The 56,890-nt window shown below is 71.1% G+C and carries 46 protein-coding genes (1 of these 46 cut by a window edge); 24 read left to right on the plus strand and 22 right to left on the minus strand.

Going from position 1 to position 56,890, the window contains the following annotated elements; translation table 11 throughout:
- Positions 1 to 1,186: cytochrome b/b6 domain-containing protein (locus tag ACLBXX_RS16685; protein ID WP_447658961.1), on the plus strand; the 1,186-nt coding region annotated here is incomplete at its 5' end.
- Between the two features lie 10 nt (positions 1,187 to 1,196).
- Here the strand turns inward: ACLBXX_RS16685 and ACLBXX_RS16690 are convergent.
- The gene (locus ACLBXX_RS16690; RefSeq protein WP_447658962.1) at positions 1,197 to 1,877 is read right to left on the minus strand and encodes a pentapeptide repeat-containing protein; all 681 of its coding nucleotides are present in this window, start codon (positions 1,875 to 1,877) and stop codon (positions 1,197 to 1,199) included.
- Positions 1,878 to 2,005: 128 nt separating this feature from the next.
- Here ACLBXX_RS16690 and ACLBXX_RS16695 point away from each other — a divergent pair, with 128 nt between their 5' ends.
- The 3 genes from ACLBXX_RS16695 to ACLBXX_RS16705 are packed head-to-tail and all read left to right on the plus strand — an operon-like array spanning position 2,006 to position 4,820.
- A complete protein-coding gene (locus ACLBXX_RS16695; RefSeq protein WP_447658963.1) occupies positions 2,006 to 3,271 on the plus strand; it encodes a histidine kinase in 1,266 nt (421 codons plus the stop codon).
- Complete coding sequence (locus tag ACLBXX_RS16700) at positions 3,259 to 3,969, plus strand: response regulator transcription factor (RefSeq protein WP_310286093.1); 711 nt, start codon at positions 3,259 to 3,261, stop codon at positions 3,967 to 3,969. Before ACLBXX_RS16695 ends, ACLBXX_RS16700 begins: the two co-directional genes overlap by 13 nt.
- Complete coding sequence (locus ACLBXX_RS16705; RefSeq protein WP_447658964.1) at positions 3,966 to 4,820, plus strand: hypothetical protein; 855 nt, start codon at positions 3,966 to 3,968, stop codon at positions 4,818 to 4,820. The genes ACLBXX_RS16700 and ACLBXX_RS16705 overlap by 4 nt, the downstream gene beginning before the upstream one ends.
- Before the next feature lie 77 nt (positions 4,821 to 4,897).
- On the opposite strand, the gene cofE is transcribed toward ACLBXX_RS16705, so the two are convergent.
- A complete protein-coding gene (cofE, locus tag ACLBXX_RS16710) occupies positions 4,898 to 5,704 on the minus strand; it encodes a coenzyme F420-0:L-glutamate ligase (protein WP_447658965.1) in 807 nt (268 codons plus the stop codon).
- Between the two features lie 101 nt (positions 5,705 to 5,805).
- Positions 5,806 to 6,312 carry a GNAT family N-acetyltransferase gene (locus tag ACLBXX_RS16715; protein ID WP_056371891.1) on the minus strand — a complete coding sequence of 169 codons (507 nt, stop codon included), beginning with the start codon at positions 6,310 to 6,312 and terminating at the stop codon, positions 5,806 to 5,808.
- Between the two features lie 255 nt (positions 6,313 to 6,567).
- Here ACLBXX_RS16715 and ACLBXX_RS16720 point away from each other — a divergent pair, with 255 nt between their 5' ends.
- A complete protein-coding gene (locus ACLBXX_RS16720; RefSeq protein WP_447658966.1) occupies positions 6,568 to 7,128 on the plus strand; it encodes a thioesterase family protein in 561 nt (186 codons plus the stop codon).
- A gap of 4 nt (positions 7,129 to 7,132) precedes the next feature.
- Here ACLBXX_RS16720 and ACLBXX_RS16725 read toward each other — a convergent pair whose 3' ends face one another.
- The gene (locus ACLBXX_RS16725) at positions 7,133 to 7,438 is read right to left on the minus strand and encodes a hypothetical protein (RefSeq protein ID WP_387141049.1); all 306 of its coding nucleotides are present in this window, start codon (positions 7,436 to 7,438) and stop codon (positions 7,133 to 7,135) included.
- A 62-nt stretch (positions 7,439 to 7,500) separates the two neighbouring features.
- Positions 7,501 to 7,815: a DUF7882 family protein gene (locus ACLBXX_RS16730; RefSeq protein WP_387141046.1), complete on the minus strand. Its 315-nt coding sequence runs from the start codon at positions 7,813 to 7,815 to the stop codon at positions 7,501 to 7,503.
- A gap of 133 nt (positions 7,816 to 7,948) precedes the next feature.
- Between ACLBXX_RS16730 and ACLBXX_RS16735 the strand changes: the two genes are divergently transcribed.
- Positions 7,949 to 8,737, plus strand: coding sequence for an EAL domain-containing protein (locus ACLBXX_RS16735; protein ID WP_447658967.1), 789 nt, complete (start codon positions 7,949 to 7,951; stop codon positions 8,735 to 8,737).
- A 19-nt stretch (positions 8,738 to 8,756) separates the two neighbouring features.
- Here the strand turns inward: ACLBXX_RS16735 and ACLBXX_RS16740 are convergent, their stop codons facing one another.
- Entirely contained in the window at positions 8,757 to 9,017 is a 261-nt protein-coding gene (locus ACLBXX_RS16740; RefSeq protein ID WP_387141040.1) for a hypothetical protein, read from the minus strand.
- Between the two features lie 42 nt (positions 9,018 to 9,059).
- Here ACLBXX_RS16740 and ACLBXX_RS16745 point away from each other — a divergent pair, with 42 nt between their 5' ends.
- Entirely contained in the window at positions 9,060 to 9,362 is a 303-nt protein-coding gene (locus tag ACLBXX_RS16745) for a DUF7882 family protein (protein ID WP_387141037.1), read from the plus strand.
- Here ACLBXX_RS16745 and ACLBXX_RS16750 read toward each other — a convergent pair.
- Complete coding sequence (locus ACLBXX_RS16750) at positions 9,354 to 11,306, minus strand: diguanylate cyclase domain-containing protein (RefSeq protein WP_447658968.1); 1,953 nt, start codon at positions 11,304 to 11,306, stop codon at positions 9,354 to 9,356. The two genes, ACLBXX_RS16745 and ACLBXX_RS16750, sit on opposite strands and share 9 nt — an antisense overlap.
- A gap of 219 nt (positions 11,307 to 11,525) precedes the next feature.
- On the opposite strand from ACLBXX_RS16750, the gene ACLBXX_RS16755 reads away from it, so the two are divergent.
- Positions 11,526 to 12,077, plus strand: coding sequence for a hypothetical protein (locus ACLBXX_RS16755; protein WP_447658969.1), 552 nt, complete (start codon positions 11,526 to 11,528; stop codon positions 12,075 to 12,077).
- A 48-nt stretch (positions 12,078 to 12,125) separates the two neighbouring features.
- On the opposite strand, the gene ACLBXX_RS16760 is transcribed toward ACLBXX_RS16755, so the two are convergent.
- Positions 12,126 to 13,034, minus strand: a complete 909-nt coding sequence (locus tag ACLBXX_RS16760; protein ID WP_447658970.1) for a LysR family transcriptional regulator — start codon at positions 13,032 to 13,034, stop codon at positions 12,126 to 12,128.
- A 164-nt stretch (positions 13,035 to 13,198) separates the two neighbouring features.
- Between ACLBXX_RS16760 and ACLBXX_RS16765 the strand changes: the two genes are divergently transcribed.
- Entirely contained in the window at positions 13,199 to 16,954 is a 3,756-nt protein-coding gene (locus tag ACLBXX_RS16765) for a bifunctional proline dehydrogenase/L-glutamate gamma-semialdehyde dehydrogenase (protein ID WP_447658993.1), read from the plus strand.
- Positions 16,955 to 17,128: 174 nt separating this feature from the next.
- On the opposite strand, the gene ACLBXX_RS16770 is transcribed toward ACLBXX_RS16765, so the two are convergent.
- Positions 17,129 to 17,803, minus strand: a complete 675-nt coding sequence (locus ACLBXX_RS16770) for a DUF4386 domain-containing protein (protein ID WP_447658971.1) — start codon at positions 17,801 to 17,803, stop codon at positions 17,129 to 17,131.
- Between the two features lie 100 nt (positions 17,804 to 17,903).
- On the opposite strand from ACLBXX_RS16770, the gene ACLBXX_RS16775 reads away from it, so the two are divergent.
- From ACLBXX_RS16775 to rocD, 5 genes are all read left to right on the plus strand, one after another.
- Positions 17,904 to 18,338, plus strand: coding sequence for a hypothetical protein (locus ACLBXX_RS16775; RefSeq protein WP_447658972.1), 435 nt, complete (start codon positions 17,904 to 17,906; stop codon positions 18,336 to 18,338).
- Entirely contained in the window at positions 18,338 to 18,553 is a 216-nt protein-coding gene (locus ACLBXX_RS16780; protein WP_310286073.1) for a helix-turn-helix transcriptional regulator, read from the plus strand. Before ACLBXX_RS16775 ends, ACLBXX_RS16780 begins: the two co-directional genes overlap by 1 nt.
- Position 18,554: 1 nt before the next feature.
- On the plus strand, positions 18,555 to 19,598 hold the full coding sequence (locus ACLBXX_RS16785; protein WP_447658973.1) for an NAD(P)-dependent alcohol dehydrogenase: 1,044 nt from the start codon (positions 18,555 to 18,557) through the stop codon (positions 19,596 to 19,598).
- Positions 19,599 to 19,740: 142 nt separating this feature from the next.
- On the plus strand, positions 19,741 to 20,625 hold the full coding sequence (gene ddaH / locus ACLBXX_RS16790) for a dimethylargininase (protein ID WP_447658974.1): 885 nt from the start codon (positions 19,741 to 19,743) through the stop codon (positions 20,623 to 20,625).
- A gap of 23 nt (positions 20,626 to 20,648) precedes the next feature.
- Positions 20,649 to 21,875, plus strand: coding sequence for an ornithine--oxo-acid transaminase (gene rocD, locus ACLBXX_RS16795; protein ID WP_447658975.1), 1,227 nt, complete (start codon positions 20,649 to 20,651; stop codon positions 21,873 to 21,875).
- A gap of 29 nt (positions 21,876 to 21,904) precedes the next feature.
- Here rocD and ACLBXX_RS16800 read toward each other — a convergent pair whose 3' ends face one another.
- A complete protein-coding gene (locus tag ACLBXX_RS16800; RefSeq protein ID WP_447658976.1) occupies positions 21,905 to 23,524 on the minus strand; it encodes a molybdopterin-dependent oxidoreductase in 1,620 nt (539 codons plus the stop codon).
- Between the two features lie 89 nt (positions 23,525 to 23,613).
- Between ACLBXX_RS16800 and ACLBXX_RS16805 the strand changes: the two genes are divergently transcribed.
- Genes ACLBXX_RS16805 through ACLBXX_RS16815 form a run of 3 tightly spaced genes read left to right on the plus strand, consistent with a single transcriptional unit; the run spans position 23,614 to position 27,067 of the window.
- Positions 23,614 to 25,299, plus strand: a complete 1,686-nt coding sequence (locus ACLBXX_RS16805) for a circularly permuted type 2 ATP-grasp protein (RefSeq protein WP_447658977.1) — start codon at positions 23,614 to 23,616, stop codon at positions 25,297 to 25,299.
- Positions 25,293 to 26,225, plus strand: a complete 933-nt coding sequence (locus ACLBXX_RS16810; protein ID WP_310286061.1) for an alpha-E domain-containing protein — start codon at positions 25,293 to 25,295, stop codon at positions 26,223 to 26,225. The genes ACLBXX_RS16805 and ACLBXX_RS16810 overlap by 7 nt, the downstream gene beginning before the upstream one ends.
- Positions 26,222 to 27,067, plus strand: a complete 846-nt coding sequence (locus ACLBXX_RS16815) for a transglutaminase family protein (protein WP_375870654.1) — start codon at positions 26,222 to 26,224, stop codon at positions 27,065 to 27,067. Before ACLBXX_RS16810 ends, ACLBXX_RS16815 begins: the two co-directional genes overlap by 4 nt.
- A gap of 111 nt (positions 27,068 to 27,178) precedes the next feature.
- On the opposite strand, the gene ACLBXX_RS16820 is transcribed toward ACLBXX_RS16815, so the two are convergent.
- Both ACLBXX_RS16820 and ACLBXX_RS16825 read right to left on the minus strand, forming a co-directional pair.
- Positions 27,179 to 28,786 carry an MFS transporter gene (locus tag ACLBXX_RS16820; RefSeq protein WP_447658978.1) on the minus strand — a complete coding sequence of 536 codons (1,608 nt, stop codon included), beginning with the start codon at positions 28,784 to 28,786 and terminating at the stop codon, positions 27,179 to 27,181.
- A gap of 48 nt (positions 28,787 to 28,834) precedes the next feature.
- Entirely contained in the window at positions 28,835 to 28,981 is a 147-nt protein-coding gene (locus ACLBXX_RS16825) for a hypothetical protein (protein WP_387141000.1), read from the minus strand.
- Positions 28,982 to 29,158: 177 nt separating this feature from the next.
- Here ACLBXX_RS16825 and ACLBXX_RS16830 point away from each other — a divergent pair, with 177 nt between their 5' ends.
- Positions 29,159 to 31,678 carry a beta-glucosidase gene (locus ACLBXX_RS16830; RefSeq protein ID WP_447658979.1) on the plus strand — a complete coding sequence of 840 codons (2,520 nt, stop codon included), beginning with the start codon at positions 29,159 to 29,161 and terminating at the stop codon, positions 31,676 to 31,678.
- 135 nt (positions 31,679 to 31,813) lie between these two features.
- Positions 31,814 to 32,830 (plus strand): LacI family DNA-binding transcriptional regulator, encoded by a 1,017-nt coding sequence (locus ACLBXX_RS16835; RefSeq protein ID WP_387140994.1) that lies wholly within the window; start codon positions 31,814 to 31,816, stop codon positions 32,828 to 32,830.
- A gap of 6 nt (positions 32,831 to 32,836) precedes the next feature.
- Here the strand turns inward: ACLBXX_RS16835 and ACLBXX_RS16840 are convergent, their stop codons facing one another.
- Genes ACLBXX_RS16840 through ACLBXX_RS16865 form a run of 6 tightly spaced genes read right to left on the minus strand, consistent with a single transcriptional unit; the run spans position 32,837 to position 39,887 of the window.
- On the minus strand, positions 32,837 to 33,826 hold the full coding sequence (locus ACLBXX_RS16840) for a serine hydrolase domain-containing protein (protein ID WP_447658980.1): 990 nt from the start codon (positions 33,824 to 33,826) through the stop codon (positions 32,837 to 32,839).
- Positions 33,823 to 35,295 carry a rhamnulokinase gene (locus ACLBXX_RS16845; protein ID WP_447658981.1) on the minus strand — a complete coding sequence of 491 codons (1,473 nt, stop codon included), beginning with the start codon at positions 35,293 to 35,295 and terminating at the stop codon, positions 33,823 to 33,825. The genes ACLBXX_RS16840 and ACLBXX_RS16845 overlap by 4 nt, the downstream gene beginning before the upstream one ends.
- Positions 35,292 to 37,328 (minus strand): bifunctional aldolase/short-chain dehydrogenase, encoded by a 2,037-nt coding sequence (locus ACLBXX_RS16850; protein WP_447658982.1) that lies wholly within the window; start codon positions 37,326 to 37,328, stop codon positions 35,292 to 35,294. Before ACLBXX_RS16850 ends, ACLBXX_RS16845 begins: the two co-directional genes overlap by 4 nt.
- The gene (locus tag ACLBXX_RS16855; RefSeq protein WP_447658983.1) at positions 37,325 to 38,299 is read right to left on the minus strand and encodes an alpha/beta hydrolase fold domain-containing protein; all 975 of its coding nucleotides are present in this window, start codon (positions 38,297 to 38,299) and stop codon (positions 37,325 to 37,327) included. Before ACLBXX_RS16855 ends, ACLBXX_RS16850 begins: the two co-directional genes overlap by 4 nt.
- A 29-nt stretch (positions 38,300 to 38,328) precedes the next feature.
- The gene (gene rhaI / locus ACLBXX_RS16860) at positions 38,329 to 39,495 is read right to left on the minus strand and encodes an L-rhamnose isomerase (RefSeq protein WP_376013552.1); all 1,167 of its coding nucleotides are present in this window, start codon (positions 39,493 to 39,495) and stop codon (positions 38,329 to 38,331) included.
- The gene (locus ACLBXX_RS16865) at positions 39,492 to 39,887 is read right to left on the minus strand and encodes an L-rhamnose mutarotase (RefSeq protein ID WP_387140976.1); all 396 of its coding nucleotides are present in this window, start codon (positions 39,885 to 39,887) and stop codon (positions 39,492 to 39,494) included. The genes rhaI and ACLBXX_RS16865 overlap by 4 nt, the downstream gene beginning before the upstream one ends.
- A gap of 182 nt (positions 39,888 to 40,069) precedes the next feature.
- Between ACLBXX_RS16865 and ACLBXX_RS16870 the strand changes: the two genes are divergently transcribed.
- Positions 40,070 to 40,852 carry a nucleotidyltransferase domain-containing protein gene (locus ACLBXX_RS16870; protein ID WP_387140973.1) on the plus strand — a complete coding sequence of 261 codons (783 nt, stop codon included), beginning with the start codon at positions 40,070 to 40,072 and terminating at the stop codon, positions 40,850 to 40,852.
- 12 nt (positions 40,853 to 40,864) lie between these two features.
- Here the strand turns inward: ACLBXX_RS16870 and ACLBXX_RS16875 are convergent, their stop codons facing one another.
- The 3 genes from ACLBXX_RS16875 to ACLBXX_RS16885 form a co-directional block, all read right to left on the minus strand.
- Positions 40,865 to 41,782: a carbohydrate ABC transporter permease gene (locus tag ACLBXX_RS16875; RefSeq protein ID WP_387140970.1), complete on the minus strand. Its 918-nt coding sequence runs from the start codon at positions 41,780 to 41,782 to the stop codon at positions 40,865 to 40,867.
- Positions 41,779 to 42,711 carry a carbohydrate ABC transporter permease gene (locus tag ACLBXX_RS16880; protein ID WP_376013564.1) on the minus strand — a complete coding sequence of 311 codons (933 nt, stop codon included), beginning with the start codon at positions 42,709 to 42,711 and terminating at the stop codon, positions 41,779 to 41,781. Before ACLBXX_RS16880 ends, ACLBXX_RS16875 begins: the two co-directional genes overlap by 4 nt.
- Positions 42,712 to 42,791: 80 nt before the next feature.
- Entirely contained in the window at positions 42,792 to 44,114 is a 1,323-nt protein-coding gene (locus ACLBXX_RS16885) for an ABC transporter substrate-binding protein (RefSeq protein WP_387140965.1), read from the minus strand.
- Positions 44,115 to 44,379: 265 nt separating this feature from the next.
- Here ACLBXX_RS16885 and ACLBXX_RS16890 point away from each other — a divergent pair, with 265 nt between their 5' ends.
- The 3 genes from ACLBXX_RS16890 (at position 44,380) to ACLBXX_RS16900 (ending at position 51,036) form a co-directional block, all read left to right on the plus strand.
- A complete protein-coding gene (locus ACLBXX_RS16890; RefSeq protein WP_447658984.1) occupies positions 44,380 to 47,067 on the plus strand; it encodes a family 78 glycoside hydrolase catalytic domain in 2,688 nt (895 codons plus the stop codon).
- Between the two features lie 54 nt (positions 47,068 to 47,121).
- Entirely contained in the window at positions 47,122 to 49,947 is a 2,826-nt protein-coding gene (locus tag ACLBXX_RS16895) for a family 78 glycoside hydrolase catalytic domain (RefSeq protein WP_447658985.1), read from the plus strand.
- Positions 49,948 to 50,028: 81 nt separating this feature from the next.
- Positions 50,029 to 51,036 (plus strand): LacI family DNA-binding transcriptional regulator, encoded by a 1,008-nt coding sequence (locus ACLBXX_RS16900; protein WP_387140956.1) that lies wholly within the window; start codon positions 50,029 to 50,031, stop codon positions 51,034 to 51,036.
- Positions 51,037 to 51,038: 2 nt separating this feature from the next.
- Here the strand turns inward: ACLBXX_RS16900 and ACLBXX_RS16905 are convergent, their stop codons facing one another.
- The gene (locus ACLBXX_RS16905) at positions 51,039 to 53,897 is read right to left on the minus strand and encodes an FAD-binding and (Fe-S)-binding domain-containing protein (protein WP_447658986.1); all 2,859 of its coding nucleotides are present in this window, start codon (positions 53,895 to 53,897) and stop codon (positions 51,039 to 51,041) included.
- Between the two features lie 62 nt (positions 53,898 to 53,959).
- Between ACLBXX_RS16905 and ACLBXX_RS16910 the strand changes: the two genes are divergently transcribed.
- On the plus strand, positions 53,960 to 56,890 hold the 5' portion of the coding sequence (locus ACLBXX_RS16910) for a glycoside hydrolase family 2 TIM barrel-domain containing protein (RefSeq protein ID WP_447658987.1). The gene runs 171 nt beyond the window's last position; 2,931 of the gene's 3,102 nt are visible here — the first part of the coding sequence; its start codon is at positions 53,960 to 53,962; the stop codon falls past the right edge of the window.

Here is a 56,890-nt window from a genome sequence, read left to right on the forward strand (position 1 = left end):
GGATGCTGCAGCCCCGCAGGCTGCGGAGGCGCCGGCCGTTGCAGCTGCCGAGGTGGCAGCTGGGCCCACGCGCCCGGAGGCTCCGGGCGACGCGCCAGCGGCGTCCGGAGGGGGCGTGGGGACCGTTCCCGTCGAGACCGTCGCCCCCGCCGCGCCGAGCACCGCGACCGGCGTCCCGCTGACGCAGCCGCTGCCGTTCCGTCGCACGGTCTGGGCCGGGGCCACCGCCACGACCCACCCCGCGGCCAAGGCGGAGCCGAAGCGGATCGGACCGTTCACGCGAGGCCAGTGGGCCGGCGCGGTGATCGTCGGCGGCGCGGGACTCCTCTACGCCGCGGGCATGGCCGTGTTCGCGGTGCGCTGGCTGCTCTCGACGCAGTGGGGCGTGGACTTCCTCGCGGCCTACCCGGGCGAGTACCACCTGCCGGAGGGAGCGCCGGTGGGCGTCCCAGCCTGGCTCGGGTGGCAGCACTTCTTCAACGTGTTCCTGATGGTGCTGATCATCCGCACCGGTCTGCAGGTGCGCACCGAGAAGCGCCCGACGGTGTTCTGGTCGCCGCGCAGCAACGGCCGGCGCAAGATGAGCCTGAACCTGTGGTTCCACCAGTCGCTCGACATCCTGTGGATCGTCAACGGCGTGATCTTCGTGGTGCTGCTGTTCGTGACCGGCCAGTGGATGAAGATCGTGCCCACGTCGTGGGAGGTGTTCCCCAACGCGATCTCGGCGGGCCTGCAGTACGTGTCGCTGGACTGGCCGACCGAGAACGGCTGGGTGAACTACAACTCGCTGCAGCAGCTCGCGTACTTCGCGACGGTGTTCCTCGCCGCACCTCTGGCGATCGCGACCGGCGTGCGGATGAGCCATGTCTGGCCGAAGAACGCGGCCGGGCTGAACAAGGCGTACCCGGTGGAGTGGGCGCGCGCCGTGCACTTCCCGGTGATGCTCTACTTCGTCGTGTTCATCGCGGTGCACGTGTTCCTGGTGTTCGCGACCGGAGCGCTGCGCAACCTCAACCACATGTACGCGGCGAAGGGCTCGGTCGACCCGAACGCGTACGCCGACAACTGGACCGGGTTCTGGTTCTTCGCCCTGTCGCTCGCTGTGATCGCAATCGCGTGGGTGGCCGCGCGGCCGCTCGTGCTCGCGCCGATCGCCCGCCTGTTCGGCAAGGTCTCCGGCCGCTGACGCGACCGGACTACTCGACGACGATGCCGGCGAGGTCGGCGAGGGCCGACGCCATGAGCTGCAGCTGCTCGGGCGAGATGGTCGCGCCGCGGAGGCCCTCCATCCCGACGACCTGACCCACGTCGGCCCCGCGCAGGTCGACGTCTGTCAGTCGCGCCCCGCTGGCGTTCAGCGTGCCGATGCGGGCGCCGTCGAACGCGACGCGGCGGGCCGAGGCATCCAGCAGGTCCATCTCGTCGATGGTGCAGTCGACGAAGGCGACGTCGAGCAGCTCTGCCCCGCGGAGGTTCACGTAGCTGAGCTTGCAGCGAGTGAATCGGATGCCGCGCCAGGCCACGTCGTAGGCCTCGACGGAGCCGAACCGGCTGTCGCGGAGCTCGACATCGCGCCAGCCGCCGCGTGCGGCCGAGACCGCGGGCACGTTGGCGCCGGCGAAGACGGACTCGACGAGGTGGGCACCGCGGAGCGCCCACGTTCCGAGGTCGAGGCCGTCGAAGCGGCACGCCTCGACGGTGGCGCCGGACTCGAGCTGCCACGTGTCGCGGGCGATGCCCGCGTACGCGACGCCGTCGAGGCGCCCGGAGTCGAGCATCTCGTCGTCGCCGGGATCGAGTGCGCCCAGCGACGATTCGTCGAAGTCGAAGGTGGGCGGCTGGGTGCCCTGGGTCTTGCGGGATCTGGCAGCTGGCATCGCGGCAACCTTAGCCCGTCCCGCCGACGCCGCACCTCGCAGAGCATCCGGAGAGGGGGGATAACCCGAAGAGAAGTCTCCGGGTGCCTCGGGCGCGCGACGCGGCGTGCGCGCCTAACTTTGGTGACATGACCTCCTCGGACTCTCCTCCCGTCCGCCCGGTGACGCGGCCCGCCCAGGTGGCGGGCGCCATCGCGCAGCTCGCGGCCCTCGGCGTGATCGGCGCCGCGGCCTTCTCCCTCCTCTTCACACTGCTCGGCGTCGGCATCGGCCTGGTGTTCGTGATCGGCATCGGCCTCGTCCTCCTCGTCGGCCTCGTCTACGTGCTCTTCGCGCTCGGCTGGCTCGAGACCGAGCGCGTCGACGGTCTGTACCGGTTCGGGCTTCCGCGGCTGCGTCCGCGGACCAGCGGCCGGCCCGGCTTCGGCGGGCTCCTGCGCACGATCTGGATGCAGGCCATCGACCCCGGCACGTGGCGCGCGATCGCGAACCTCGCGATCGCGACGATCCTCGGTTGGGTCGTCGTGGCCCTCGCCGGACTCCTGGTCTCGGGCGTCGCCCTCGTGTTCGCGCCGCTGTTCGCCGACGCGAGCGCCGTGCGGCTCGCGCGTACCGGCATCGAGGTGCCGCTCGCCTGGGCGGTCCCCGTGGGCATCTTCGCGGCGCTCTTCTCGGCCGCCGCGCTCATCGGCCTCGGCGTGCTCCACGGCATCATCGCGCGGGCGATCATGGTCCCCTCGCGCGAGGCCCAGCTCGCCGCCGCGGCCCGCATGTCGAGCCAGCAGCACGCCGGCGCGGTGCGCGCCGCCGACGTCGAGCGCACGCGCATCGAGCGCGACCTCCACGACGGCGTCCAGCCGCGGCTCGTGTCCGTCGGTATGACGCTCGGGCTCGCGCAGCAGAAGATCGACGCCGACCCTGAGGCCGCCAAGGCCCTCATCACCGAGGCGCACACCTCGACGAAGGCGGCCATCACCGAACTGCGGCAGCTGGCCCGAGGCATCCACACCTCCGTCCTCGACGATCGCGGTCTCGACGCCGCCATCTCGGCGCTCATCGCCCGCTCGGTCGTGCCGGTGCACACCGACGTCCGCCTCGACGGCCGGTGCAGCCGTGACACCGAGGCCGCTGCGTACTTCGTGATCGCCGAGGCCCTCACCAACGCCGCCAAGCACTCGCGCGCGACCGAGGTGCGCGTGGTCGCGCGACTGCGCGAGCCCGGCACGCTGTGGGCCCGCGTCGAGGACAACGGCGTCGGCGGCGCGCGGGTCATCCCCGGCGGAGGCCTCGACGGCATCGTCAACCGCGTCCTCGCGGCCGGCGGCGAGGCGCGCATCGACAGCCCCGCCGGCGGGCCGACGAGCGTGGAGGTGAGCATCCCGTGCGCATCCTGATCTGCGAGGACTCGGCGCTGCTGCGCGCCGGCCTGGTGCGGGTGCTCGAAGACTCCGGCCACGAGGTGGTCGCCGCCCTCCCCGACGCGTCGCGGCTCGACGAGACCGTCGATGAGACGGCGCCCGACCTCTGCATCCTCGACGTGCGGCTGCCGCCGACGTGGGTGGACGAGGGCATCCGCGCGGCCCTGTCGCTGCGGGCGCGCCTGCCCCAGCTCGCGGTGCTCGTGCTCTCGCAGTACGTCGAGGAGCGCTACGCCGCCGACCTCATCTCGTCCAGCGGCGGAGCCCTCGGCTACCTCCTCAAGGATCGCGTGGCCGACGTCACCGACTTCCTCGAGGCGATCGAGCGCATCGCGGCCGGTGCCACGGTGCTCGACCCCGAAGTGGTGGCGCAGCTGCTCAGCCGCAGGACGAGGGACGAACGGATGCTGCGCCTCACCGAACGCGAGGCCTCCGTGCTCGCGCTCATCGCAGAGGGGCGCTCCAACCAGGCCATCGCCAAGACGCTGCACGTCACCGAGGGCAGCGTCGAGAAGCACATCACCGCGGTCTTCCAGAAGCTGGACCTCGAACCCGACGAATCGGGCAACCGGCGCGTGCTCGCCGCGATCGCCCACCTCGAGCACGGCGGCCCGACGCCGCCGGCTCCGACGACACCGAGCGGCCGCGGGCCGCAGACAGGAACGAACCGATGAGCACGACCCTGACCCCTCCTCCCGTGGTGCCCGACAGCCCCGTCGAACCGCCGCGCCCCTCCTCCGGTGGATCGCGCGCCGTCGCGATCGTCGTGATCGTGCTGGGCGGCATCGTGCTCCTCGGCGCGGGGATCTCGGCCGCTGTCGGGACCATCGCCTCGGCAGCGGTCCACACCTCGACCCGCACGGCCGACGCCGCCGGCGTCGAGGAGCTCGACGTCGACGCCGCCGCCGGAACGCTGCGCGTCGAGTTCTCCGATGTCCGGGAGGCCGAGCTCGAGGTGACGAGCTCGTGGGGCGCCGGCGACTGGCGCCTCGAGCGCGACGGTGACACGCTGCAGGTCTCGTCGCCCGACCGCGACTGGTTCGGCTGGCGCGGATGGTTCGGCGACGGGGGAGCGGATGCCGTGCTGCGGCTGCCTGCGTCGCTGGAAGGACTGGACGCCGACATCTCGCTCGCGGCCGGCGAGTTCGTGACGGACGGCGAGTTCGGCGAGCTGGACCTCTCGCTCGCGGCCGGCTCGTTCAACGTGACAGGCTCGGCGGACTCGCTCAGCGCGGACGTCAGCGCCGGGCGCGGCACCCTCGAGCTGGACGGGGTGCGCGAGGCGGACCTCACCGTGAGCGCGGGCTCGCTCGACGCGACCCTGACCGGCACCGCGCCGGACGCGATCGAGCTCGACGTGAGCGCCGGTTCGCTGCGGCTCACGGTGCCCGAGGGCGAGTACGACGTGCGCTCGGAGGTCTCGGCCGGCCAGTTCGACAACAACATCGGCTCCACGCCCGGCGCATCCCACACGATCGACGTGCAGGTCTCGGCGGGCCAGGCGGTGCTCAAGTCCGGGAGCTGACCACTCGGATCCCCCTTCCGGCCCGTCGTCGCGGCTCTGCGACGGCGGGTCGGTCTTGTGCGGCCGGGAACCGTGGGTCAGGGGCCGGAGCTGAACGCCTCCGCCTCGGCGTCGCGGCCACGGGCGAGGCCGGCGGTGAATCCCTCGGCGTAGGCCTCGTCGGCGCCGAGGCGGAACATGTCCTTCTCGAGCGGGCGCACGATCGAGCGGGCGCCGGGAAGATCCAGGGGGCCCACGAGGTCGGCGCGGCCGCGCACCACGGCGACGGGGCGCCGCGTCGCCTTGCCCTTGACGAGGTCCGCCGCCGCCGCGAGCTCGTCCCCGGCGCACGGCATCGTGACGACCAGCGGGCGGCCCTCGGCATCCGTGCCCCCGCGGAGGTCCTCGAAGACGTGCACGCCGCCCGCGCCGATCGCGTGGTCGGTCTGGCCCTCCCGCCAGGCGCGGCCGAGCGTATCGGAGACGATGACGCCGACCTGGGCGCCGAGGCGCTCCCGCAGGCCCGCGGCGATCGCCCGCGCGGACGCGTCGGGGTCGACGGGCAGCAGCAGCACCGTGCCCTCGGGGGTGTTGGACGCGTCGACGCCGGCCGCGGCCGAGACCATGCCGAGGCGGTTCTCGACGATGCGCGTCGTGGAGCCGTTGGGGGTGGTGCGGGATGCCACGACCCGCACGGTCTCGGACGTGATCGCGTCTTCGCGGTCGTCGGCGACGACGAAGCGCCCTTCGGCCTTCGACACGATCTTCGACGTCACCACGAGGATGTCGCCGTCCGCGAGCTCGTCGCCCGCCGCGCGGGCGATGACATCGACGAGGTCGGTGCCGGCCTCGATCTCGGGGATGCCCTCGAGGGGCCAGACGGTGAGCGCGGTGCGAGGCGGCATGGGTCCAGTCTTCCGGATGCGCGGGCGCTCCGGCTCCGACGCCGGAAACGCCGAGGGGGCGCGCCCGGCGAACCGGACACGCCCCCTCGGGACAGCGGGGATCAGCGCACGAAGCGCACCTCGGTGAGGGTCTCGCCGAGGAAGGGCTCGGTGTGCGTCGCGCCGTCGAGGGCGAAGCCGTTGCGCGTGTAGAAGCGGTGCGCGCGGGGGTTGTCGTCGGCGACCCACAGGTACAGGCCCTCGGCCGGCTCGACGACCGCGTCGAAGAGCTTCTGGCCGATGCCGGTGCCGTGGTGGGCGTCGAGCAGGTAGATGAAGTACAGCTCGCGGAAACGCGGGGCGTCCTTGTCGCGGGCGGGGCCGGAGCCGGCGAATCCGACGATGTCGCCGTTCACGAGGGCGGCGAACATCTTGAACTCGGGACCCTGGACGGCCCAGTGGGTCCAGAGCTCGGCGAGGCGCTTTGGCGAGACGGCCTCGAGGGCGGCCTTGCTGATGAGGTGGTCGTACGTCTCGTGCCAGGCGGTCGCGTGGACGCGCCCGAGGGCCTCCGCGTCGACGTCACGCACCGGACGGACGACGATGTCGGTCTGGGTTTCGGCTTCCATGGCCAGACTCTACGCGCGTCGGCGCGAGACCCGAAATCGGGGTAACGCCGGGTGAACGAGGGTTGACAAAAGGATGCAGCGGCCCGGCGATTGTCGGAGATCCCGCCGGAATCGGGCCGATTCATCCGCAGCATCCGAATTCGGCGGGATCTCCGAATCTCACGGCGCACCGATCAGTGCGGGCGCCGGGGTGAAGCTGTCGGGATTCGACAACCGAATCGGCGGAGTCGTCGAGGATCGCTACGATCGCACCTCGTGAACGTGATGTGGCGGACCCTGATCGTGATGGTGACCGCGCGGCGCAGGCTGCGGCGCGGCGGACGACTCGGTCCGAACGAGATCAGCCGGATCCGGCTCACGACGCTGCTCACCGACATCGACCTGCTGCGTCACATGAACAACGGCCGCTACCTCTCGCTGTTCGACCTCGGCCGGTGGGATCTGCTCGTGCGCACCGGCCTGTGGGACGTCATGAAGACCTACGGCTGGTACGCCGTCGTCTCGAGCGAGACGGTGACCTTCCGCAAGTCGCTCAATCTGTGGCAGAAGTTCGACGTCGAGTCGCGCATGATCGGGCACGACGACAAGGCCGTCTATCTCGAGCATCGCGCGGTGGTCGGCGGCGAGGTGTACGCCCGCGCGATCATTCGCGCCCGCATGATGAAGCGCTCCGGGGGAACGCTCTCGCACGAGGAGCTCTTCGCCGCGATCGGCCGCCCCGAGGGTGTTCCGGAAGTGGATGCGTGGGTGCACGAGTGGGCTGCAGCATCCGCCCTTCCTCCCACCCGTGCGGAGGCTCCCAGCGTCTGGAGCTGAAAGATCAGCGGAAGACGACGCTGGCGATCAGTGACACGGCAGCGAGGATGCCGACGTTGATGGTCGCGAGGAGCACCGTCCAGAAGCGGCCGGGCTCGAAGCGGGTCCACGTGCGGTGGTCGACGGCATCGAGCGCCGCGTCGAGGGAGTGGTACCGGCCGATCGTCCGGCGTCCGCGCGTCGCGACATAGCCCCGCTCGTCCCGCTTCACCTCACCGACCTGGCGTCCGGAGCGGTCGGCTGTCCACGCGCCGCGCTCGGGGGTCGTCCAATGGATCTCACCGGCCCAGACTTCGGAGTGCTGTGTCATGCCTCCACGCTAAGGACGCGTCATCCATCGCTGTGGGTCTTGACAGATGCGCTCGGCTGCGTCTATCGCGTCGGGGTGGGTTCGTCGGGCTCGGGCACGATCGTGAGGCCCGCGGGCGAGTTCGCCGCCTTGGTGAGAGCCTCCACCCACGCCGGGTTGAGGCGCGGCTGACGCCCGCCGAAGTACTCGAACGCCAGCGAGACGTTCGGGCTCAGCCACACCGACGTGCGTCCGAGGCCGGCGCGGGTGGGGTCGCTCCAGGTGAACGGGAACGACTCGCCGCGTCGCAGCTTGGCCCAGATGACCGCCTGCAGATGCGCGAGAATCCGATCGTCGATCGACGTCGTGACGCGGGTGTCGTAGGTGAGCGTGCCCATCGCCCCCACCTTAGCCCCCGCGACAGGGGACGGTACCCGATCCGGTCGCGCGGGCGATGCGGCGTAGTATACGCAGATTCCGCGCCCGTGTCCGGTGTTGCGCCTGGATGCGAACGTCCTCGACGCTGGTGGCATGGTTCGTCCTCCCCAGCTCACTCGTGACCTGCGTGCCGCGCTCTCCGGCGGCGAGCTGTGGATCGCGTTCCAGCCTCAGTACGACCTGGACCCGGCTGGTCCCGCCGATGCCACGGCACCCACGGATCCCGTCGCCGTCGAGGCGCTCTGCCGTTGGAACCATGCGCTTCTCGGCGCCGTACCCCCCGACACGTTCATTCCGCTGGCAGAGGAGGGGCGATTCCTCGATGAGGTCGATCTGCAGGTCTTCGAACGGGCGACGGAACAGGTGACGCGGTGGCGAGAGTCGGGTCATCCGCTCGGGCTCTCGGTGAACGCCTCTCCGGCGCATTTCTCGAGGCGGTATGCCGACACCATCGTCGCGCGGCTGGACCGGCTCGGCGTCGACCCGGCGGGGATGACGGTCGAGATCACGGAAGCGCCGACGCCTCAACTGCGCCCCGAGATGATCACCGCGATGCAGGCATTGCAGTCCGTGGGCATCGCGATCTCGGTGGACGACTACGCCGGCGGAAACACCACCGTGGGCATGCTGGAAGCGCTGCCGATCGACGAGGTCAAGATCGACCGATCACTCACGCAACGCACCGACGCCGAAGCCCATGACGCCGTCGCCGCCGTGGTCGCCAGCAGCGCCCAGCACGGCTGGCGGGTGGTCGCCGAGGGCATCGAGACCTTCGCGGACCTCCAGCGCTCCCGCGATCGCGGCTGCGACCTCGGGCAGGGCTACCTGTGGGGGCTTCCGATGCCGTCCGAGGAGATGGACGCGCTGCTCGCGGCGGTGTGACCGGCGCGAACGACTCGCGTCAGAGCTCGTATTCGGCGAGCTCGTCGTCGGGTTCGTCGACGGGAGCCGCAGGCGCCTCGCCGACCTCGAACTGCGACCACGTCACCGGCATGCCGGGGGAGAACAGGATGTCGACTCCCGGGCCTCCGCGCAGCGGCGGGATGTTCACGTAGCCGCCCCCCGCCTTGATCGCCTCGAGGATCTTGGTCTTCAGCTCCGACACGGGGTCGGGCAGGAAGTAGTCGCGTCCATCGACGGTGAGCCGGTTCACGATCGCCATCGCACCAGCGTACCTGCGCCCACCCGCCCGTAGGATCGACGCGTGGGCATACTTCACTACGGCGCACCCCCGGCGTCTTTCACGATCGACGATCGCACCCTCGCTCACCTCGAGCTGGTCATCATGGCGAAGCTGCGGCGTCGGGAGAACCTGTCGTTCGCCCACGTCGACGACAACACATCGCTGCGTCAGGCCGTCTGGATCTCGCCGGTGACGACGCTCCGGTTCGAGTACGAGGGCCCGATGCCCGAGATCAACCGGCTCTGGCTGCAGGATCTGATCGACGCGGCGAACTCGTCGTCCGGGCTCCGGGTCCTCCCCGAGCCCGACCTTCCGTCACGCTGAGACCCGACCGCCGCCGTCGCGCTTCGCGCGGTACATCGCCGCGTCCGCGGCGTCCAGCAGTCCTCCGGGAGAGATCCCGCGCTCGGCCGCCACGACGCCCGCGGAGGCGCCCACGGCGACCTCGACGCCCCGCACCGTGATCGGCTCGGTGATCGCCGCCAGCGCCCTCCCGGCGATCGCCGCGGCCTCCTCCGGGCCCGCGCTGACGCAGACGATCACGAACTCGTCGCCGCCCAGCCGCACGACGATGTCGGAACCGCGCGCCACGCCGCTCAGCCGGCGGCCGATCGCGGCCAGCACGGCGTCGCCCATCTCGTGACCGTACGTGTCGTTGATGAGCTTGAAGTCGTCGAGGTCGAGGAAGACCACGGCCACGGCGGCCTCCGAGCCGTGCAGCAGCTCGTCGAGCCGGTCGTCGAGGAAACGCCGGTTGTGGAGGCCCGTGAGAGCATCGCGCAGCGCGAGCTCCGCGAGCTCCGCCTGGGTTCGGGCGACCATCGCCGACCTGATCTCCTCGCCGAGGTCGAAGGCGTCCTGGGCGTGCTCACCCCACGGGAGGCTCCGGCCCGTGACGCTCTCGCGCCAGGCGGAGAACGACCGGCGAGGGGAGAGCGGCGTGTCGCGGTTCTCCGGTCGCTGATCGCCGAGCCAGTCGACGGTGCGCGAGACCTCGCTGCGCACGAACACGAGCGTGTCGCCGTCGCCGCCGAGCGGCACGATGAGCAGGCCGGTGACGCCCGGCACCTCGACCGCGAGCTCCGGCCGTTCGATCGGGAGCGCCTCCCACAGCAGCCGTCCTGGGCCGAGTTCGTCGATCACGGCGAACAGGCGAGCAGGGGACGGCACGACGCCCACGGTGTGGACCGTCTCGCCCATCCGCAGCAGAGCGCCGTCGGCGGGGACCACGTCGAGCACGGTCCGCTCGCCGCTCATCAGGACGGCGCCGACGTCGCCGCGCCCGTACAGCGGAGCGATGATGGCGATCCGCCGCTCGCGCGCCTCGAGCTGCCTGCGCAGGCGCCGGATCTGCTCAGCGGCGGCGAGCTGGGTGACGACCTGGGTCGCCATCACTTCCAGGGCGCGGCGCAGGAGCACCGGAATACGCCGTGGGGTGCGGTGCGCGCACGTGAACATCCCCACGAGGCGGTCCTCGATGACGAGGCCGAACGACACGGTCGCCGCCTGGCCCATGTTCCGCATGAACGCGAGGTGGTGCGGCGACACGGCGCGCAGCTCGGTGCCGCCGAGATCGATGGGAGCTTCTTCCGGCAGGAGCGTGTGGAGGGCGAGGCCAGGGTCCTCGGTGTCGGCGATCACCCGTGAGCGCTTCTCGATGTACAGCGCACGCGCCTGCGCCGGGATGTCGGAGGCGGGGAAATGGAGTCCGAAGTACGGCTCCATGTCGGGCTCGCGCTCGTCGGCCACGACCTGGCCGTGCCCGTCCTCGTGGAACTCGTAGCACATGACCCGGTCGAAGCCGGTGATGGCCTTGATCTCGCGGGCGGCCTGCTGCCGCAGTTCGTCGGGGTCGGTGACCCCCGCCAGCCGCTGTATCGCGCCGACGACTCCGGTGCGGACGTACTCGAGCTCCGGGACGACGGGCTCGAGCTCGACGATGAGCGGCGCGGTGCCGCGGTGCGCGATGACGTCGTAGAGCGAACCGTCGAACTCCGCTCGTACCGGATCGACGGCCAGTCCCTGGCCGATCGCCCAGGAGAGCGTCTCGCTGCCGGCCTCGCGGAGGTCGCGTCCGAGCCAGCGCTCGACGTTCTCGCTCGCCACGACCACGACTCCGGTCGCCTCGTCGATGCCGAAGAGGGCGCCGTGCGCCTGGATGCGTCCGATCGTGCGGATCTGCTCCTGCGAGCATTCCTGGAGGCGGAGCGTCTCGGCATCGTCGCGGGGACGATCTCCGTCGAAGACGAGGGCAGGCGTATCGGTCAACGCGGGTCCTTAGGAGCGTGGCGGGTGGGGGGAACTGCGTCGGCGAGAGCCTCATCCTATGCGTGAGGGGATCCGAAACCTAAGAATCCTCAGTCCAGCGGGGACGTAGCGCAACCAGCGCCCGCGCGCAACGGGTTTGCCGCTCGCCGCGTGCGGAGGTTGCCTGGCAGTGGTGGCGCCGGCCGACCCCCGCCGGCGTCGGAGGGAGAAGGAGGAGCCGTGGATACGACCACCCTGATCTGGATCATCGTCGGCGTCGTCATCGTGCTCGCGATCGTCGTCGTCGCCCTGCTGCTGACCGCGCGCGGGCGCCGCGAGCGTCGCCGGGAGCACCAGCACGATCGCGCCGAGAAGATGCGCGAAGACGCGCGCGAGACCGAGCTGCAGGCCCGGCAGCACGAGGCCGAGGCGGCACGTGCCCGCGCGGACGCCGCAGCCGCAGCCGCGGCCGCGGAAGACGCCAAGGCGCGGGCGGCCGAAGCGTCGATGGACGCCGAACGCCGGGCCGGACGCGTCGACGACCACCGCGCCGAAGCGGAGGACCTGCGTCAGCAGCACGCGGAGGCGATGCGCAAGGCCGACGACGTCGACCCCTACGTCGACGGCACCGGTGCCCGCAACGCTGCTGCCCCCTCAGTCGCTGCGTATACGGGCGACTCCGGCGACGACCGAGACACGGTGCTCGAGGGCACCGAGCGCGACCGCCGCGCGAACACGGACGAGCGGCCGCCGACTCCGCCCGAACGGCACGAGCACACCGAGCGCACCTGACCGGGAGACGGATGCTGCGACCCCGCCACGGCGCGGCCCTCGGGCCCGCTACGTGCGTGGGGGCGCAGCATCCGTCCGCCGAAGCGGAAACGCGTCGTGCAGGGCGCGCCGCACCTCCAGGATGCCCGCGCGCGCCCGCGACGCGGTGCGCTGCGCGGTGAAGATCTCGCGCGCGGGGCGACCGGGGAGATCGAGCAGCGACACCGGGACCGCCGACCCCTCCCACAGCAGGTCGGGCAGCACGGCGACGGCCTGCCCGGCCGCAACCAGGCGCGCGTGGGCCGACAGATCGGCCAGCTCGTACCGCACGTCGGGCTCGAACCCTGCGGCGCGGCACTGCTGCACCGCCCACAGGCGGGCGGCGGTGCCGGCGGGCTCCATCACCCACGGGCGATCGCGCAGGTCGTCGAGCGAGTGGGCGGGATCAGCGGATGACACGGCCAGATGGATCGGGTCGGTGCCGAGCGGGTCGCGCTCGAGACCCGGTGCATGGGCCCGCGTGTGCCCGGGGTACTGCTCGGCGATCACGAGGTCGACGCCGCGCGCCGTGAGCTCGAACAGCCCGAGCTCGGGGGGCATCTCGACGAGCTCGACGCGAAGATCGGGTGCGCGTTCCGACAGCAGTCCGAGCGCAGCGGGCACGATGGCGAGCGCGGCGGTCTGCATGACCGCGACCCTCACCGGCGCGAGCCCCGGGTGCAGCGATTCGAGCTCGCCGCGCGCCTGCTCGTCGAGATCGAGCGCGCGCGCGGCGTGTGCCGCCAGGACGCGACCGTGCTCGGTGAGCCGCACGCGCCGGCCTTCCGGCGCCAGCAGCGCGACACCGGCCTCCTTCTCGAGCTGCGCGAGCTGCTGCGAGATCGTGGACGGACTGTACGAGAGCGCGTCGGCGACGGCGGCGAGCGTGCCGCGCAGCGCGAGCTCGTGGAGCAGTCTGAGGCGACGCAGCTCGAACATCAGCATCCCATCGAGAAATCCGAACGATATAGATCGTAGATGATCGCTTTTCACGAATGAATGGATGCCTCACCCTTGACCTCATGCAGCAGGTGAACCCGATCGCGCACATTGAGGTGCAGGCTGGAAGCACGGAGTCCGACGACGTGACAGCTGGAGTGCGCATGCAAGTACGACCCGACGAGCACCTGGCCGGTGAGGCGATCGCCCTCGCCCAGCGATGGATCGCCGAAAGCGCAGAGGTCGAGGTCGACCCGGCGGCCGAGCGACTGGCCGGTGTGCTCAAGGACCCGAACGGCCTGCCGTTCACCATCGGGTTCGTCGACGGCGTGATGCGTCCCGAGAGCCTGTCGGCCGCCGCATCCCATCTGCATCGCGTCGCCCCCCTCGTTCCCGAGTTCCTGCCGTGGTACCTGCGCGGCGCCGTCCGTGTGGGCGGTGCGGTCGCCCCGGTGCTGCCGTCGCCGGTCGTGCCCATCGCGCGGCGCGTGCTGCGCGAGATGGTCGGGCACCTCGTCGTCGACGCCCGTCCCGACAAGCTCGGTCCCGCGATCGCCGCTCTTCGTGAGAGCGGCGCGCGGCTCAACCTCAACCTCCTGGGCGAGGCGGTGCTCGGCGAGCAGGAGGCGCTGCGCCGGCTCGAGGGCATCCACGAGCTCATCCGCCGGCCGGACGTCGACTACGTCTCGGTCAAGGTCTCGGCGATCGCCAGCCACATCTCGATGTGGGCGTTCGACGAGGTCGTCGAGAAGGTCGTCGCCCGGCTTCGCCCGCTGTACCTCACGGCGGCCTCACCCACGAGCTCGGTGAACGGTCCGACGTTCATCAACCTCGACATGGAGGAGTACCGCGACCTCGATCTCACGATCGCGGTGTTCACGCGCCTCCTCGCCGACCCGCGCCTTCGCCACCTCGAAGCCGGCATCGTGCTCCAGGCCTACCTGCCCGACGCGCTGCCCGCGCTCGAGCGGCTCACGGCGTGGGCGCAGGAGCGTGTCGCGAACGGCGGCGCGCGCATCAAGGTGCGCCTCGTGAAGGGCGCGAACCTCGCGATGGAGCGCGTCGACGCGGTCATGCACGACTGGAGCCTCGCCACGTACGGCGAGAAGGTCGACTCCGACGCGAACTACGTGCGGTGCCTCCGGTTCGCGCTCGAGAAGGAGCGCACCCGCGCGGTGCGGATCGGCGTCGCCGGTCACAACCTCTTCGACATCGCCTACGCCTGGCTGCTCGCAGGCAAGGCCGGTGTACGTGAGGATGTCGAGTTCGAGATGCTGCTCGGCATGGCGCAGGGCCAGGTCGAGGCGGTCACGCGCGAGGTCGGCCATGTGCTGCTGTACGTGCCGGTCGTACGTCCCGACGAGTTCGATGTGGCGATCAGCTACCTGGTGCGACGCCTCGAGGAGAACGCCTCGAGCGACAACTTCCTGTCGGCCGCCTTCGACCTCGCCGACGACCCGGCGATGTTCGACCGCGAGCGCGACCGGTTCCTCGCGTCCCTCGCCCGCGCCGACGATCCGGCGCTCGCGACCGGCGCGAACCGGTCACAGGACCGCGCCGCCGAGGCGATCGCGACCACCGACCCCGATGCGGCCCGAGCCGACTCCCCGCGCGCGCAGGCGCGGCTGCGCCGAGCCGCCGCGGCGTCCGACGAGGCCGGTCTGACGCAGGCCGTGATCGGCATAGCGCGCTCGGCTGTGCCGGGCGACACCGCCCCGGTCGAGCGGTCCGTCCCCGAGCAGGTGTTCGGCGCCGAGGCGTTCGTCGAGACCGCGGTGTTCGCGCCGCGCGAGTCCGCGGCCCGCGTCGCGGGCGCGCCGGGCTTCCGCAACACCGCCGACAGCGACCCGGCCCTGCCGGCGAACCGCGCCTGGGCGCGCAGCATCCTGTCCCGCATCGAGACCTCGCGCGCCGGCGACGCCACGGTCGAGGCGGCCCGTGTCACCGACGAGCCCGCGCTGCAGGGCATCGTCACGCGCGTGCGCGATGCCGCGCCGGCGTGGGGCGCTCTTCCTGCCGCCGAGCGCAGCCTGGTGCTGGCCGCCGCCGCGCGCGCACTCGAAGCCCGTCGCGGCGAGCTCATCGAGGTCGCCGCCTCCGAGACCGGCAAGGTCTTCGCCGAGGCCGATGTCGAGGTCAGCGAGGCCGTCGACTTCGCGAACTACTACGCCGCCACCGCGCGCGAACTCGACCGTGTGAGCGGCGCGGTGTTCGAGCCGGCTCGGCTCACCGTCGTGACGCCGCCGTGGAACTTCCCGATCGCGATCCCCGCCGGCGGAGTGCTGGCGGCGCTCGCCGCGGGATCGGGCGTCGTCTTCAAGCCCGCGCCGCAGGCACGGCGCTGCGCGGCGGTCGTCGCCGAGGCGCTGTGGGAGGCGGGCGTGCCGCGCGACGTGCTCGCGCTCGTCGACATCGACGAGGGCGGTCTCGGTCAGGCGCTGCTGTCACACCCGGACGTCGACCGGGTGATCCTCACCGGCGCGTGGGAGACCGCGGCCCTGTTCCGCTCGTGGCGACCCGACCTCCCGCTCCTCGCCGAGACGAGCGGCAAGAACGCGATGATCGTCATGCCGACGGCGGACCTCGATCTCGCGGCATCCGATCTCATCAAGAGCGCGTTCGGCCACGCCGGCCAGAAGTGCTCCGCCGCGTCGCTCGCGATCCTCGTGGGTCCGGTCGGCCACTCGCAGCGCTTCGCGCGTCAGCTGGTGGATGCTGCGACCTCCCTCCGGGTCGGACCGCCGTCCGACCCGCTCAGCGAGGTCGGCCCGGTCGTCGAGGCGCCGCGCGGCAAGCTGCAGTGGGCGCTCACCACCCTCGACGAGGGGGAGCAGTGGCTCGTCGAGCCGAAGCGCGTGGACGGGGCGCCCGAGTACGACGGGCGGCTCTGGAGCCCCGGCATCCGCACCGGCGTGCAGCCCGGCTCGCGCTTCCACCGCGAGGAGTTCTTCGGACCCGTGCTCGGCATCATGCACGCGTCGTCGCTCGCGCACGCGATCGAGCTGCAGAACGCCGTGGCCTACGGCCTCACCGCGGGGCTCTACACGCAGAATCCCGACGACCTCGCGCTGTGGCTCGACCGCGTCGAGGCGGGGAACCTCTACGTCAACCGCGGCATCACCGGTGCGATCGTGCAGCGCCAGCCGTTCGGCGGGTGGAAGCGCTCGTCGGTCGGCGCCGGCGCCAAGGCGGGCGGGCCCAACTACCTCGTCGGCCTCGGCCGGTGGCGCGCCACCTCGGGCGCCCCGACGTCGGCGACGCTGCACCTGCGTGGTCTCGACACCCGCATCGTCGCCCTCATCGAGGCGGCGCAGCCGTCGCTGGACTACGAGGCGTTCGAGTGGCTCCGTCGCGGTGCCCTGTCGGACGCCATCGCGTGGGACCGTGAGTACGGCCAGGTCAAGGACGTGTCGGGCCTCGGCGTCGAGCGCAACCTCTTCCGCTACCGCCCGATCCCGGCCGTCGCGCTGCGCGCCACGGCAGACGCCTCGTGGCAGGCCGTGCTGCGTGTCGTGATCGCGGGTCTGCGTGCCGGATCGCGACTGACGCTGAGCGCGCCCGTGGGCCTCCCCGCCGCCGTGCGCCGCGTGCTGGCGGAGGAGGATGTCGCCGTGTTCGTCGAGACCGACGAGCAGTGGCTCGAGCGCCTCACCGCCGTCGACATCGTCGCAGCGGCCGCCGACGCCGACCCCGAGCCGCGACCCGCGCGCGTGCGACTCATCGGCCAGCCCGACTCGGTCGCGGCGCTGCACACCGTCGTCGCGCAGGCCATGGGCGGTGACCCCGATCTCGCCGTCTACGACAACGAGGTCACCACCGCCGGCCGGCTCGAGCTGCTGCCGTTCCTCCACGAGCAGTCCGTGACGATCACCGCGCATCGCTTCGGCAACCCCGATCCCTGGAGCGAGTCCGTCATCTGACGCGGACGGATGCTGCGGCCCGCAGCATCCGTCGGCCCCGCCGTCTGCGTCTTTCGATATGGCTGCTCACGGGTTCGGGGCGCACGGCGATCGTTCGGGGCGCACCGGATGCGCCCCACCCGTGCGGCGCGCGCCCCGAACCCATGACGGCGGCACGACGAGCGCCGGCGCTGGTCAGGCGGCGGAGGCCGGCGCGGCCAGCGGCTCCGGCCGGGGAGCGCGCGCCGGACGGATGCCGATGATCAGCAGGTAGCCCACCATCCACAGCTCGCCGACGGTCGCCGGGATCACGAGCACGTCTGCGACGATGTCGGCGGCGCCGGGGAGCGCGGCCGACAGCACCGCGTTCACGACGTAGCCGACGCCGCCGGCGACCAGGATCCAGCCCAGGATGCGCGGCAGCCGCCCGGTCGTCAGGGCGAACCATCCCATGGGGACGAGCCACAGCCCGAAGAACACGGCGCCGACCGTCCAGAACGCATCCGCGACGACGCGCAGCAGGGGCGCGGCATCCGGCGTCGTCGCCGCCGCCGTCGCCGGATCGAGAGAGATCGCGAGAGCCGCCGTGAGCATCGCGGCGCTTCCCAGCACCGCGAGGGCGTTCCCCATGCCGAATGCGGCGACCGCGTAGGCCGCGACGGGGCGGTCTTCGCGGCACAGCGCGAAGAAGCCGACGGCCGCCAGCGACTGGGCGATCACCACGCCGAGTTCGAGGGCGATTCCGAGCTGCGCGTAGCCGAGCGCCTCGGCCGTGAGGGGGCGCACGAGCAGGAAGCCGAGGCCCCCGAGCACAGCGAGGGCGAGGTAGGCGCCGCCGGTCCAGCGGGCGGTGCGGATGAGCGAGGGCATGTCGATTCCTTCCGAGGTGGTGTGTAAAAGATTCTTGACACGCACGGTAGGCCCGCTTATCGTCGGTGTCAAGAATCTTTTACAACCCTCTGGGGGAGTCATGGTCTACGAAGAGCGCAACATCTGGTCGAGCCTCATCGTCAGCGTGATCGGCACGATCGTCTACGTCGTGATCGTGCTGCAGCAGGCCGACGGCGGTCCGCTCACCGACGTGGACTGGGTGCCGATCATGCTGTGGGTGATCGGTGCGAGCATCGTCGGTGCGATCGTGCTGAGCATCGCGTGGGGCATTCTCGCGGGCATGTTCGATCCCGACGGGGTGGGCAAGAGCGACCAGCGCGACCGCGACATCGCGCATATGTCGACGCGCGTCGGCCAGGCGTTCCTCATCATCGCGGGGCTCGGCGTCCTCGTCCTGTGCGCGTTCGAGGCGGACTGGTTCTGGATCGCCAACACCATGTACTTCGGCTTCGCGCTGTCGTCGATCGTCGGCGGCATCGCGAGCGTCATCGCGTACCGTCGGGGGCTCGTCTGATGGTGAAGCCCACGAAGGTCACCAACTCGATCCGCGCCGTCCGCGAAGCGGCCGGCATGACCCAAGCCGATCTCGCCCGTCGCGTGGGCGTCACGCGGCAGACCCTCATCGCCATCGAGCAGGGGCGGTACTCGCCGACGCTCGAGCTGGCCTTCCAGCTGTCCCGCGCCTTCGGCGTCGGGCTCGACGATCTCTTCGACTACCCGGAGGAATGACATGTCCGAGACAGGTCACGGATCCGCGTCCCTGCGCACGGACGCGATGCCCGCGTGGACGCAGCACCGATACGGCGAGGCCGACACTGTCGCACTCGAGAACATCGACGTGCCGGCGCCACGCCGCGGCGAGGTGCTCCTGCGCCTGCGCGCGACGGGCCTCAACAACGGCGACATCCGCGTCATGCGCGGCGAGCCTCTCGTCGTGCGCTTCGCGTTCGGCCTGCGCCGCCCGCGCCAGGCGGTGAGGGGGATGGATGCTGCCGCCACCGTCGTCGCGCGGGGCGACGGGGTGACGGAGCTCGCGGTCGGCGACGAGGTCGTCGGCGAGCTTCCCGGCGGCGGCGGGCTCGCGCGCTTTGCCGTCGCGCCGGTCGGTCGGCTGGTGCGTCGCCCCGCCGAGCTCGACCCCGCGGTCGCCGCCAGCCTGCCGGTCGCGGGCGGTACCGCCTGGCAGGCGCTGCGGCTCGGGGGAGTCACGGTGGATGCTGCGACCCCCTCCCCGCAGCGGGTGCTCGTGATCGGCGCCTCGGGTGGCGTCGGCACCTTCGCGGTGCAGCTCGCCGCCGGGCGGGGTGCCGAGGTGTGGGCGCTGTGCGGACAGCGCAACCGCACGCTCGTCGAGGGACTGGGCGCATCGCACACGTTCGACTACCGGCACGTGCAGCCGGGGTCGGCCGCGCTCGGTGAGGGGCGGTTCGACGCCGTCATCGACATCGCCGGCACCGCTTCACTGCGGGACCTGCAGCGGCTCGTGCACGACGGCGGACGGGTCGTGCTCGTCTCCGGCGAGGGCGGTCGCGTGCTCGGACCGATCGGCCGCATCGCCGGCGCCGCACTCCGCTCGATCGGATCGAAGCGCCCGCTGCGTCCGCTCGCCGCCGTCGCCAAGCCCGACGTGCTCGCCGAGCTGCTCGCGCTCGCCGCGGCCGGGAAGCTGAAGCCGGTCATCGAGGCACGCCTCCCCTTCGCCCAGGCGAGTGCCGGGCTGGCACGCGTGGCCGACGGCCACGTGGCTGGCAAGGTGGTGGTCCTCGCGGAGTGACCCGGGGCGCAGCATCCGGTGTCCGCATTTCCCAGGCCGTATGCGGCGTCCGTGAGACAATGGACGAGGCGTGCCCGGTTGACGGCTTCCTCAGCTCCGCCGGGCCTCTGGACAGCGTCCGCCGCGCCTCTACAGGAGCAAGATGTCCACGCAGAACACCGCGCCCGCCACCGCCCCGGTCACCGGGTCCGCCTCCGGCCGGATCCAGCAGATCCGCCGCTACCTGATGTGCCGCCCCGAGCACTTCACCGTCAGCTACACCATCAACCCGTGGATGGAGCCGGCCAACCCGACCGACACCGCCCTCGCGGTGCGCCAGTGGCAGGCCCTCTACGACACCTACCTCGCGCTCGGCCACGAGGTGCACCTCATCGACCCCATCGAGGGTCTGCCCGACATGGTCTACACGGCCAACGGCGGGTTCGTCATCGACAACGTCGCGTACGGCGCGAAGTTCCGCTTCCAGGAGCGCGTCCCCGAGGGTCCCGCGTTCATGGACTGGTTCCGTGACAACGGCTTCGAGGTCGCGGAGCCCGTCGAGGTCAACGAGGGCGAGGGTGACTTCCTGCTCGTCGGCGACACGATCCTCGCCGGCACCGGCTTCCGCTCGACCGGTGACAGCCACCGCGAGCTCGCCGACGTGTTCGGCAAGGAGGTCGTGAGCCTCAACCTCGTCGACCCGCGGTTCTACCACCTCGACACCGCGATCTCGGTGCTCGATCCCGTGGAGGGCCCCGGCGGCGTCGAGAAGGCCAACATCGCGTACCTCGAGCACGCCTTCGACGAGCGCAGCCAGGCGATCCTCGCCGAGCGGTACCCCGACGCGATCCGCGTCGCCGACGCCGACGGCGCCGTGTTCGGTCTCAACTCGGCCAGCGACGGCCTGAACGTGATCATCTCGCCGCGTGCGACGGGCTTCGAGGCTCAGCTGCGCGAGCGCGGCTACAACCCGGTGCTCGTCGACCTGTCCGAGCTGCTGCTCGGCGGCGGCGGCATCAAGTGCTGCACGCTCGAGCTGCGACGCTGACCCGCGCGAAAGAGGAGTCCCTGATGACCGCCGCCTCCACCTCACTCGATGCCGCGATGAGCCAGATCATCGCCGCCGAAGAAGAGCACGTCGCCCACAACTACCACCCGCTCCCGGTCGTGATCTCGCGCGGCGAGGGAGCATGGGTGACGGATGTCGAGGGCAAGCGCTACCTCGACCTGCTCTCGGCCTACTCGGCCCTCAACTTCGGGCACGGGCATCCTGCGATACTCGCCGCCGCGCAGGAGCAGCTGAACCGCCTGACGCTCACCAGCCGCGCGTACCACAACGACCGGCTCGGACCCTTCGCCGCCGCGCTCGCAGAGCTCTGCGGCAAGGACCTCGTGCTGCCGATGAACACCGGCGCCGAGGCCGTCGAGACCGGCATCAAGGTCGCCCGCGCGTGGGGCTACCGCGTGAAGGGCGTCGCTCCCGACGCCGCGAAGATCGTCGTCGCGCACGGCAACTTCCACGGGCGCACCACGACGATCGTCGGATTCAGCGACGACCCGCAGGCACGCGCCGACTTCGGGCCGTTCACGCCCGGCTTCATCGCGGTGCCGTTCGGCGATGCCGCGGTCATCGACGCCGCGATCACCGCCGACACCGTGGCCGTGCTCATCGAGCCGATCCAGGGCGAGGCGGGCGTCATCCTCCCGCCGGAGGGCTACCTCAAGAAGGTGCGCGAGATCTGCACCCGCCGCGGCGTGCTGTTCATCGCCGACGAGATCCAGTCGGGCCTCGGCCGGGTGGGCGAGACGTTCGCGTGCGACCGCGAGGGCGTCGTGCCCGACGTCTACCTCCTCGGTAAGGCGCTGGGCGGCGGCATCCTTCCGCTCTCGGCGGTCGTCGCCGACCGCGACGTGCTCGGGGTGATCCACCCGGGCGAGCACGGCTCGACGTTCGGCGGCAACCCGCTCGCCGCGGCGGTGGGCCTGCGCGTGGTCGAGATGCTGCAGACCGGCGAGTTCCAGGGCCGCGCGAAGCTCCTGGGCGAGCACCTCGAGGCGAAGCTCCAGGAGCTCGTGGGCCACGGCGTCACCGCGGTGCGCGTCGCGGGCCTCTGGGCCGGCGTCGACATCGACCCCGAGGTCGGCACCGGGCGCGAGATCGCCGAGCGCCTCATCGGACGCGGGGTGCTCGCGAAGGACACCCACGGCCAGACGATCCGCATCGCGCCGCCGCTCGTCGTGCGCGGGACGGAGCTGGACTGGGCGGTCGAGCAGCTGCGCTTCGTGCTCGCGGGCTGAGGCGTCGGAGGTCGTGGTTCTGCGGCGGCTCACGCCACGTCGACGTTGAGCTGCTGCCACCCGGTCGCGCCGTCGGGCGCGGGCCACGCGTCGGTTTCGGTCTGCAGCTCACCGGTCGCGCTCGTGGCGCGGCAGCGGATCGCGTGCGAGCCGCGTTCCGCGGTCCACGGGATCGACCACTGCACCCACGTGTCGCCCGAGATCGCCGACGCGAGCGCGGCCTCGCGCCACGGCCCATCGTCGACCTGCACCTCGACCTTCGCGATGCCGACGTGCTGCTGCCATGCGACCCCGGCGATCGTCGTGTCCCCTGGGCTCAGCCCCTGGGCCCTGCGGGGGAGGTCGATGCGCGACTGCAGCTTGATCGGCCCTTTCGCCGACCAGCCGCGCGTCGTCCAGTACGCGGTCGCCTTGTCGAACCGCGTCACCTCGAGGTCGGTGACCCATTTGGTCGCCGAGACGTAGCCGTAGAGCCCCGGCACGACCATGCGCACCGGGAATCCGTGCTCTGCGGGCAGCGGCTCGTCGTTCATGCCGACCGCGAGGATCGCATTGCGGGTCTGCTCCTGCAGCACCTCCAGCGGCGTGCTCGCGGTGAAGCCGTCGATCGACTTCGACAGCACCATGTCGGCGTCGGGTGTCGGCCGTGCGCGCTCGAGCAGCAGGCGGATCGGGTAGCCGAGCCACTTCGCGTTGCCGATGAGGTCGCCGCCGACGGGGTTGGAGACGCACGCGAGGGTGGTCCAGCTCTCCTCCAAGGGGAGCGCCAGCAGCTCGTCCCACCCGATCTCGACCTCCTGCTCGACGAGCCCGTGGATGCGCAGGCTCCACGTCGCAGGATCGACCTGCGGCACGACGAGCGCCGTGTCGATGCGGTAGAAGCTCGCGTTCGGCGTGACGACGGGAGTCATGCCGGTGAGGTCCAGCTGCGCGCCCGCGGGGACCGCGGGAGCCGCGACCGCCGGCGCGGGCAGCCGCAGCGCCTGGCGCACGGCGGTGACCGTGCGAGCGCCGGCCTGCAGCGCGGTGCCCGCGATCGCGGCGAGGACGCCGGCCGCCGTCGCGGCGCCCGCCCACGCCAGGAATCGGCGACGCGAGGTCGCGACCGGACGCGCTCTCTCGGCCTCGGCCTCGGCCCCGGGATCGGGGGGGTCCGCGCGGCGTCGGGGCGCGGCATCCGGTCCGCCCCGTGCCAGCGGCGCCAGCAGCGCGAGGACGGCAGCAGCGAGGAACCCGGCCAGGAGGGGCGACAGCCACGAGAGGCCCGTGGCGTCGGGGCGGAGCATCGCGAGCAGGGCCGCACCGGCACCGAGTGCCGCGAGCACCACGACGCCGTACCAGGGCCGCCGCAGCTCCAGGACGCCGACGATCGCCGCCAGGGCGAGCAGCACGACGGCGATCCCCACGAGGAGGGCGAGCTTGTCGGCTGTGCCGAACAGCGAGATCGCGGCATCCTTCGCCCACGGCGGGGCGAGGTCGATCAGCGTGCCGCCCACGACGGAGAACGGGCTCGACGAGGGAGCGATCAGCGCCGCGATCAGTTCGCCGGCACCTGCGCCGAGGACGACAGCCGCCACGCCCGCTGTCGCCCCCGCGAGCGCCGAGGGCCTCGCGGCGACGCGGGTCGCGGCACCCGCCTCACGAGTCATAGCGGGAGCATACGTCCGATCCGCCCTCTGCGGACCAGGAGAACGGCTTGGAAACACGAGCGCAACGAAGGCCGCATTAGGCTCTTCGCATGGGTGATCTGTTCGACGGCTACGGCTCCACGCTCGCGCCGCGCAAGACGCCCTCGGGGGTCCCCGCGTTCGACGAGATGTTCGGGAGTCCGGCCCACCCGGGTGCGCCGGCCGAGTCGCGCGAGGCCTATCGAGAGCTCTACCAGGCGCTCGCGCAGATGACCCAGGAGGAGCTGCGCGGCCGCACCGATTCCCTCGCGAGCTCGTACCTCGCGCAGGGCGTGACATTCGACTTCGCGGGCGAGGAACGGCCGTTCCCGCTCGACGCCGTACCGCGTGTGATCACGTACGACGAGTGGTCGCGCATCGAGGCCGGCGTCAAGCAGCGCGTGCGCGCGCTCGAGGCGTTCCTCGACGACGCCTACGGGCATCAGTTCTGTGTGCGCGACGAGGTGCTGCCCGCCGGACTCATCGCGAGCTCGCAGTACTTCTACCGTCAGGCCGCCGGCATCCACTCCGCCAACGGCGTGCGCATCCAGGTGTCGGGCATCGACCTGATCCGCGACGAGCACGGCGAGATGCGCGTGCTCGAAGACAACGTGCGCGTGCCCTCGGGCGTCAGCTATGTCATCTCGAACCGACGGGTGATGGCACAGACGCTGCCCGAGCTGTTCGTGTCGATGCGGGTGCGCCCCGTCGGCGACTACCCGAACAAACTGCTCGCGGCGCTGCGCGCCTCCGCCCCCGCGGGGATCGAGGACCCCAACGTCGTGGTGCTCACGCCCGGCGTCTACAACTCCGCCTACTTCGAGCACACGCTGCTGGCCCGCCTCATGGGCGTCGAGCTCGTCGAGGGCCGCGACCTGCTGTGCATCGGCGGCAAGGTCTTCATGCGCACGACCCGCGGACCCAAGCGCGTCGACGTCATCTACCGCCGGGTCGACGACGACTTCCTCGACCCGCTGCAGTTCCGCGCCGACTCCATGCTCGGGGCCCCAGGGCTCATGCTCGCGGCGCGTCTCGGCAACGTCACGATCGCGAACGCGGTGGGCAACGGCGTCGCCGACGACAAGCTGCTGTACACCTACGTGCCCGACCTCATCCGCTACTACCTGGCGGAGGAGCCCATCCTCAAGAACGTCGACACGTGGCGCCTCGAAGACCCGAACGCGCTCGAGGAGGTGCTCGACCGCCTCGACGAGCTCGTCGTGAAGCCGGTCGACGGCTCAGGCGGCAAGGGCCTCGTCGTCGGACCGGATGCTTCGCCCGCCGAGCTCGAGAAGCTCCGCAAGAACCTGCTCGCCGACCCGCGCGGATGGATCGCGCAGCCCGTGGTCATGCTGTCGACGATCCCCACACTCGTGGAAGACGGCATGCGTCCCCGTCACGCCGACCTCCGCCCCTTCGCGGTCAACGACGGCGAGGACGTCTGGGTGCTCCCCGGCGGCCTCACCCGCGTGGCGCTGCCCGAGGGACAGCTCGTCGTGAACTCGTCGCAGGGCGGCGGTTCCAAGGACACCTGGATCGTCGGCGGCGCCGCACCCGGCCACGTCGAGTACGGCCAGGGTCAGAGCGTCGCCGGCCTCGTCGCCGACCAGGCCGCCACGGTGACCGCGGCGATCCCGATCATCTACGACGCACAGACCGAGCCGACGCACTCGCCGCAGGACCGCCCGCGCACGCGCGTCGAGCAGCAGGAGCAGCAGCAGCAGGCTGCGGAGCAGGCCGGAGGCGCGTCATGCTGAGCCGCATCGCAGAGAGCCTCTTCTGGATCGGGCGCTACATCGAGCGCAGCGACGGCACCGCCCGCATCCTCGACGTGCACCTGCAGCTCCTCCTCGAGGACCCGTGGATCGACGAGGACACCGCGTGCCGGTCGCTCCTCAGCGTCATGGGGTCGCTGCCGCCCGAGGGCGTCGACCAGGTGCGCCGCGAGGACGTGCTCTCGCGCCTCGCCGTCGACCGCATGAACCCGTCGAGCATCGCGTACGCGCTCACCGCCGCGCGCGAGAACGCCCGCCGCGCCCGCGAGATCGTCTCGACGGAGCTGTGGGAGACCCTCAACACGACGAACGCCCGCATGCCCCGGCGCCTGCAGAACGACCGCGTGCACGAGTTCTTCCAGTGGGTGCGCGAGCGCGCGGCGCTCGCCGTCGGCATCGTGGACTCGTCGACGAGCCGTGACGAGGCCTGGCAGTTCTTCACGCTGGGGCGCAGCATCGAGCGCACCGACATGACTGCGCGCCTGCTCGCGACGAGGTCGCTGACCGAGGCATCCGGTCCGTCGTGGACGACCATCCTGCGCTCGTGCGGCGCGTACGAGGCGTACCTGCGCACGTACCGCGGCATGCCCAGCGCCCGCAACGCCGCCGAGTTCCTGCTGCTGGACCGCCTCTTCCCGCGCTCGATCATCTACTCGATCCAGCGCGCCGAGGAGTGCATGAGCGCCATCGATCCGCGCGCCGATCGCGTGGGCCACTCCAACACCGTGCTGCGGGCACTCGGCCAGATCCGCAACGACCTCGAGTACCGGCCGATCTCCGAGATCCTCGGCGAGCTGCCGACGCACATGGACCGCGTGCAGACCGTCACGCGCGAGGCATCCGAGGCCATCCGCGGCCGGTTCTTCCCGACGCAGGCCGAGCCCAGCTGGATCGGAGAGATCTCATGAAGCGCCTCCGGATCGAGCATCAGACGGGCTTCAGCTATCAGGGCGACGTGACCGCGTCGTACAACGAGGCGCGCATGCTGCCGGGTTCCACCGACAGCCAGTTCGTGCTCAACTCGTCGCTCGACATCGAGCCGTCGACCTCCGTCAACCAGTACGTCGACTACTTCGGCACACGGGTCGCGGCGTTCGACGTGCTGTCGCCCCACTCGTCGCTCACGATCACCGCGCGTTCGCTGGTCGAGGTGCGTCCGCGGCCACTCGAGCACATCGACGTGACGTGGGAGGGTCTCGCCCGCGAGGCGGCCCGCTCGCTCGAGACCGTCGAGCAGATGACGCAGACCCGGCGCACCCGCCCGCACGAGGAGGTCGCCGAGCTCGCACGGTCGATCGCCGCGCAGCACGACCACCCCGGCCGCGCCGCGCACGCGATCGCCGTCGCCATCGGCGACGCCGTCGAGTACATGCACGGCATCACCGGCGTCCACTCGACCGCCGCTGAGGCGTGGGAGGCGCGCAAGGGCGTCTGCCAGGACATGGCCCACATCGCCCTCGGCGCGCTGCGCGAGGTCGGCATCCCGGCGCGGTACGTGTCGGGCTACCTGCACCCGCGGCCCTCGGCCGAGGTCGGCGTCGCGGTGACGGGCGAGTCCCACGCGTGGATCGAGTGGTTCGCGGGGGAGTGGCAGGGCTTCGACCCCACGAACAACATCGAGATCGGCGACCGCCACGTGCTCGTCGGCCGCGGCCGCGACTACGGCGACGTGCCGCCGCTGCGCGGTGTGTACGCCGGCCCGTTCAAGAGCAACCTGCACGTCAAGGTCACGATCACGCGCGAAGCGTAGCCGACGGCGTCACCCCGCAAGGATCGGAGATCCGGCGGGAATCGGATGCCTCGGGCCGAGGCATCCGATCTCCGCTGGTTCTCCGAGTTTCGGGGCGACGGATGCTGCGGCTCAGGCCGGTTCGGCGGCTTCGACCTCGACGCGCTCCTCGTCGCGCGGCCTGCCGCCCCCGAGCGAGAGCGTGGCCAGCAGGCCGACCGTGAGGAAGCCCGCGGCGGCGAAGCTGGCGTACTTCGTGCCTTCCGAGAACGCCGCCTTCGCGTCGTCGGCGAGCTGCTCGGTCTGAGGCGATCCGGCGAGGCCTGCGATCGCGCCGCCGGCGCTGTCGACCACCGCCGAGACGACCTGGTCGCGCTGTTCGGCGGGGATCCCGCGGTCGTCGAGCTTCGCCGTGAGCACCGCGGAGGTCGTGGAGAAGAGGATCGTGCCGAGGATGGCGATGCCGAGCGCCGCCCCGAGCTGGCGCGCCGTCGACTGGGTTCCCGACGCCTGACCGCCCTCGGCGGTCGGCACGTCGGCGAGCACCACGCCGGTGAGCTGCGCAGTGGCGAGACCGACACCGAATCCGTACACGAACAGTGCGGGGATCAGCGGCACCCAGGAGGCGTCTGGCGCGATGACGAAGCCGACCGCCGCGATGCCGATGATCTCGGCCACGATGCCGACGCGCACGATCCACACCGGTGCCACGCGTCCGCTCAGGGCCCCCGCCAGTCCGCTCGCGGCGAAAGATCCGATCGCGAGGGCGAGGAGGATCAGGCCGGTCTGGACGGCCTCGAACCCGAGCACGAACTGGAGCCACAGCGGCAGCGCGAGGATCAGGCCGAACTCGCCGAGCGAGACCACCATCGCGGCCATGTTGCCGTTGCGGAAAGACGGGATGCGGAAGAGCCCGAACGCGATGACTGTCGGCTTGCCGGCCCGGCGGCGATGGAACCCCCACCAGATGAACGACACGATGCCCACGGCCGCGATCGCGAAGGCCACGGCGACGGGTGAGATGTCCCACGGCCAGGTCCATCCGCCGATCGTCACGTCCTTCTCGGCGGTGAGCCAGCCGTAGGTGCGTCCTTCGATCAGCCCGAAGACGAGGGCTCCGACGGTGATCACCGACAGCAGCGCGCCGAAGAGGTCGATCGACACGGCATCGCCGCGCGATTCGTCCACGGTCAGCAGCACCCCGACCACGATGGCGATCCCGAGCGGCACGTTGATGAGGAATGCCCAGTGCCAGGAGAACTCGGTCGTCAGCCAGCCTCCGAGCAGCGGGCCGACCGCGGCCATACCGCCGATCGTCGAGCCCCAGACCGCGAAGGCGACGGCCCGCTCGCGCCCCCGGAACGTCGCGTTGAGCAGCGACAGCGTCGTGGGGAGCATCATGGCGCCGCCGATGCCCTGAATGAAGCGCGCGCCGATGAGGAGTCCGCCCGTCGTCGCGAGCGCGGCCCCGACGGAGGCGAGGGTGAAGATGACCACGCCGATGAGCAGCATCCGTCGTCGTCCCCATCGGTCGGCGAGCGCGCCGAAGACGAGCAGCAGCGACGCGAAGACGAGGGTGTACGCCTCCTGCACCCACTGCACCTCGCTGGACGTGATGCCCAGGTCGTCGACGATCGCCGGGATCGCGACGTTGACGATGGTGGAGTCGACGATGATGAGCGCGACGGCGACGCTGATGAACACCAGCCCCGCCCATCGGCGGCGCGAACTCGAGGTCATATCGCTAGCTTATCTAGCGATATGACCTCGATCCAGATGATCTCGCCCTCAGGCGGGAGGGTTGTCGGGATCCAGCGTCTCGAGCGTCTCCTCCTCGACGGGATTGTCGGCCTCGAGCTGTTCCTCGGTGGTCTTGTCGCCGCCCAGCGGGCTGTCGCCTTCAGGGGCCTGGTCGTCGCTTCGCCGTTCGTCCATGGCGGTCACGCTAGCGCGGGACGGATGCTGCCGCCCGGGGCTTGACGGAGGTCACCAGGCAACTTCGGAATCTGCTGAAAGTTTCCTTGACGTTCGATGATGAAACGTGTCACCGTAGAGCGGTCTACAAAACGTAGAGCGATCTACGGATCGACCTCAAGGGAGAGGAAAAGCACGATGATGTCGCCTCAAACCACCAACCTCACGCGAAATCCGCGCGCGCGCCGACGTACGACGGCGCTCCTGCTGGGCGCCGCACTGATCGCCGCGGGCGGAACTGTCGCGTTCGCGGCACCCGCTGCGGCCGCCGACTGCGCCACCGTCCCCTGGATGGACACCTCGAAGTCGGCCGACCAGAGGGCTGAGGCGCTGCTGGCCGCCAGCACGCAGCACCAGAAGTACCGCTGGCTCGTGGAGCAGCCCGCGAACAGCCCGCAGCAGACGACCTGGTCGGGCGGCGTCGTCTACCCCGTGCAGGTGGACTGCACACCCACCGTCATCTACTCGAACGGCGCCGAGGGTGCGCACGGCAAGGCGGGCACCACCGCGTGGCCGGGCCCCATCGCCGTCGCGGCCTCATGGAACCTCGAGCTGGGAGAGCAGAAGGGCGCGATCCACGCGGACGAGGCGTTCGACAACCGCAGCAACGTCATCCTCGGCCCGGGCGTCGCCAGCGGCCGCACCCCGCTCTCGGGCCGCAATGCGGAGTACTTCGGAGAGGACGCGCTGCTCTCCGGCCTCATGGGCGCCGCGAACGTCCGCGGCATCGAGGACGGCAGCAGCCCCGATAAGCCGGTCATCGCCAACCTCAAGCACTACGTCGCGAACGAGCAGGAGCTCGACCGCAACAACAGCTCCTCGAACATCGACGAGCGCACGTTCCGGCAGGTGTACGACCTGCCGTACGAGATCGCGATCAAGGAGAGCGACCCCGACAGCCTGATGTGCTCGTACAACCAGATCAACGGCATCTGGTCGTGCGAGAACGACACCCTCACGACGAGCCTGCGCGACAAGATGGGCTTCGACGGCTACGTCATGAGCGACTTCGGCTCGGTCCACTCGACGGGTCCGTCGCTCATGGCCGGCCTCGACCAGGAGCTCAACCGGCCGATCTGGTTCACGCCGGTTCGGCTGGACGCTGCTCTGGCGGCGGGGGAGATCACCCAGCAGCGCATCGACGAGGCCGCGTTCCGGGTCGTGCGCACCTACATCAAGGAGGGGCTGTTCGACCACCCGCTCCCCGCGACCTCGACGCCCGTCACCGCGACGGACGAGTCCCGCGCCCTGGCGCGCGAGCTCGCCGAGGAGAGTGCCGTGCTGCTGAAGAACGACGACGGCATCCTGCCCCTCGACGACGGACCGCTCACGGTCGCGGTCGTCGGTCCGACGGCCTCGAAGACGCCGACGGGCGGCATCAGCTCCGCGCAGGCGTGCTCGGCCGGAGGCTTCGGCGCAGGTGGCGTGCTCAACTGCGCCAACGTCGTCGACCCGCTCACCGCGATCACCGAGCGGGTGCAGGCCTCGGGCGGAAGCGTCGTCTACAACAACGGCGCCGACCTCGCCTCGGTCGCCGCGACCGCTGCCCAAGCCGACGTCGCCATCGTGTTCGGCTACATCCGCACGGGTGAGTTCGCCGACACGGCAGACCTCCGCCTCGACTCGAACGGTGACGCGCTCGTGCAGGCCGTCGCTGCGGCGAACGACGACACCGTGGTGGTCCTCAACAGCGGAACCGCGGTCGAGATGCCATGGATCGACGACGTCGACGCGGTGTTCAGCAACTGGTTCGCCGGTGAGCAGATGGGCCCCGCTCTGGCCGCTCTTCTCTGGGGTGACGTCAACCCGTCGGGCAAGCTGCCGATGACCTTCCCGAAGTCGGTGGCCGACACACCGACCGGAAGCGACCCGGCACGCTACCCCGGCATCTTCTCCAACGGATCGACCACCCGGCCCGCCGGGTCGACGGAGGCACGCCAGGTGAACTACACCGAGGGTCTCCAGGTCGGCTACAAGTGGTACGACGCGCAGGGCATCGATCCGCTGTTCGAGTTCGGGCACGGCCTGTCGTACACGTCCTTCGCGTACAGCGACCTGGCGGTCGACCACGTGGACGATCCGGCGACCGGTGACGTGCTGTCGAAGGTGTCGTTCACGGTGACCAACACCGGCGCCCGCGCCGGCGCGGAGATCCCGCAGGTCTACCTGACGCTGCCCGACGCGGCTGAGGAGCCCGGCAAGCGACTCGTCGGCTTCGACCGCGTCGAGCTCGCGGCGGGTGCGAGCACCCGGGTCGAGGTCGTCGTCGACTCGACGGCGAGCAACCAGCCCTTCTCCATCTGGGATGTGGACGCCGACACCTGGACCGTGCTGGACGGCGAGTACACCTTCGCCGTCGGATCGTCGTCGCGCGACCTGCCGCTCACGCAGGACGTGTTCGTCGACCGCGTCGCGCCGAAGATCACCTCGATCACGGTCAACGGCAGCCAGAAGGTCGTGGTCGCCGCGGCCGACGAGCTGAGCGGCGTCGCGCTGATCGAGTACTCGACCCAGAAGAACAAGCAGGATGCCTCGGCATGGGCCCCGTACACGGGTCCGCTGCAGGTCGACGCGAAGAGCACCGTCTCGTTCCGCGTCACCGACCACAGCGGGAACGTCAGCGAGGTCGTCCAGGTGAACCGCAAGGACCTGCGCTGAGACCCCGGGGGCGGCACTCCCTGGGTCGCCCCCGGACCAACTGTCCGCCCCGTGGTGCCGCCACGGGGCGGACGACGCTTTCCCGGGCGCGCCGGGGTACGTTTGCCCTGCAGGTCTGCACCGACGAGGAGAAGAATGACGGATGCCCCCTCCCCGCGCCACGCGACGATCGAGGACGTCGCGCGGACGGCCGGCGTCTCTCGTGCCGCCGTGTCGAAGGTGCTGCGCAACGCCTACGGCGTGAGCGACGGGATGCGCGAGCGGGTGACGGCCGCGATGACCGAGCTGAACTACCGTCCGCGGATCGCGGCGCGGGCGATGCGCGGACGCACGTACACGCTCGGCATCGAGCTTCCGGATCTGGCCAACCACTTCTTCGCGCGGATCGCACGCGGTGCCACGAGCGCCCTCGAAGGAACGCCGTACCAGCTCATCATCGCCCCGGCCGAAGCCGGGTCGCGCGAGGGCCTGCGGGCGCTCGAGGCGCTGGTGGACCGTCAGGTGGACGGCGTCATCGCGGTGTCGCCGCGCGTCGACGAAGCGGGGCTGGAGCGGATCTCCGGTTCCGTACCCGTCGTCATGTTCGGGCGCCACGACACCTCCGACCGGTATGACGTGGTCGCGGGCGACGACGCCGCGGGGGCCCGTGCGGCGATGCAGCACCTGCTCGACCTCGGCCACCGCCGGATCGCGCATCTCACCCTGCACGAATCCGGCGCCTTCGAGCCGTTCCCGCACGGCGTGCGCCTGCGCGAGTACGAGGCGGCCATGGCGGACGCGGGGCTCGGCGCGCACGCCGCGGTCTGGCGCACCGACGAGGGCGAGGGTCCGTCCTCGGACGTCGTTCGCCGCATGCTCGCGGACGGGACGACGGCCACCGCCGTGTTCGCGGCCCACGACGAACTCGCCTTCGGTGCGATGCGCGCCGCGAAGGAGGCCGGGGTGCCGCTCGCCGTGGTCGGGTACGACGACGTTCCCATGGCCTCTCACCCCGCGCTCGGGCTCACGACCGTGCACCAACCTGGTGAAGCGATGGGCGCGCGTGCCGTCGAGATGCTGCTGGAGCGCATCGCCGGGCGCACCGAGGCGATGCACGAGATCTTCGAGATCGAGCTGAAGGTGCGCACCTCCACGCGCGCTCCTTCGAGCTGAGGGGGATCAGCGCGCCGCGACCACCGCGTTGTCGAGCTCGTCGAGATCGACGCCCGGCCGCTCGGCCTGGTTGGTGAGCAGCACGAAGGCGACGCCCGCGCTCGGGTGCACCCAGAACTCGGTGCCCGCCCATCCGCCGTGGCCGTACACGTCGCGGTCGATGAGGCCGGGGGCGCGCGTGCGCAGGTTCCAGGTGAAGCCCCAGTCCTGCCCGCGCTCGGCGGGGTACGGCTCGAGGCGCGGGATGTCTCCGGTGAGCGGGCGGAGCATCATCGCGAGGGTCGCCGGCTGCACGACGCCGCCGGCCTCGCCCTGCCCGATGCGCAGCAGCGCCGAGCCGAGCGCGAGGAGATCGCTCGCCGTGCCGATCATGCCCGCGCCGGGGTTGCGGTGGCTCGCGAATCCGCGCATGTCCAGGCCCAGACGCTCTGCGTCGACCACCGTGTGCGGCTCGACGGCCGGGTCCAGCGTGAAACCGCTCGCGCCGAGCGCGGCAGCCCACTCCGTGACGTCGGCATCCCATGTCCGTCCGGTGGTGTGGCGCACGAGTTCGGCGATGCCGTTGAACGCCACCGTCGAGTAGCGCGAGGCGATGCCGGCGGCGAAGTCGCGGCCCGGCGCGAGCAGTGCGGCGCGCAGCCCCTCGGCGGGGTCGAGCGTGGGTTCGCGGATGCCGGAGGTGTGGCTCGCGAGGTGGCGAAGGCGCACGACGTCGTCCCGGCCGGCTCCGAACGCGGGTAGCGCTGCGCTGAGCGGCGTCTCGGTGGTGAGCAGGCCGCGCTCGATCGCGCGTGCGGCGGTGAGGCCGGTGAGCACCTTGGTGATCGAGAACAGCCAGTACGGATCCTCGACCTGTGCCGTCCGCCCGTCGGTCGCGCCGAACGCGTCGAGCGCGACGACGCCGTCGGCGGTCGCGACACCCAGGACCGCGCTGGGCAGGCGTCCCGCCTCCACATGCCGTCGCGCCCAGTCGAATGCTGCCCCGTAGCCGGTCACGAGCGGGGCTCGTACCGCTCGGGAGACACGGATGCCGCCACCACGCGCCGCAGGTCCTCGAGAGACGCGTCGGGGCCGAACCACCCGTGGGCGCGCGCCTGCACGAGCACGTTGCCGAGCGCGGTCGCCTCGACCGGGCCGGCGAGTACGGGAAGGCCCGAGCGGTCGGCGGTCGCCTGGCACAGCAGCCGGTTGAGGGCGCCGCCGCCGACGATGTGGATCACGTCGATGTTCCTGCCCGAGAGCCGAGCGGCTGTCGCGAGCGCGTCCGCGAATGCCTGCGCGATGCTCTCGACGATCGTGCGAGCGAACGCCGCGCGGGTCGCCGGCACCGACGCACCGCTCTCGCCGAGCACCGCCGCGATGCGCGCGGGCATGTCGCCAGGGGCCGACAGTCGCGGGTCGTTGGCGTCGAACAGCGCGATGTCGCCGGACACGGATGCCGCGGCATCCAGCAATCCGGGAAGGTCGATCGCCGCGCCGTCCTCGGCCTCCCACGTGCGCACGGCCTCGCTCAGCAGCCAGAGGCCGGTGACGTTGTGGAGGAAGCGCACGCGTCCGTCCACGCCGCCCTCGTTCGTGAAGTTCGCCTCGCGGGCCGCGTCGCTGACGACGGGCTGGTCGAGCTCGACGCCGACCAGGCCCCACGTGCCGCACGAGATGTAGGCCGCATCGGGGGTGCTGAGCGGCACCGCGACGACGGCCGAGGCGGTGTCGTGCGAGCCGACCGCGATCACCTCGAGCGCCGCGCCCACGCGCTCGCGCGCTTCGCCGTGGAGGGTGCCGAGGGGGGCGCCGGGATCGACGAGCTCGGGAAGCACGGATGCCGGAACCCCCAGCTTCGCGGCGAGCTCGAGGTCCCAGGTGCCGGTGTTCACGTCGACCAGCCCGGTCGTCGACGCGTTGGTGCGCTCGGCGACGCGCGCGCCGGTCAGCAGGAACGCGACGAGATCGGGCACGAGCAGCGCGGAGCTCGCGTCCTGCAGCGCCGTCTCGACGACGTACTGGTAGAGCGTGTTGAACGGCAGGAACTGCAGCCCGTTGCGGCGGTAGAGCTCGTCGAACGGCACCCGTGCGTGCACCATCTCGACGCCGCGCGCGGTGCGCTCATCGCGATAGTGGAACGGCTCGCCGAGCAGCTCCTCGCCGTTGACCAGGCCGTAGTCGACGGCCCACGAGTCGATGCCGATGCTCGCGATGCCGGGCTCACGACGCAGCGCCTCGGCGAGGCCGTCGACGATGTGGCGGTACAGCGCCGAGAAGTCCCAGTGCAGGGAGTTGTCGGCCCCGGGCACGGGACCGTTCGGGAATCTCGACACCTGCTCGAGGCGCAGCATCCCGTCGTCGACGTAGCCGAGCATCACACGTCCGCTGGTCGCGCCGAGATCGACGGCGGCGACGACGCCGCCGCGGACGGGGGCGGCGTCTGCCGCAGCCCCGGTCGCTGAGCCTGTCGAAGCGTCCGTCATCGCAGGAACGCGGCGGCGACGCCGGAGTCGACGGGGATGTGGAGGCCCGTGGTGCGGCTGAGCTCGGGGCCGGTGAGGACGTACACCGCGTCGGCGACGTTCTCGGGCACGACCTCGCGCTTGAGGATGGTGCGGTTGGCGTAGAACTGGCCGAGGTCCTCTTCCTTGACCCCGTACGTCGCGGCGCGGTTGGCGCCCCAGCCGGCGGCGAAGATGCCCGAGCCGCGCACGACGCCGTCGGGGTTGATGCCGTTGACGCGCACGCCGTGCTCGCCGAGCTCGACCGCGAGCAGGCGCACCTGGTGGGCCTGGTCGGCCTTGGTGGCCGAGTACGCGATGTTGTTCGGTCCGGCGAAGACGGAGTTCTTCGACGAGATGTAGATGACGTCGCCGCCGAGCTTCTGGTCGATGAGGATCTTCGCGGCGGCCTTCGACACGAGGAAGGAGCCCTTGGCCATGACGTCGTGCTGCAGGTCCCAGTCCTTCTCGGTGGTCTCCAGCAGCGGCTTCGACAGCGACAGGCCGGCGTTGTTGACGACGAGGTCGACCCCGCCGAACGCGAGCACCGCGGCGTCGAACGCCGCCTGGATGGCGTCGGCGTCGGCGACGTTCGCGGCCACGCCGATGGCGACGTCCGTGTTGCCGAGCTCGGCCGCGGCGGCCTGCGCCTTCTCGAGGTCGAGGTCGGCGACGATCACGCACGCGCCCTCGGCGGCCAGGCGGACGGCGATGGCCTTGCCGATGCCGGATGCGGCGCCCGTGACGAGCGCGATGCGGCCCTGGTGGGTCTTGGGCTTGGGCATGCGCTGGAGCTTCGCCTCTTCGAGGGCCCAGTACTCGATGCGGAACTTCTCGGCGTCGGAGATCGGCGAGTAGGTCGACAGCGCCTCGGCGCCGCGCATCACGTTGATCGCGTTGACGTAGAACTCGCCGGCGACGCGGGCCGTCTGCTTGTTCGCGCCGTACGAGAACATGCCGACGCCGGGGATGAGGACGATGAGCGGGTCGGCGCCGCGGATCGCGGGCGACTCGGCGGTCGCGTGCGCGTCGTAGTAGGCCTGGTAGTCGGCGCGGTACTCCTCGTGCAGCTCGTGCAGGCGCGCGATGGAGTCCTCGACCGAGGCGTCGGCCGGCAGGTCGAGGATGAGCGGCTTGACCTTGGTGCGCAGGAAGTGGTCGGGGCAGCTGGTGCCGAGCGCGGCGAGCTCGGGCGCGCGCTCCGAGGCGAGGAAGTCGGTGACGACCTCGGCGTCGGTGAAGTGGCCGACCATCGGCTTGTCGGTCGACGCGATCCCGCGGATGGTCGCGGCGAGCGCGGCGGCCTTGGCGCGGCGCTCGGTCTCGGGAAGGGCCTCGAAGCCGGCACGCACGCCGCCGAAGGGCTCGGCCTTGCCGTTGGCGTCGATGTACGCCTGGGCGGTCTCGATGATCCAGAGCGAGTTCTGCTCGGCCTCCTCGGACGTGTCGCCCCACGCGGTGATGCCGTGTCCGCCGAGGATCGTGCCGATGGCTTGCGGGTTCGCCTTCTTGATCTCGGAGATGTCGAGACCGAGCTGGAAGCCGGGGCGGCGCCACGGCACCCACACGACCTTGTCGCCGAAGATCTTCGCGGTCAGCTCCTCGCCGTCGGCGGCGGTCGCGATCGCGATGCCCGAGTCGGGGTGCAGGTGGTCCACGTGGTTCGCGTCGACGAGCCCGTGCATGGCGGTGTCGATCGAGGGGGCGGCCCCGCCCTTGCCGTGCAGGCAGTAGTCGAACGCGGCGACCATCTCGTCCTCGCGGTCCACACCCGGGTAGACGTTCACGAGCGAGCGGAAGCGGTCCAGGCGCAGCACCGCGAGGCCGGACTCCTTGAGCGTGCCGAGGTCGCCGCCCGAGCCCTTGACCCACAGCAGCTCGACGGGCTCACCGGTGACCGGGTCGGTCTCGGTGCCCTTCGCCGACGTGTTGCCGCCGGCGTAGTTCGTGTTCTTCGGGTCGGCGCCGAGGCGGTTCGACCGGGAGATGAGGTCGGAGACGGCCGGGTTGGTCATGATGCGTTCCTTCTGATGTGGCTGGGGCGCTCAGGCGAGCGAAGCGGTGACGGGCTGGGGCGGCTGGCGGGGAGGGCGGTGAGACGGGTCGCGAAGCGCTCGATGGTGACGGATGCTGCGGCCTCGTGCGGACGGTTCAGATGGCCGTGCTCGGTGCCGGGCTCGGTCACGACCTCGATCGGACGGCCGGCGGCGCGCAGGGATGCGGCGAACGCCTCGCCCGAGACGCGGAGCTCGTCGACGTCGCCGTTGACGATGAGGGTCGGCGGGAACTGCACGAGGTCGACGGGGCGGGCGAGGCCCGGGATTGCGCCGAGCGGGGCACGCTCGACGGAGCCGCCGAGGTAGTTCTCGTACATGGCGCGCACCAGGTCGGCGCCGAAGCGGTCGGCCTCGGGCTGTGCGTCGAGCGCGGCGCGGAGCGCGGCATCGGGCGCCGGCTGCACGGCGAGCAGAGTCGGGTACGCGAGCAGCGCGAGCGCGGGGAGCGCCGCGCGCCGCTCGATGAGGCGCAGCGTCGCACCCGCGGCGAGGTTGCCGCCGGCGCTCGTGCCGCCGATGGCGATGCGGTCGCGATCGACGCGGAGGCGGCCGGCATTCTCGGCGAGCCACGACCAGGCCGTGAGGACGTCGTCGGATGCCGCGGGGTAGTGGTGTCCGCCGGGGGACCGGCCCGCAGCATCCGTCCATCCGGCCGGAACGGGGGCGAGGCGGTAGTCGACCGACACGACCGTCGTGCCCCGCGCGGCGAGCTGAGACGCCACCCAATCGGACTCGGGCATGTCGAGGTCGCCGAAGGCGAAGGCGCCGCCGTGCGCCCACACGAGTCCGGTGCCGTTCGGCTCCCGCGCGGGATAGACGCGCACGAGTCCGTCGGCGGCGGAGTAGGGCTCGCTCATGAGGTCCTTCGGGTTCGGGCCGGCAGCGGTGCCGGGATCGAAGTGGTGCACCGGGGGCGCGAGGATCGGCATCCCACGCCCCCGGTGGGCTTGTGCGGGGGCTACGCGCCCCAGCCGGCCTGCGTGCCGCCGACGCGGTCCGCGGCGATCTTCTGCTGGTAGCCGGATGCCGCGTATGCGGCCATCGGGTCGGCGGCGAGTCCGCGCGACTCGCGCCACTCGGCGAGCGCCGGACGCACGTCGGTGTAGAACGCGTCCATGAAGACGGCGTTCGCGGCGAGCACGTCGTTCGCCTGTTGCGCGGCGGCGAGCGCGTCGCGGTCGACGAGGAGCGCGCGGGCGGTCATCTCCTGGACGTTGAGCACCGAGCGGATCTGCCCGGGGATCTTGTCCTCCACGTTGTGGCACTGGTCGAGCATGAACGCCACGTCGGGGTTGTTCAGGCCGCCGCCGCGCACGACCTCGAAGATGATGCGGAACAGCTGGAACGGGTCGGCTGCGCCCACGATGAGGTCGTCGTCGGCGTAGAAGCGCGAATTGAAGTCGAACGAGCCGAGCTTCCCGAGGCGCAGCAGCTGCATGACGATGAACTCGATGTTGGTGCCCGGAGCGTGGTGGCCGGTGTCGAGGCAGACCATCGCCTTGTCGCCGAGCGAGGCGACCTGGGCGTAGGAGGTGCCCCAGTCCGGAACGTCGGTGTGGTAGAACGCCGGCTCGAAGAACTTGTACTCGAGCACGAGACGCTGCTCCTCGCCGAGCCGGTCGTAGATCTTCTGCAGCGAGTCCTGCAGGCGGTCCTGACGGGCGCGGATGTCGGCCTGCCCCGGGTAGTTCGAGCCCTCGGCGAGCCAGATCTTGAGGTCGCGCGAGCCGGTGGCATCCATGATGTCGATGCACTCGAGGTGGTGGTCGATCGCCTTGTTGCGGATGCGGTCGTCGTGGTGCGTGAGCGCCCCGAACTTGTAGTCCTCGTCCTGGAAGGTGTTCGAGTTGATGGTGCCGAGCTCGACGCCCAGGTCTTCCGCGTGGCGGCGCAGGTCGGAGTAGTCGTCGACCTTGTCCCACGGGATGTGCAGGGCCACGCTCGGCGCGAGCTTCGTGTAGGCGTTGACCTGCGCGGCATCCGCGATCTTCTCGTACGGGTCGCGCGGCGTGCCGGGCGTCGTGAACACGCGGAAGCGCGTGCCGGAGTTGCCGAACGCCCAGCTGGGCAGCTCGATGCCCTGGCCCTCGAGAGCGGACTGGATGTCGGGTGACAGCGTCGTCATGATGCGGTGCCTTCTTCGGTGGTGTCGGTCGCCGTGCCCCGGGCTGCGGCGAGTTGGTCGTGCAGATTGAAGATCTCGGTGAGCGGGGTGGCCGCCTGGTCGGGCCGGCCCTCGAGGCCGACGAAGAACCGGCCCATCTCGGCCTCCCAGCGCGCGGCGACCTCGGAACCGGCGAGGTAGGTCTGTGCGGCCTCGTCATCGTCGGTCTCGTAGTAGCCGATCAGGCGTCCGCCTTCGCCCAGGAAGAGCGAATAGTTGCGGCGACCCGAGGCGGCGATCTCGGCGAGCATCTCGGGCCACACCGGCGTGTGGCGGGCGACGTACTCGTCCAGCAGTTCGGGTCGCACCGTCAGCTGGAAGCAGACGCGCTTCGTCGCGGTCGCGCTGGTCATGGGTGGGACGCCTCTCGGGTGGGCGGCGATGTCGGCTGCGACACCCCCGGTGCGATGAATCGTTTCAACGATAAACGGCGAGTTCGCTTTCCGCAAGTGGGAGAGCGCTTTCCCTCGAATCGTACGCCGTGGGTGACGATGTGTCGATAGCGTGAGAGCCGATTCGACGCGAGGGAGCACGGATGGAGCATCAGGAGCGGGCGCTGGCCGCCTATGTCGAGTCCGTACGGGAGCAGCCCGGGGCTCTGGGAGTGGTGCTCGTGGGATCGGTCGCCCAGGGCAGGGAGCGCGAGGACTCCGACGTCGACGTGTATCTCGTCGTCGACGAGGAGCGCTTCGGGGCCGAGACCGCGCAGGGGCGCTTCGCCTGGGTCGAACGACGCGACCTGGACTACCCCGGCTCGTACATCGACATCAAGCTCGTGAGTCCGTCGTATCTCACCACGGCCGTCGAGAAGGCCGACGACCCGACGCGGGCGTCGTTCCTCGGCGCGCGGGTGGCCTGGAGCGTGGTCCCGGGACTCGACGAGACGATCGCCCGCATCGTCGAGCTTCCGGACGAGGTGTGGGACGACCGCGTGCGCTCGTTCGTCGCGCAGACCCACCTGTACGGCGGCTACTTCCTGCGTCAGGCGGTCGAGCGTGGCGACGGATTCCTCCGCCGCCACGCCGGACTCCACCTGGCGCTGGCCGCCGCGCGTGCGGCGCTCGCGGCGAACCGTGTCATGCTTCCCGGTCCCAAGTACGTCTCGAAGCTGGTCCACGCCGTTCCGACGCCCGCAGGCTTCGTCGAGGCCTGGAATCAGGTCGTCGACGAGCCCGGCATCGAGGTCGCGGACGAGCTGATGCGGATCCTCGACGAGTGGGTCGGGGACGGCCTCACCCCCGACGAGGCGCTGTCGACGTTCATCCGCGACAACGAACTCGCCTGGCTCCGGGGGAGTGTCCCCGCGGAGTTCTGGTGAAGCCACCGCCCATCACCCCTTGACCGCTCCGCTGGTCATGCCCGCGACGATCTGTCGGTTGAAGAAGATGTACATGATGAGCGGCGGGATGGTCGTCAGCAGGATGTACATGAACAGAAGGTTGAACTGGCTCACGGTCTGGCTCTGGAAGTTGTACAGGCCGAGCTGCACCGTGGGGTAGTCGTTGCCGGGCAGGAAGTACAGCGGGTTCTGGAAGTCGCTGAACACGAACACCGCCTGCACCACGATGACCGTGACGATCACGGGCTTGAGCAGCGGCAGCACGACCGTGAAGAACAGTCGCATCGGGCCCGCGCCGTCGATGATCGCGGCCTCGTCGAGTTCGCGGGGGATCGTGGCGACGAAGGCGCGGAACAGCAGCACGCAGAATGCGAGCCCGTACGTCGCCTCGATCAGGATCATGCCGGGGATCGTCTTGAACAGTCCGACGCCCTGCAGCACCCAGATCGTGGGAACGACCGCGGGGGGCACGATGAGCGCCGCGAGAACGGCGAAGTTGATGAACGGGTTGAGCTTCGTGCGCTTGCGCTGAAGGACGTATCCCACCATCGCGGCGAGGACGACCATGATGGCGCAGCTGAAGACGGTGATGACGGTCGACCAGAGGAAGGCCCACAGCACCTGGTAGTCGTTCTTCTCGATCACCTCGACGAGGTTCGGCCAGAACTGCCATTCGGTGGGGAGGCTGAACTGGACGAGGCCCGCTTCCTTCGAGTCCTTCGCGGACTGCAGGAACACGAACACGAAGGGTACGAGGAAGACCACGACGGAGACGATGATCGCGATGATGCCGACCAGGTACTTGCGCATCCATCGACGCGCCGTCATCGGGCGCCGGTCCTCCCGTGGGGCGCGGCCGCCGCGGAGCTTGCGGGCGTCGGCGGTGGTGAGGGTCTCGGTGACGGTCACAGCTCCGCCTCCCTTCTGTTGAGGAACCACGAGACCGGCACCATCACCGCCGTGACGACGATGAAGAGGATGACGTTGCCCGCGGTGGACAGGCCGAAGAAGCCCGCCTGGTACTGCTTGTAGATGACGGAGGCGATCACGTCGCTGGAGAAGCCGGGACCGCCCTTGGTCATCGCCCAGATCATCGCGAACTCCCGGAGGCCGCCGATGAGGGAGAGGATGATCACGGTCGCGGTCGCGGGGCGCACGAGCGGCAGCGTGATGTTCCGGAAGATCGACCACGCGCCCGCGCCGTCCATGCGCGCCGCCTCGAAGTACTCGTGGGGAATCGCGACGATGCCGGCCATGAAGATGAGGGTCGCGATCCCGACGCCCTTCCAGATGTCGACGCCCGCGACGGTCAGCAGGGCGAGGCTCGGGTCGGTGTACCAGCCGGGCTCGGGGAGGTTGAAGAACCCGAGGACGTTGTTCACGACGCCGTGGAACGGGTCGAGCAGCGCCTTGAAGGTGAGGCCGACGCCGATCGTGGAGACGAGGACCGGGAAGAACACGACGGCGCGCAGGTAACCGCGGCCGAGGATGGGCCCGGTCAGGAGCAGCGCGAGCGCCAGCCCCAGCACGACCTTCGACGCCGAGGTGACGAAGCCGTAGATGAAGGTGTTGATGAAGCCCTGGACGAGCTGGGGCTCCTGGAAGAACTGGACGAAGTTGTCGAAGCCGATGAACTCGACGTTGAAAAGGGTCCAGCGGGTGAGCGAGAAGTAGAACGACGCGAACGTCGGCACCGCGAAGAACACGAGGAACAGCACGGCGGCGGGGATGTAGAACCAGCTGGGGTACGGGCTTCGGATGCCCTTGCGCTTCTTCTGCCCGGAGGTGCCCTTGGTGGCGGGTGGGGCCGCTCCGGTCGGCGCGACTGCGGTCGTCATTTTCACTCCTTCGTGAAACGGGGCCGGCGGCGTGGCCGCCGGCCCCGGTCTTACTTGTTCTCAGTGAACCCGGTGCCTGATCACCAGCCCGGGAGACCCAGCTGCTGGGCCTGCTTCTTCACATCGTCGTCGTACTGCGCCGCGCCGTCCTCGGCGCCCGTGATTCCGGAGCCGACCGCGACGGTGATGTTCTCGAGGTTCGGTCCCTTGATGGGGGAGAGGAACTCGAGAGCAGACCCGGTGGCGTCGGAGTCGAAGTACGCCTGGATGTCGTTCACGAGGTCGGGCACATCGCTGGGCAGCGTGCAGGCGCTCGTGACGTACGGGCCGGCGATGGAGCCGCCCTCGTTCTGGACCTGGCAGCCGTCCTTCGAGTTGGCGAATGCCACGAACTTCTTGGCGGCGTCGAGCTTGTCGCCCTCGGTGGACTTGGCGATGTAGATGGCGTTCGGCTGCCACATCGTGATCGCGGTGTCCGCGGCGTCCGCTGCCGGCAGGGCGAACACGCCGATGTCGTTCACCAGGTCGGGGTTGTCCTGCTGGACCTGCGAGATGGTCGCCGACAGCATCGGGTACTGCGCGCCCGTGCCTTCCGCCAGAGCGTTCATCGCCTGGGCGTTGGTCATCGACGCAAAGTCCTCGTTGAGCAGGCCCTTCTCGAAGACCTCGGCGCCGTGGGTGAAGCCCGCCAGTGCCGGCTCTTCGACGTACTTGGCCTTCGGGTCGTTGGCGGTGTACTCCTCGGCCCAGTCGGGGTTGACCTTCGAGACGTTCGCGAAGTCGCCGAGGACGAACAGCTGGCTGGTCCAGGTGTCGCCGAAGGACTGCAGGATCGGGGCGACGCCGCCGCCGTCGGACTTGATCTTCTCGCTGTTCGCGATGAACTCGTCCCACGTCGTGGGGACCTCGAGGCCGAGCTTCTCGTAGACCTTCTTGTTGTAGAGCACCGCGCCGGCGAACGACGTGCCCCAGGGCGCGCCGTAGAGTCCGTTGTCGGTCGACACGACGGCCTTGAAGTCGTCGGTGAGGTCCTTGACCCAGTCCTCGTCGCTGAGGTTCACCAGCGTCTGGTCGGGGTTCAGCGCCTGCATGAGCGAGCCCGAGTTGTAGTGGAAGACGTCGTTCATCGAGTCCGTCGACAGCTTGGTCTTCATGAGGTTGTCACCCTCGGTGCCGCCGGGCTGCGTCTCGAGCTTGACGGTGATGTCGGGGTTGGCCTTCTCGAAGGCCGCGATGAGCGCCTTGGCCTGGTTGGTGTTGGCGTCGTCGCTCTGGGTGAGATAGCTGATCTCGACCTTGCCGTCGTTGGAACCGCCACCACCGCTGCACGCGGCCAGCGGCACGGCGAGTGCCACCACTCCCGCGGTTGCGAGGAGCACTCTCCGGGTGGAAGAGCTCTTCATCTTTACCTCCTTGTAAAGCCGAGCGGATGGTCCGCCCACGCTGCCGGATTCCCTGGTGCTGCGTTGATCGACTCGCTGCCCGGGTGGCATTGAAACCATTCAACCCTCGTAAGGTACGTCCGTTCCGGCACGGGGTCAACAGTGGGATCCGAACTGATCCGTCACGATCGTGTAACGGTCTACACTTCGATTGACAACGAGCGTGAATCGTTTCACGATGGTCGAGCGGGTCGGCGACGCGGCCGACCGCCGAAAGGACTCAGCCATGACGGCTCTTCCCTCTGCCTCCGCAGTCGATCCCGGCGTGCGGGTCGCCGGACTGCGCACCCAGCACGGCGCCGGATTGCTCGGCGTGCCGCGCACCGGGCTCCGCCTCAGCTGGCGTGCCGAGAGCGACGATCCCGATGCCCGTCTCGTCGGCTATCAGGTGGCAGAAGGCGCTGAGGGAGCCGAGCCCACGCCTGCGGAGCCGGTCGCCGACTCCCGGACGGTCGGCATCGCGGTTCCGGGAGAGCTCGCCGCCCGCGAGCGCCGCGCCTTCTCCGTGCGCGTCGCCACGCCGCGCGGGTGGAGCGCGTGGAGCGAGCCGCTGGTCGTCGAAGCCGGCGTCGACGGACCGGAGCTCGAGGCATCCGTCATCGGCGCCGACACCCCCGCCGACGGACCCGTGCCGCTGCTCCGGACCGAGTTCGTCGTCGACGAGGTGCCGACCGCCGCCCGGCTGCGCCTGAGCGCGCTCGGTCTCGTCGATGCGTGGATCAACGGCGTCCGCGCGACCGACGCCCTCCTCACGCCGGGGTGGACGTCGTACCAGGAGCGCATCGTCGTCGACACGCTCGACGTCACGTCCCTCTTGCGGGCCGGCGCGAACGTCATCGTCCTCGCCGTCGCCGACGGCTGGTACCGCGGCAGCTTCGGCTTCGCCCGCCGCCAGGCCATCTACGGCGACCGCACCGGCGCGCTCGCGCAGGTGGAGGCCGACGGCGAGATCGTCGCGAAGACGGATGCCTCGTGGCAGACCGGGTTCGGACCGCTCCGCAGCGCCAGCATCTACGACGGCACCCTGACCGACCTGCGCCTCGACGACCCCACCGTGCACGAGCCCGGGTTCGCGGGCGACGGCTGGGTCGCAGCATCCGTCGTCGATGTCGACTCCGCGCGATTCGAACCCCGCTCGGCGCCGCCGGTGCGCGTGGTGGCGGAGCTGCCGATGGCGCTCACACCGCACGACGGACGCACGCGTCTGGACGGCGGGCAGAACCTGTCGGGTTGGGTGCGCCTGGTGGTGCGCGGCCGCGCGGGCGATGTCGTCACCGTCCGCCACGCCGAGGTGCTCGAGCCCTCGGGCGACCTGCACGTCAAGGCGCTGCGGTCGGCGAAGGCCACCGACGTCTACACGCTCGATCGCGACGGCGAGCACACGCTGGAGCCCGCGTTCACGTTCCACGGCTTCCGCTACGCCGACGTCGAGGGCGCCGAGGTCGTCTCGGCGACGGCGGTCGCGATCTCGAGCGATCTCGCGCCGCGGAGCACCTTCTCGTCGTCGCATGAGGCGCTCGACCGGTTCCACTCGAACGTCTTCTGGTCGCAGCGCGACAACTTCGTGTCGGTGCCCACCGACTGCCCGCAGCGGGACGAGCGTCTTGGCTGGACCGGCGACGCGCAGGCGTTCGCGGCGACGGCGAACACGCTCATGGACACCGAGTCGTTCTGGATGTCGTGGCTGCGCGATCTCGAGATCGACCAGACCGACGAGGGCGGCGTGCCCGCCGTCGTGCCCGACATCATCCGCCCGCAGGACATGCTCATGGGCGGCGTGCCCACCGAGAACATGGGCCGCGCCGGATGGGCGGATGCCGCCACCATCGTGCCGCTCGCGGTCTACGAGTCGTACGGCTCGACGGAGGTGCTCGCGCGTCAGCGCAGCAGCATGCGGCGCTGGGTGGAGCACCTGCGCCGCCGCGCCGGCGACGGCGTCGTGCTGCCGGGCGGCGACTTCCAGTTCGGCGATTGGCTCGACCCCGACGCCCCCGGTGAGCGGCCCTGGGAGGCCAAAGTCTCGAGCGACTTCGTCTCGAACGCCTTCTACTCGTGGTCGGCACGCCTGCTCGCCCGCGCCGAGCGCATCCTCGGCGACGCCGAGAACGCCGGCGACTACGAGGCCCTCGCCGACCACGTCGGAGCCGCGACCTTCGAACGCTGGGGCGAGGAGGCGATCCGCACGCAGAGCGGTGCGGCGATCGCCCTCGAATTCGCCCTGGCGCCGGCCGAGCGCCGCTCCGAGATCGCGGACGCGCTCGCCGAGAACGTGCGCCGCGAGAACGGCCGCATCGCGACCGGATTCCTCGGCACGCCCCTCGTGCTGTTCGCGCTGTCGAACTCGGGCCACCTCGACGAGGCGTACCTCATGCTGCTGCGCCGTGACGCCCCGTCGTGGCTCTACCAGGTGGACCGCGGCGCGACGACGGTGTGGGAGCGCTGGGACGCCATCCTCCCCGACGGCAGCATCCACTCCGGCGCCATGGACGCGCTCCCCACCGAGGATGCCTCGGAAGAGGACACCGGCATGCTGTCGTTCAACCACTACGCGTACGGCGCGATGATCGACTGGGTGTACCGCACGGTGGCGGGTCTCGCGCCGGACGCCGAAGACCCCGGCTACCGCACGGTGCACGTGGCTCCTCGCCCGGCCGTGGGACTCGAGCACGCCTCGGCGTCGATCCAGACCCCGCAGGGGCGTCTCGCGATCGACTGGCGCGTCGACGGCGACGTCTTCGAAGCCACCCTCGAGGTGCCCTTCGGCTCGCGTGCCGTGCTCGACCTCCCGGTCACCGCGGGCTCGGAGACGGCCGTCGACGGCGCTCCTGCCCCCACCGAGCTCGGCCACGGCACGCATCGCATCACGGTCACCGCGCCCGCCGTCGCGACGCCCGGCGCCGTCGTCCCGGCCTGATCGCAGCATCCGTCAGCCCTTTCCCCACCCCAGACCACACACCCGAGGAGTGCCATGAGCGGCCCCGTTCCCCACATCGTCATCGACGCGCCGTACCGCAGCGACGTCGTCGCCTCACCCACCCCCGAGATCGGCTGGCGCACCGAGACCGACATCCCCGGCTGGCTGCAGGCCGGGGCCGAGGTCGAGGTCACCCGAGCCGGCGAGGTGTCGTCGCACCGCGTCGACGGCCGGATCTCGACGCGGCTCGCATGGCCGTTCGCCCCGCTCTCCGCGCGCGAGGAGGCCGCGCTGCGCGTGCGGGTCACCGGCGTCGACGGCGTCGAGGGTGACTGGAGCGAGCCGCAGCGCGTCGTCGCCGGGTTCCTCGCCGAGGGGGAGTGGCAGGCCGTGACGATCGGCCTCGCCGCGCCCGCAGCGAACGCGCAGCCCGCGTACCTGCGGTCCGAGTTCGACGTGACCGGTCCGGTGGCACGCGCCACGCTCTACGCGACGGCGCTCGGCGTGTACCAGGTGGCGATCGACGGCATCGACGTCGACGACCAGGTGATGAAGCCCGGCTGGACGCCGTATGCGCACCGCACCATCCACGAGACCACCGATGTGACCCGTCTCGTCGCGGAGGGCCACAACGCCATCGGCGTGCGCCTGGCCGGCGCGTGGGCGACGGAGAGCTTCGGATTCCGCGAGAACGCGCGTCCCCTCTACGCCGACCAGCCGCGCTTCGCGGGTCAGCTGCTCATCGAGTACGCCGACGGGTCGAGCGAATGGATCGTCACGGATGCCTCGTGGCAGGCGTCCACCGGACCCCTCACGGCGAGCGGGCTCTACGCGGGCGAGGACCACGACGCCCGGCTCGCCCTCGTCGACCGCGACGGCCGGGGCTTCGCCGAGGCGGGGTACGCCGCAGACGACTGGGCGCCGGTCGCCGAGCTCGACGCGCTGCGCGCGCCCGAGGCTCGCGTGTCGCCGTTCGTGCGACGCATCGAAGACCTCGCGGTGCGCGAGGTCATCACCACCCCGAGCGGCAAGACGGTCCTCGACTTCGGCCAGAACCTGGTCGGGCGCCTCCGGATCCGCGTGTCGGGTCCCGCAGGCTCCGTCATCACGCTGCGGCACGCCGAAGTGCTCGAGGACGGCGAGCTCGGCACGCGGCCGCTGCGCGCGGCCGCCGCGACCGACCACTACACACTGTCGGGCCAGGGCGCCGAGGAGTGGGAGCCCGAGTTCACGTTCCACGGCTTCCGCTACGCCCAGATCGACGGGTGGCCGGGCGAGTTCGACCCGTCCGCCGTCACCGCGGTCGTCATCCACAGCGACATGGAGCGCACCGGCTGGTTCGAGGCATCCCATCCGCTCGTCAACCAGCTGCACGAGAACATCGTGTGGGGCCTGCGCGGCAACTTCCTGTACCTGCCCACCGACTGCCCGCAGCGCGACGAGCGTCTCGGCTGGACGGGCGACATCCAGGTGTTCGCGCCGACGGCGTCGTTCCTCTACGACGTGCGCGGATTCCTCGACTCGTGGCTGCGCGACCTCGCGCTCGAGCAGGTCGATGGCGTGGTGCCGTTCGTCGTGCCGAACGCGCTCGGCGTCGCCCGCCCCGCCGCGGCGTGGGGTGATGCCGCCACGATCGTGCCGTGGGTGCTCCACGAGCGCTACGCCGACGTCGCCACCGTCGAGCGCCAGTACCCGAGCATGAAGGGCTGGGCGGACGTGCTCATCCGGCTGGCCGGCCCGCGCCGGCTATGGGAGGGGATGTTCCAGTTCGGCGACTGGCTCGACCCCGACGCGCCGCCGCATTTGCCCGCCAACGCGAAGACGGATGCCGACATCGTGGCGTCGGCGTACCTCTTCCGGTCTGCGGACGCCGTGGCCCGCGCCGCCGCGCTCCTCGGCAAGGACGACGAGGCCCGGGAGTACGCCCAGATCGCGGAGGAGGTGCGCGCCGCGTTCCTCGCGGAGTACGTGACGCCCGCCGGGCGCATGATGTCGGACGCGCAGACCGCGTACGCGATGGCGATCGTCTTCGACATCGTCCCCGCCGACCAGCAGGAGGTGCTGGGCGCGCGGCTCGCCGAGCTCACGCGACTGTCGGGCTACCGCATCAGCACCGGCTTCGTCGGCACGCCGATCATCCAGGACGCCCTTACGCGCACCGGCAACCTCGAGACCGCGCGCCGCCTCCTGGTGCAGACGGAGAACCCGTCGTGGCTGTACCCCGTCACCATGGGGGCGACCACGATCTGGGAGCGGTGGGACTCGATGCTTCCCGACGGGTCGATCAACCCGGGCGAGATGACGTCGTTCAACCACTACGCGCTCGGCGCCGTCGGCGACTGGCTGCATCGCGTGGTCGCGGGTCTCGCACCCGACGCGCCGGGATACGAGCGCATCCGCATCCAGCCGCGCCCGCTGGCCGAGTTCGACCACGCGTGGGCCGAGCACCTCACGCCGTACGGCACCGCGCGTGCGGGGTGGTCGCGCCAGGACGGCGTCATCCGCGTCGAGGCGACGGTGCCGCCGAACACGACCGCCGTCGTCGTGCTGCCCGACGGGCGCGAGCTCGAGGTCGGCTCGGGAGCCCACGAGTGGGAGGTCGCCGACACCGCGCCGGCGGCCGCCGCATCGCGCATCGGCCTGGACTCGACCCTGGCCGCCGTCATCGACGACCTCGAGGCGTACGAGGCCATCGGCCAGGTGCTCGAGGCGTCGAGCCCCGAGGCCGCGCACGGCTTCCGCACCCACACGAAGTGGTCGGACGCCCGCGAGCTCGGCGAGGCGCTGTTCATGCACGCCGGGCCCGAGACGCAGCAGGAGATCGCCGCGGCGCTCGCCGCGCTGTCGGCGGAGCGCGAAGGGGCGACGGCGGATGCCTGACGGGCGGCTGGGGGAGCGGGCGACCGCTTCCCCGGCTGTGCCCTACACTCACGGACAGCGGAAGGAACTCCTGGGGGTGTCATGGTGGTGAGCGTGCGCGATGTCGCGGCTGCGGCATCCGTCTCCGTCGGCACGGTCTCGAACGTGCTCAATCGACCCGAGAAGGTGTCGCCCGCGACCGTCGAGCGTGTGACGCAGGCGATCGAGGAGCTGGGCTTCGTCCGCAACGACGCGGCCCGGCAGCTCAGAGCCGGGCGCAGCCGCAGCATCGCGCTGATCGTGCTCGACGCCGGCAACCCGTTCTTCGCCGAAGTCGCCCGGGGCGCGGAGGACCGCGCCGCCGAGGCCGGGATGAGCGTGCTGCTCGGCAACAGCGACGAGCGCTCCGACCGCGAGGACGCCTACCTCGACCTCTTCCGCGAGCAGCGGGTGAACGGCGTGCTGGTCACGCCGGTGGACGGCGATCTCGCCGGGCTCGCGCGGCTGCACGCCGGCGGGGTGCCGGTCGTGCTCGTCGACCACGAGGACTCCGAGCGGGCGTTCGGATCGGTCTCGGTCGACGACGTCGAGGGCGGCTACCTCGCGGTCTCGCACCTCCTGTCGACCGGTCGCCGACGCGTCGCCTTCATCGGCGGTCCCCGCACGATCCGCCAGGTGGCGGACCGGCTCGAGGGCGCGCGTCGCGCCGTCGCCGAGGTGGACGGGGCGACCCTCGAGGTCGTCGAGATGTCGGCGCTGTCGGTGCTGCAGGGGCGTGAGGCAGGAGAGCTCCTCCGCGGACGCGCCGCGGCCGACCGGCCGGACGCCGTGTTCGCGGCGAACGACCTGCTCGCCGTCGGGGCGCTGCAGGCGTTCACGCTGATGGCCGATGTGCAGGTGCCGCGCGACATCGCGCTGATCGGCTACGACGACATCGACTTCGCGTCGGCGACGGTCGTGCCGCTGAGCTCGATCCGCCAGCCGGCCCACCTCATCGGGTACACCGCCGTCGACCTGCTCCTCAAGGACCTCGAAGAGCCCGACGGCGACCACGCGCGCACCGTGCGCTTCCAGCCCGAGCTCGTCGTGCGGGAGTCCACGGCGGGCTGACCTCACACGGTCGAGGCCGGCCGGGTGGCCTCCTCGAGCAGCTCGAGCACGTGGCGGTAGTCGGCTCCGGTCGCGCGCGTCATGCCCAGCTCGCAGGTGCGGTTGCAGGACGCGTGCGCGTCGGCGCCCAGGGCCTGGACCTCGGTGGCCTCGGCGGCCGTGGCGGACGCGGTGAGCTCGGGATGCAGCATCCCGCGGTCTCCGGCGAAGCCGCAGCACGACCACGCGTCCGGCACGACCACGTCGGTGGCGACGGTCTCGGCCACGCGCCGCAGGGCGGGGTCCAGGCCGAGCTGGGTCGACGAGCACGTGGGGTGGAGCGCCAGCGAGCCGACGAGCGGCGTCACCTCGCCCAGGCGGGGGAGCAGCACGCGCTCGGCGAAGGCGACGGCGTCTTCGACGCGGGCGTCGACGCCGGCATCGGCGAGCAGGTGGATGAAGCCCTCGGTGCAGCTCGAGGCATCCGTCACGATCGTGAGCTCTCCGCCGCGGGACGCCTCCGCGATCGACGCGGCCACTCGACGGGCCATCACCTCGCGCCCGCCCGCGTGGCCCTTCGAGGTCCAGGGGGTGCTGCAGCACAGTGCGTCGACGCCGTCCGGCACCGCGAGGCGCACGCCCGCGCGTTCGGCGAGCCGGCGGAACGCCTCGGTCACCCCGACCCCCTCGCAGGCTGGGCCGAACATCGCGTTGACGCAGGCGGGCAGGAACACCGCGACGGGCGCTTCCTCGCCCCTGCCGACGGTCGACCCCAGGCTCGAGCGCGCGCGTCCGCCACGGGGGAGGTCGTCCGAGTAGCGCGGCACGGTGTCGGCGCCGAGCACGGCGCGGCCGAGGTCGGTGGCGACGGTGACGGCCTTCGCCGGGAGTCGATCAGCCACCGTGAGGCCGAGGCTCGCGACCCGGGTCGCGCCTCCCCACGCGTGCGCGGCGCCCTTCCACGCCGCGTTCGACACCGAGCCGGCGTCTTGGCGGCGCAGGCGCTTCACGAGGGTGCCCGTGTTGATCAGGACGGGGCACGCGGTCTGGCACATGCCGTCGACGGCGCACGTGTCGATGCCGGCGTAGTCGTAGTCGCGTTCCAGTTCGCGCACGAGCACGTGATCGCCGGATGCCTCGGCCCGGGCGATCGCACGTCGCGTCACGATCCGCTGGCGCGGCGTGAGGGTGAGGTCCTTGCTCGGGCACACCGGCTCGCAGTAGCCGCACTCGACGCAGCGGTCGGCCTCCGGCTCGATCGGGTCGGCCAGCTTGATGTTGCGCAGATGCGCCTCGGGGTCGTCGTCGATGATGACGCCCGGGTTGAGGATGCCCGCCGGGTCGCACAGGCGCTTGAGCTCGCGCATGACGTCGTAGAGCTCGTCGCCGTACTGCCGCCGCACGTACGGCGCCATGACCCGGCCGGTGCCGTGCTCGGCCTTGAGGTTGCCGCCGGCGTCGAGCACGAGCTCGACCATGTCCTCGGTGAACGCGCGGTAGCGGGCGAGCTGATCGGCCGACTCGAAGCGGTCCGTCAGCATGAAGTGGATGTTGCCGTCCTTCGCGTGCCCGAAGATCACGCTGTCGTCGTAGGCGTAGCGCTCGAACAGCGCCTGCAGCGTCGCGCACGTCGGCGCGAGGCGGTCGACGGGCACGACGACGTCCTCGAGCAGCGCCGTGGTTCCGCTGGGGCGCGCTCCCGCGACCGAGGCGTAGAGGCCCTTGCGCAGCTTCCACGCGGCGGCGCGGGCCACCGGATCGGACGAGAAGGATGCTGCGGCCTCGAGCGGCTGCGCCGCGAGCGTCTGCGCGCCCTGCGCGACGAGGTCCGCGAGCTCGTCGTCGTCGTGCGCGTGGAACTCGACGAGGAGCGCCGCCTGGTCGCGCACCGTGAGCCCCGTGATCTCGCGCGGAGCTCCGGCGAGCGATTGCCCGACCCGGAGCGACGTCGCATCCATGAGCTCGAGGGTCGCCGCCCCCGTCGCGACGAGCTCGGGGAGGGCGCGCGTCGCGGCCGCGAGATCGGGGAAGACCGTCAGCGCCGTCGCCATGCGCGGCAGGATCGGCACCGTGCGGTAGGTCGCCTCCGCGACGAACGCGAGCGTCCCCTCGCTGCCCACGACCAGGTGCGCGAGCAGCTCTGCCGGGGTTTCGAAGTCGAGGAACGCGTTGACGGCGTACCCCATCGTGTTCTTCATCGCGAACTGCCGGCGGATGATCTCGACCGACCGCGGGTTCGACACCACTCGTTCGCGCAATCGCATCAGGCCGTCGACGAGATCGGGCTCGGCGGCCCGGAGCGCCGTGTCGGCGTCGGGCGCGCCGGAGTCGACGACCGTGCCCGACGGCAGCACGAACACGAGCGACTCGAGCGTCTGGTACGTGTTCTCGGTGATGCCGCAGGCCATGCCGCTGGAGTTGTTGTTGACGACCCCGCCGATGGTGCACGCCAGCTCGCTGGCGGGATCGGGCCCGAGCCGGAAGCCGTGGCGTGCGAGCCGCGCATTGACCTGCCGCACTGTCGCGCCGGGCTGCACGCGCACGCGGCGCCCGCCGTCGAGCACGTCGATGCGGCGGAACCGCTGCCTTACGTCGATGAGCAGCCCGTCGGTGGACGCCTGGCCCGAGAGGCTCGTGCCGCCCGAGCGGAACGTGAGCGGCGCCCCGCTGCGGCCGGCCGCGCGCATCACGCGGCCGACCTCGGCCGCGTCGGCGGCGACGAGCACGGCCTCGGGGGTGAGCAGGAAGTGCGAGGCATCGCTCGCATATGCGACGCGGTCGATGGCGCGGGTCTTGAGGCGGGATGCCTCGCCGACGGCGTGCGCGACACCGTCCGGAACGGCGGCTGACGGCAGGGTCGCGGGGGCGGCGCTTCTTGCCATGGGGACTCCTCGCTGAGCTAGACTGCAATCACATTCAAGAGGGAATGGATATGCAAGCTCCTATGGATATGCAGACTAGCGGATCGTCCACCGTGATCTCCACTGAGCCCGATCTCGCCCGCGATGGCGTCGAGCGGTACTGGGAGAGCTCCGCTCCGGGAGCGGGACGACGGATGCCGCGGGCCGACGCCGTCAGCGATGCCCCGAAGGTCGACCTCAACGGGGTGTGGCGCTTCCGGCTCTCGCCGACGGCGGCGGGCACGGGGTCGGCATGGATCGCCGACGACTTCGACGACGCGGGGTGGGACGCGATGCCGGTGCCGTCGCACTGGGTGCTCGAGGAGTTCACGCCGCTCGCGGGCGGCCCCGCGCGCCGCATGCTCGGCACCGACGAGGGGCCGCTCTATACGAACACGGCCTACCCGATCCCGCTCGATCCGCCTCGCGTCTCGACCGAGAACCCGACCGGCGACTACCGGATCGCCTTCGACGTCCCCGAGGCCTTCGGCCCGGCGGTGCTGCGCTTCGAGGGCGTCGACTCGTGCGCGAAGGTCTGGCTGAACGGCGAGGAGCTCGGCTGGTCGACCGGCAGCCGCCTGCCGTTCGAGTTCGACGCACCGCTGCGGTCCGGACGCAACGTGCTGTGCGTGCGCGTGCACCGCTGGTCGGCCGGCACGTACCTCGAGGACCAGGACATGTGGTGGCTTCCCGGCATCTTCCGCGACGTCGCGCTGATCGCGCGCCCGGCGGGTGCCATCGACGACCACTTCGTGCACGCCGACTACGACGCCGCGACGGGCCTCGGCGCGCTGCGAGTGGATGCCTCGACCGGGGCCGTCGTCGAGATTCCCGAGCTGGGCATCCGTGTCCCGGCCGGCGAGACCGTGACGATCCCCGTCGAGCCGTGGAGCGCGGAGCGGCCCCGCCTGTACCGCGGCACCCTGCGCTCGAGCGGGGAGCAGGTGGAGCTCGCCGTCGGGTTCCGGCACGTGGAGATCGTCGACGGCGTCTTCACGGTGAACGGCCGACCCGTCACGTTCCGTGGCGTCAACCGGCACGAGCACCACCCCGACACCGGGCGCACGCTCGACCGCGACACGATGATCCAAGACATCGTGCTCATGAAGCGGGCGAACATCGACGCGGTGCGCACCAGCCACTACCCGCCGCATCCGGAGTTCCTTCGTCTGTGCGACGAGTACGGGCTGTGGGTGATCGTCGAGGCCGACCTCGAGACGCACGGGTTCATCTACGAGGGGTGGGCGCATAACCCGCCCGCGCTGCCCGAGTGGCGCGATGCGGTCATGGACCGCCTGGTGCGCACCGTCGAGCCGCACAAGAACCACCCGAGCATCGTCGTCTGGTCGCTCGCCAACGAGAGCATGACGGGCGACGGCTTCGCCGAGATGCGCCGTTGGCTCGACGAACGCGATCCATCGCGCGCCGTGATCTACGAGCGCGACCCGAGCTACCGGGACTCCGACTTCTACTCGCTCATGTACCCGTCGCTCGAGCTGCTCGACCAGATCGGCCGTCGCGAGGAGCCCCGCGGTGGCCGGCTGAGCATGCACGGCATGGTGTTCAACGAATCCGGGGCCGTCGCGCCGCTGCCGGAGGGCGTCACCGAGGCCGACGAGGAGCGCCGGCGCGCCCTCCCCTTCCTTCTCGTCGAGTACGCCCACGCGCAGGGCAACGGCCCCGGATCCCTGCAGGACTACTGGCGCATCATCCGCGCCCACGACCGCCTCTGCGGCGCGTTCGTGTGGGAGTGGATCGACCACGGGCTGAACGCCGTGACCGACGACGGGGTGCCGTTCGTCATGCACGGCGACGACGTCGACTACGAGCCGCGCGGCGGCCGGTTCGGCCTCCACGGGCTGGTGTTCAGCGACCGCACGCCCACCCCGGGCCTCGTCGAACTGGCGAAGGCACACGAGACCATCGGGATCACCGTGGGCGACGACACGGTGCGCATCGTCAACGACCGCCACAGCGCCGACACGGCCGACCTCGCATTCCCGTGGTCGGTCGAGGCCGACGGCGAGGTCGCCGCCAGCGGGCTGCTGTCCGTTCCCGCCCTTGCGCCGGGGGAGTCGGCGGAGGTCTCGATTCCGGATGCTGCCGCCACCGCGCTCGCGTCGGGCACGCGCGACATCGTGCTCACGGTCGAGGCAGCGCTCGCCGCAGACGAGATCTGGGCACCGGCCGGGCACGTCGTGGCATGGGGTCAGCGGGTGGTCGCGGCGCGCGGAGCCGAGAAACCGCATGCCGCCCTAGACACCTCGCCCCGCACGGCTTCCTCGCGCGGTGACGGTTTCTCGCGCTCGGACGACGGGATCGTGGTGGGACCGGCCGCGTTCGACCGGGCGACGGGCCGCCTGCTGCGACTCGGCGATCTCGAGCTCGACGGTCCGGTGCTCGACCTGTACCGCGCGCCCACCGAGAACGACCACGGCCAGGGCGAGACCAACAACATCGCCGGCGTGTGGCGCAAGACGATGCTGCACCGGCTGCTGCACCGCGTCGACGCGGTCGATGCGGGCGACGGACGGCTCCGGGTGAGCGGCCGCACGGCGCCGCGCACGCACCCGCACGGCGTCGCCTGGACGATGACGTGGACCGCCGACGGCGACGGACTCGTCCTCGAGGTCGACGCCGACTTCGTCGGGCCGTGGACCGACACTCCGTACATGCACCGCGACATCCTCGTGCCGCGCCTCGGGCTGCTGTTCGGGCTCCCTGGCGCTGCCGAGCGGGTGACGTGGTTCGGCCGCGGTCCGGGTGAGACCTACGTCGACTCGTTCGAGGCCTCGCGCGTCGGGCGCCACGGGCGGTCGATCGACGACCTCCAGGTGCGATACCCCGTGCCGCAGGAGAACGGCAACCACGTCCAGACGCGGTGGCTCGAGGTCGCGGGCGCCGGCATCCCGTCCCTGCGAGTCGAGGGTCGTCCCGAGTTCGACTTCACCGCCCGCCGCTGGACGTCGCACGAC

Source organism: Microbacterium sp. C23T (genome assembly GCF_053345975.1).

What these genes read in the sequence shown, in the direction of transcription:
- ACLBXX_RS16690 (WP_447658962.1), bottom strand. Translation starts at nt 1,877, where the DNA reads ATGCCAGCTGCCAGATCCCGCAAGACCCAGGGCACCCAGCCGCCCACC.
- ACLBXX_RS16695 (WP_447658963.1), top strand. Translation starts at nt 2,006, where the DNA reads ATGACCTCCTCGGACTCTCCTCCCGTCCGCCCGGTGACGCGGCCCGCC.
- ACLBXX_RS16705 (WP_447658964.1), top strand. Translation starts at nt 3,966, where the DNA reads ATGAGCACGACCCTGACCCCTCCTCCCGTGGTGCCCGACAGCCCCGTC.
- cofE (WP_447658965.1), bottom strand. Translation starts at nt 5,704, where the DNA reads ATGCCGCCTCGCACCGCGCTCACCGTCTGGCCCCTCGAGGGCATCCCC.
- ACLBXX_RS16715 (WP_056371891.1), bottom strand. Translation starts at nt 6,312, where the DNA reads ATGGAAGCCGAAACCCAGACCGACATCGTCGTCCGTCCGGTGCGTGAC.
- ACLBXX_RS16725 (WP_387141049.1), bottom strand. Translation starts at nt 7,438, where the DNA reads ATGACACAGCACTCCGAAGTCTGGGCCGGTGAGATCCATTGGACGACC.
- ACLBXX_RS16730 (WP_387141046.1), bottom strand. Translation starts at nt 7,815, where the DNA reads ATGGGCACGCTCACCTACGACACCCGCGTCACGACGTCGATCGACGAT.
- ACLBXX_RS16735 (WP_447658967.1), top strand. Translation starts at nt 7,949, where the DNA reads ATGGTTCGTCCTCCCCAGCTCACTCGTGACCTGCGTGCCGCGCTCTCC.
- ACLBXX_RS16740 (WP_387141040.1), bottom strand. Translation starts at nt 9,017, where the DNA reads ATGGCGATCGTGAACCGGCTCACCGTCGATGGACGCGACTACTTCCTG.
- ACLBXX_RS16760 (WP_447658970.1), bottom strand. Translation starts at nt 13,034, where the DNA reads ATGTTCGAGCTGCGTCGCCTCAGACTGCTCCACGAGCTCGCGCTGCGC.
- ACLBXX_RS16765 (WP_447658993.1), top strand. Translation starts at nt 13,199, where the DNA reads ATGCAAGTACGACCCGACGAGCACCTGGCCGGTGAGGCGATCGCCCTC.
- ACLBXX_RS16770 (WP_447658971.1), bottom strand. Translation starts at nt 17,803, where the DNA reads ATGCCCTCGCTCATCCGCACCGCCCGCTGGACCGGCGGCGCCTACCTC.
- ACLBXX_RS16775 (WP_447658972.1), top strand. Translation starts at nt 17,904, where the DNA reads ATGGTCTACGAAGAGCGCAACATCTGGTCGAGCCTCATCGTCAGCGTG.
- ACLBXX_RS16780 (WP_310286073.1), top strand. Translation starts at nt 18,338, where the DNA reads ATGGTGAAGCCCACGAAGGTCACCAACTCGATCCGCGCCGTCCGCGAA.
- ACLBXX_RS16785 (WP_447658973.1), top strand. Translation starts at nt 18,555, where the DNA reads ATGTCCGAGACAGGTCACGGATCCGCGTCCCTGCGCACGGACGCGATG.
- ddaH (WP_447658974.1), top strand. Translation starts at nt 19,741, where the DNA reads ATGTCCACGCAGAACACCGCGCCCGCCACCGCCCCGGTCACCGGGTCC.
- rocD (WP_447658975.1), top strand. Translation starts at nt 20,649, where the DNA reads ATGACCGCCGCCTCCACCTCACTCGATGCCGCGATGAGCCAGATCATC.
- ACLBXX_RS16800 (WP_447658976.1), bottom strand. Translation starts at nt 23,524, where the DNA reads ATGACTCGTGAGGCGGGTGCCGCGACCCGCGTCGCCGCGAGGCCCTCG.
- ACLBXX_RS16805 (WP_447658977.1), top strand. Translation starts at nt 23,614, where the DNA reads ATGGGTGATCTGTTCGACGGCTACGGCTCCACGCTCGCGCCGCGCAAG.
- ACLBXX_RS16810 (WP_310286061.1), top strand. Translation starts at nt 25,293, where the DNA reads ATGCTGAGCCGCATCGCAGAGAGCCTCTTCTGGATCGGGCGCTACATC.
- ACLBXX_RS16815 (WP_375870654.1), top strand. Translation starts at nt 26,222, where the DNA reads ATGAAGCGCCTCCGGATCGAGCATCAGACGGGCTTCAGCTATCAGGGC.
- ACLBXX_RS16820 (WP_447658978.1), bottom strand. Translation starts at nt 28,786, where the DNA reads ATGACCTCGAGTTCGCGCCGCCGATGGGCGGGGCTGGTGTTCATCAGC.
- ACLBXX_RS16825 (WP_387141000.1), bottom strand. Translation starts at nt 28,981, where the DNA reads ATGGACGAACGGCGAAGCGACGACCAGGCCCCTGAAGGCGACAGCCCG.
- ACLBXX_RS16830 (WP_447658979.1), top strand. Translation starts at nt 29,159, where the DNA reads ATGATGTCGCCTCAAACCACCAACCTCACGCGAAATCCGCGCGCGCGC.
- ACLBXX_RS16835 (WP_387140994.1), top strand. Translation starts at nt 31,814, where the DNA reads ATGACGGATGCCCCCTCCCCGCGCCACGCGACGATCGAGGACGTCGCG.
- ACLBXX_RS16845 (WP_447658981.1), bottom strand. Translation starts at nt 35,295, where the DNA reads ATGACGGACGCTTCGACAGGCTCAGCGACCGGGGCTGCGGCAGACGCC.
- ACLBXX_RS16850 (WP_447658982.1), bottom strand. Translation starts at nt 37,328, where the DNA reads ATGACCAACCCGGCCGTCTCCGACCTCATCTCCCGGTCGAACCGCCTC.
- ACLBXX_RS16855 (WP_447658983.1), bottom strand. Translation starts at nt 38,299, where the DNA reads ATGCCGATCCTCGCGCCCCCGGTGCACCACTTCGATCCCGGCACCGCT.
- rhaI (WP_376013552.1), bottom strand. Translation starts at nt 39,495, where the DNA reads ATGACGACGCTGTCACCCGACATCCAGTCCGCTCTCGAGGGCCAGGGC.
- ACLBXX_RS16865 (WP_387140976.1), bottom strand. Translation starts at nt 39,887, where the DNA reads ATGACCAGCGCGACCGCGACGAAGCGCGTCTGCTTCCAGCTGACGGTG.
- ACLBXX_RS16870 (WP_387140973.1), top strand. Translation starts at nt 40,070, where the DNA reads ATGGAGCATCAGGAGCGGGCGCTGGCCGCCTATGTCGAGTCCGTACGG.
- ACLBXX_RS16880 (WP_376013564.1), bottom strand. Translation starts at nt 42,711, where the DNA reads ATGACGACCGCAGTCGCGCCGACCGGAGCGGCCCCACCCGCCACCAAG.
- ACLBXX_RS16885 (WP_387140965.1), bottom strand. Translation starts at nt 44,114, where the DNA reads ATGAAGAGCTCTTCCACCCGGAGAGTGCTCCTCGCAACCGCGGGAGTG.
- ACLBXX_RS16890 (WP_447658984.1), top strand. Translation starts at nt 44,380, where the DNA reads ATGACGGCTCTTCCCTCTGCCTCCGCAGTCGATCCCGGCGTGCGGGTC.
- ACLBXX_RS16895 (WP_447658985.1), top strand. Translation starts at nt 47,122, where the DNA reads ATGAGCGGCCCCGTTCCCCACATCGTCATCGACGCGCCGTACCGCAGC.
- ACLBXX_RS16900 (WP_387140956.1), top strand. Translation starts at nt 50,029, where the DNA reads ATGGTGGTGAGCGTGCGCGATGTCGCGGCTGCGGCATCCGTCTCCGTC.
- ACLBXX_RS16905 (WP_447658986.1), bottom strand. Translation starts at nt 53,897, where the DNA reads ATGGCAAGAAGCGCCGCCCCCGCGACCCTGCCGTCAGCCGCCGTTCCG.